The sequence below is a fragment of the Streptosporangium vulgare genome (assembly GCF_042428775.1).
Taxonomy (GTDB): Bacteria; Actinomycetota; Actinomycetes; order Streptosporangiales; family Streptosporangiaceae; genus Streptosporangium; species Streptosporangium vulgare.
Genome location: NZ_JBHMBS010000008.1, coordinates 1 through 57,671 on the forward strand (window position 1 = coordinate 1; position 57,671 = coordinate 57,671).

At 72.0% G+C, this 57,671-nt stretch carries 45 protein-coding genes (1 of these 45 running past the window's edge); 31 read left to right on the top strand and 14 right to left on the bottom strand.

The window, feature by feature from the left end; translation table 11 throughout:
- Window positions 1–357: 357 nt before the first annotated feature.
- Window positions 358–2,379, bottom strand: coding sequence for a HelD family protein (locus ACFFRH_RS18160; RefSeq protein ID WP_386157949.1), 2,022 nt, complete (start codon window positions 2,377–2,379; stop codon window positions 358–360).
- Window positions 2,380–2,516: 137 nt separating this feature from the next.
- Here ACFFRH_RS18160 and ACFFRH_RS18165 point away from each other — a divergent pair, with 137 nt between their 5' ends.
- Complete coding sequence (locus ACFFRH_RS18165) at window positions 2,517–2,825, top strand: hypothetical protein (RefSeq protein WP_344744283.1); 309 nt, start codon at window positions 2,517–2,519, stop codon at window positions 2,823–2,825.
- A 253-nt stretch (window positions 2,826–3,078) separates the two neighbouring features.
- Here ACFFRH_RS18165 and ACFFRH_RS18170 read toward each other — a convergent pair whose 3' ends face one another.
- The 3 genes from ACFFRH_RS18170 to ACFFRH_RS18180 all read right to left on the bottom strand — a co-directional run bounded on the left by ACFFRH_RS18170 (window position 3,079) and on the right by ACFFRH_RS18180 (window position 8,423).
- Complete coding sequence (locus tag ACFFRH_RS18170; RefSeq protein WP_344744284.1) at window positions 3,079–4,725, bottom strand: DNA repair helicase XPB; 1,647 nt, start codon at window positions 4,723–4,725, stop codon at window positions 3,079–3,081.
- Between the two features lie 362 nt (window positions 4,726–5,087).
- Window positions 5,088–5,681, bottom strand: coding sequence for a hypothetical protein (locus ACFFRH_RS18175; protein ID WP_344744285.1), 594 nt, complete (start codon window positions 5,679–5,681; stop codon window positions 5,088–5,090).
- Window positions 5,682–5,987: 306 nt separating this feature from the next.
- Complete coding sequence (locus ACFFRH_RS18180; RefSeq protein WP_344744286.1) at window positions 5,988–8,423, bottom strand: helicase-associated domain-containing protein; 2,436 nt, start codon at window positions 8,421–8,423, stop codon at window positions 5,988–5,990.
- 1,462 nt (window positions 8,424–9,885) lie between these two features.
- On the opposite strand from ACFFRH_RS18180, the gene ACFFRH_RS18185 reads away from it, so the two are divergent.
- Window positions 9,886–10,650: a hypothetical protein gene (locus ACFFRH_RS18185; RefSeq protein ID WP_386157955.1), complete on the top strand. Its 765-nt coding sequence runs from the start codon at window positions 9,886–9,888 to the stop codon at window positions 10,648–10,650.
- 37 nt (window positions 10,651–10,687) lie between these two features.
- Here ACFFRH_RS18185 and ACFFRH_RS18190 read toward each other — a convergent pair whose 3' ends face one another.
- Window positions 10,688–11,311: a TetR/AcrR family transcriptional regulator gene (locus ACFFRH_RS18190; protein WP_344744288.1), complete on the bottom strand. Its 624-nt coding sequence runs from the start codon at window positions 11,309–11,311 to the stop codon at window positions 10,688–10,690.
- A gap of 520 nt (window positions 11,312–11,831) precedes the next feature.
- Between ACFFRH_RS18190 and ACFFRH_RS18195 the strand changes: the two genes are divergently transcribed.
- On the top strand, window positions 11,832–12,461 hold the full coding sequence (locus ACFFRH_RS18195) for an HAD family hydrolase (RefSeq protein ID WP_344744289.1): 630 nt from the start codon (window positions 11,832–11,834) through the stop codon (window positions 12,459–12,461).
- Window positions 12,462–12,551: 90 nt separating this feature from the next.
- Window positions 12,552–12,950: a cold-shock protein gene (locus tag ACFFRH_RS18200; protein WP_344744291.1), complete on the top strand. Its 399-nt coding sequence runs from the start codon at window positions 12,552–12,554 to the stop codon at window positions 12,948–12,950.
- Between the two features lie 202 nt (window positions 12,951–13,152).
- Here ACFFRH_RS18200 and ACFFRH_RS18205 read toward each other — a convergent pair whose 3' ends face one another.
- Window positions 13,153–14,814, bottom strand: coding sequence for an MFS transporter (locus tag ACFFRH_RS18205; protein WP_386157960.1), 1,662 nt, complete (start codon window positions 14,812–14,814; stop codon window positions 13,153–13,155).
- 181 nt (window positions 14,815–14,995) lie between these two features.
- On the opposite strand from ACFFRH_RS18205, the gene ACFFRH_RS18210 reads away from it, so the two are divergent.
- Window positions 14,996–15,811 carry a DUF3027 domain-containing protein gene (locus ACFFRH_RS18210; protein WP_344744293.1) on the top strand — a complete coding sequence of 272 codons (816 nt, stop codon included), beginning with the start codon at window positions 14,996–14,998 and terminating at the stop codon, window positions 15,809–15,811.
- A gap of 186 nt (window positions 15,812–15,997) precedes the next feature.
- Entirely contained in the window at window positions 15,998–19,312 is a 3,315-nt protein-coding gene (locus ACFFRH_RS18215) for a sacsin N-terminal ATP-binding-like domain-containing protein (protein ID WP_386157964.1), read from the top strand.
- Between the two features lie 25 nt (window positions 19,313–19,337).
- Here the strand turns inward: ACFFRH_RS18215 and ACFFRH_RS18220 are convergent, their stop codons facing one another.
- Window positions 19,338–19,595 (bottom strand): DUF2530 domain-containing protein, encoded by a 258-nt coding sequence (locus ACFFRH_RS18220; RefSeq protein ID WP_344744294.1) that lies wholly within the window; start codon window positions 19,593–19,595, stop codon window positions 19,338–19,340.
- A gap of 131 nt (window positions 19,596–19,726) precedes the next feature.
- On the opposite strand from ACFFRH_RS18220, the gene ACFFRH_RS18225 reads away from it, so the two are divergent.
- Both ACFFRH_RS18225 and ACFFRH_RS18230 read left to right on the top strand, forming a co-directional pair.
- Window positions 19,727–21,196: an NCS2 family permease gene (locus tag ACFFRH_RS18225; protein ID WP_386157967.1), complete on the top strand. Its 1,470-nt coding sequence runs from the start codon at window positions 19,727–19,729 to the stop codon at window positions 21,194–21,196.
- 173 nt (window positions 21,197–21,369) lie between these two features.
- Window positions 21,370–22,416, top strand: coding sequence for a WD40 repeat domain-containing protein (locus ACFFRH_RS18230; protein ID WP_344744297.1), 1,047 nt, complete (start codon window positions 21,370–21,372; stop codon window positions 22,414–22,416).
- 326 nt (window positions 22,417–22,742) lie between these two features.
- Here the strand turns inward: ACFFRH_RS18230 and ACFFRH_RS18235 are convergent, their stop codons facing one another.
- Window positions 22,743–23,777: a hypothetical protein gene (locus ACFFRH_RS18235; protein WP_344744299.1), complete on the bottom strand. Its 1,035-nt coding sequence runs from the start codon at window positions 23,775–23,777 to the stop codon at window positions 22,743–22,745.
- Between the two features lie 153 nt (window positions 23,778–23,930).
- Here ACFFRH_RS18235 and ACFFRH_RS18240 point away from each other — a divergent pair, with 153 nt between their 5' ends.
- Entirely contained in the window at window positions 23,931–24,107 is a 177-nt protein-coding gene (locus ACFFRH_RS18240) for a hypothetical protein (protein ID WP_344744301.1), read from the top strand.
- Window positions 24,108–24,277: 170 nt separating this feature from the next.
- On the opposite strand, the gene ACFFRH_RS18245 is transcribed toward ACFFRH_RS18240, so the two are convergent.
- The gene (locus ACFFRH_RS18245) at window positions 24,278–24,868 is read right to left on the bottom strand and encodes a hypothetical protein (protein ID WP_344744302.1); all 591 of its coding nucleotides are present in this window, start codon (window positions 24,866–24,868) and stop codon (window positions 24,278–24,280) included.
- 507 nt (window positions 24,869–25,375) lie between these two features.
- On the opposite strand from ACFFRH_RS18245, the gene ACFFRH_RS18250 reads away from it, so the two are divergent.
- The 3 genes from ACFFRH_RS18250 (at window position 25,376) to thpR (ending at window position 27,952) form a co-directional block, all read left to right on the top strand.
- The gene (locus ACFFRH_RS18250; RefSeq protein WP_344744304.1) at window positions 25,376–25,831 is read left to right on the top strand and encodes a MarR family winged helix-turn-helix transcriptional regulator; all 456 of its coding nucleotides are present in this window, start codon (window positions 25,376–25,378) and stop codon (window positions 25,829–25,831) included.
- A 311-nt stretch (window positions 25,832–26,142) separates the two neighbouring features.
- Window positions 26,143–27,408 (top strand): MFS transporter, encoded by a 1,266-nt coding sequence (locus ACFFRH_RS18255; protein ID WP_386157972.1) that lies wholly within the window; start codon window positions 26,143–26,145, stop codon window positions 27,406–27,408.
- On the top strand, window positions 27,362–27,952 hold the full coding sequence (gene thpR, locus ACFFRH_RS18260; protein ID WP_344744307.1) for an RNA 2',3'-cyclic phosphodiesterase: 591 nt from the start codon (window positions 27,362–27,364) through the stop codon (window positions 27,950–27,952). The genes ACFFRH_RS18255 and thpR overlap by 47 nt, the downstream gene beginning before the upstream one ends.
- A gap of 179 nt (window positions 27,953–28,131) precedes the next feature.
- Here the strand turns inward: thpR and ACFFRH_RS18265 are convergent, their stop codons facing one another.
- The gene (locus tag ACFFRH_RS18265) at window positions 28,132–29,100 is read right to left on the bottom strand and encodes an aldo/keto reductase (RefSeq protein WP_344744308.1); all 969 of its coding nucleotides are present in this window, start codon (window positions 29,098–29,100) and stop codon (window positions 28,132–28,134) included.
- A 118-nt stretch (window positions 29,101–29,218) separates the two neighbouring features.
- Here ACFFRH_RS18265 and ACFFRH_RS18270 point away from each other — a divergent pair, with 118 nt between their 5' ends.
- Complete coding sequence (locus ACFFRH_RS18270; protein WP_344744309.1) at window positions 29,219–30,373, top strand: hypothetical protein; 1,155 nt, start codon at window positions 29,219–29,221, stop codon at window positions 30,371–30,373.
- 68 nt (window positions 30,374–30,441) lie between these two features.
- Complete coding sequence (locus tag ACFFRH_RS18275) at window positions 30,442–34,107, top strand: SCO7613 C-terminal domain-containing membrane protein (protein WP_386157976.1); 3,666 nt, start codon at window positions 30,442–30,444, stop codon at window positions 34,105–34,107.
- Between the two features lie 119 nt (window positions 34,108–34,226).
- Here the strand turns inward: ACFFRH_RS18275 and ACFFRH_RS18280 are convergent, their stop codons facing one another.
- Window positions 34,227–34,604 (bottom strand): STAS domain-containing protein, encoded by a 378-nt coding sequence (locus ACFFRH_RS18280; protein ID WP_386157979.1) that lies wholly within the window; start codon window positions 34,602–34,604, stop codon window positions 34,227–34,229.
- 462 nt (window positions 34,605–35,066) lie between these two features.
- Between ACFFRH_RS18280 and ACFFRH_RS18285 the strand changes: the two genes are divergently transcribed.
- From ACFFRH_RS18285 to ACFFRH_RS18300, 4 genes are all read left to right on the top strand, one after another.
- Window positions 35,067–36,080 (top strand): NAD-dependent epimerase/dehydratase family protein, encoded by a 1,014-nt coding sequence (locus tag ACFFRH_RS18285; RefSeq protein WP_344744316.1) that lies wholly within the window; start codon window positions 35,067–35,069, stop codon window positions 36,078–36,080.
- Window positions 36,081–36,156: 76 nt separating this feature from the next.
- Entirely contained in the window at window positions 36,157–37,347 is a 1,191-nt protein-coding gene (gene lhgD, locus ACFFRH_RS18290; RefSeq protein ID WP_344744317.1) for an L-2-hydroxyglutarate dehydrogenase, read from the top strand.
- 10 nt (window positions 37,348–37,357) lie between these two features.
- Window positions 37,358–38,089: a response regulator transcription factor gene (locus ACFFRH_RS18295; protein ID WP_344744318.1), complete on the top strand. Its 732-nt coding sequence runs from the start codon at window positions 37,358–37,360 to the stop codon at window positions 38,087–38,089.
- On the top strand, window positions 38,089–39,477 hold the full coding sequence (locus ACFFRH_RS18300) for a sensor histidine kinase (protein WP_386158422.1): 1,389 nt from the start codon (window positions 38,089–38,091) through the stop codon (window positions 39,475–39,477). Before ACFFRH_RS18295 ends, ACFFRH_RS18300 begins: the two co-directional genes overlap by 1 nt.
- A gap of 219 nt (window positions 39,478–39,696) precedes the next feature.
- On the opposite strand, the gene ACFFRH_RS18305 is transcribed toward ACFFRH_RS18300, so the two are convergent.
- Window positions 39,697–41,724 (bottom strand): efflux RND transporter periplasmic adaptor subunit, encoded by a 2,028-nt coding sequence (locus tag ACFFRH_RS18305; protein ID WP_386157982.1) that lies wholly within the window; start codon window positions 41,722–41,724, stop codon window positions 39,697–39,699.
- 147 nt (window positions 41,725–41,871) lie between these two features.
- On the opposite strand from ACFFRH_RS18305, the gene ACFFRH_RS18310 reads away from it, so the two are divergent.
- From ACFFRH_RS18310 to ACFFRH_RS18345, 8 genes are all read left to right on the top strand, one after another.
- Window positions 41,872–43,038 (top strand): efflux RND transporter periplasmic adaptor subunit, encoded by a 1,167-nt coding sequence (locus ACFFRH_RS18310; RefSeq protein ID WP_344744324.1) that lies wholly within the window; start codon window positions 41,872–41,874, stop codon window positions 43,036–43,038.
- The gene (locus tag ACFFRH_RS18315) at window positions 43,035–43,862 is read left to right on the top strand and encodes an ABC transporter ATP-binding protein (protein ID WP_386157986.1); all 828 of its coding nucleotides are present in this window, start codon (window positions 43,035–43,037) and stop codon (window positions 43,860–43,862) included. The genes ACFFRH_RS18310 and ACFFRH_RS18315 overlap by 4 nt, the downstream gene beginning before the upstream one ends.
- Complete coding sequence (locus ACFFRH_RS18320; RefSeq protein ID WP_386157989.1) at window positions 43,859–45,142, top strand: ABC transporter permease; 1,284 nt, start codon at window positions 43,859–43,861, stop codon at window positions 45,140–45,142. Before ACFFRH_RS18315 ends, ACFFRH_RS18320 begins: the two co-directional genes overlap by 4 nt.
- Before the next feature lie 37 nt (window positions 45,143–45,179).
- Window positions 45,180–45,800 (top strand): hypothetical protein, encoded by a 621-nt coding sequence (locus ACFFRH_RS18325; protein ID WP_344744326.1) that lies wholly within the window; start codon window positions 45,180–45,182, stop codon window positions 45,798–45,800.
- A gap of 164 nt (window positions 45,801–45,964) precedes the next feature.
- Complete coding sequence (locus tag ACFFRH_RS18330; protein WP_386157992.1) at window positions 45,965–46,651, top strand: response regulator transcription factor; 687 nt, start codon at window positions 45,965–45,967, stop codon at window positions 46,649–46,651.
- A gap of 262 nt (window positions 46,652–46,913) precedes the next feature.
- Window positions 46,914–48,782 carry an ABC transporter gene (locus tag ACFFRH_RS18335; RefSeq protein WP_344744327.1) on the top strand — a complete coding sequence of 623 codons (1,869 nt, stop codon included), beginning with the start codon at window positions 46,914–46,916 and terminating at the stop codon, window positions 48,780–48,782.
- Window positions 48,779–50,458, top strand: a complete 1,680-nt coding sequence (locus ACFFRH_RS18340; RefSeq protein ID WP_386157995.1) for a GTPase — start codon at window positions 48,779–48,781, stop codon at window positions 50,456–50,458. The genes ACFFRH_RS18335 and ACFFRH_RS18340 overlap by 4 nt, the downstream gene beginning before the upstream one ends.
- Window positions 50,459–50,910: 452 nt before the next feature.
- Complete coding sequence (locus ACFFRH_RS18345) at window positions 50,911–53,286, top strand: penicillin acylase family protein (protein WP_344744329.1); 2,376 nt, start codon at window positions 50,911–50,913, stop codon at window positions 53,284–53,286.
- Window positions 53,287–53,472: 186 nt separating this feature from the next.
- Here ACFFRH_RS18345 and ACFFRH_RS18350 read toward each other — a convergent pair whose 3' ends face one another.
- The gene (locus ACFFRH_RS18350; RefSeq protein WP_344744330.1) at window positions 53,473–53,817 is read right to left on the bottom strand and encodes a DUF1036 domain-containing protein; all 345 of its coding nucleotides are present in this window, start codon (window positions 53,815–53,817) and stop codon (window positions 53,473–53,475) included.
- Between the two features lie 2 nt (window positions 53,818–53,819).
- The gene (locus ACFFRH_RS18355) at window positions 53,820–54,038 is read right to left on the bottom strand and encodes a hypothetical protein (RefSeq protein WP_344744331.1); all 219 of its coding nucleotides are present in this window, start codon (window positions 54,036–54,038) and stop codon (window positions 53,820–53,822) included.
- A gap of 281 nt (window positions 54,039–54,319) precedes the next feature.
- On the opposite strand from ACFFRH_RS18355, the gene ACFFRH_RS18360 reads away from it, so the two are divergent.
- The 5 genes from ACFFRH_RS18360 to ACFFRH_RS18380 form a co-directional block, all read left to right on the top strand.
- Window positions 54,320–54,922 (top strand): PadR family transcriptional regulator, encoded by a 603-nt coding sequence (locus ACFFRH_RS18360; RefSeq protein WP_344744332.1) that lies wholly within the window; start codon window positions 54,320–54,322, stop codon window positions 54,920–54,922.
- Between the two features lie 116 nt (window positions 54,923–55,038).
- Window positions 55,039–55,419, top strand: coding sequence for an SgcJ/EcaC family oxidoreductase (locus tag ACFFRH_RS18365; RefSeq protein WP_344744334.1), 381 nt, complete (start codon window positions 55,039–55,041; stop codon window positions 55,417–55,419).
- Complete coding sequence (locus ACFFRH_RS18370) at window positions 55,416–55,814, top strand: hypothetical protein (RefSeq protein WP_344744335.1); 399 nt, start codon at window positions 55,416–55,418, stop codon at window positions 55,812–55,814. Before ACFFRH_RS18365 ends, ACFFRH_RS18370 begins: the two co-directional genes overlap by 4 nt.
- A 316-nt stretch (window positions 55,815–56,130) precedes the next feature.
- Window positions 56,131–56,880, top strand: coding sequence for an SDR family NAD(P)-dependent oxidoreductase (locus ACFFRH_RS18375; protein WP_344744336.1), 750 nt, complete (start codon window positions 56,131–56,133; stop codon window positions 56,878–56,880).
- 425 nt (window positions 56,881–57,305) lie between these two features.
- Window positions 57,306–57,671, top strand: partial view of an SRPBCC family protein gene (locus ACFFRH_RS18380; protein WP_344744337.1) — the 5' portion only. The gene runs 372 nt beyond the window's last position; only the first 366 of its 738 coding nucleotides appear in the window; it begins with the start codon at window positions 57,306–57,308; its stop codon lies off the right edge, out of view.

Consider the following 57,671-nt stretch of genomic DNA (forward strand, 5'->3'; position numbering starts at 1 on the left):
GCTGTTCCTCACCACCGAGGCCGTCATCGCCGAGAAGCCCGAGAAGGCCGGAGCCGCCCCCGCCATGCCCGGCGGCGGCGACATGGACTTCTGAGTCCACGCGCTTTCGAAAAAGAGGCGACCCCGACGTGCCGGGGCCGCCTCTTTTTGTCTCTCCGGGTTCTCGTCGTCCCTCCGGGGTCTCGGCCCGGTTTCCGTCTCTTCGGTTCCCGGTCCCGTGCGGTGGGCCGTACGCGACCCCGGTCCCGCGCGGTGGCGCGCACGTGACCCTGGCCGGTGGCCCGTGCGCGACACCGGCCTGCGTGGTGGTCCGTGCGCGGTCCTGGCCTGCGCGATGGCCCGTGCGCGGCCCCGGGGCTAGCCGAGCTGTGCGGGCAGCGGCTTGGAGTGCAGGACGGTCAGGGAGGTGACCGCGCGGGTCAGCACCACGTAGAGGCGGGCCAGGCCGCGGGGTTCGGCGTCGACGATGTCGGCGGGCTCGGCCACGATCACGTGGTCGTACTCCAGGCCCTTGGCCAGGGACGCCGGGATGACCAGGAGGCGGTGGTCCTCGACCGTGTCGGGGCTCAGCACCCGGTGCTCCAGGTGGGCCAGAGCCTCGGACACGGCGCCCACCGAGGCGTCGGGGACGATGACGCCGATCGACCCCTCGCGGGCGAGCGCCTCCTCGGCGGCGCGGGCCAGCGACGCGGCCAGGTCGGGTGCCGGGCGCACCGACAGGGAGCCCGCGCCGGGCCGCAGCGACCTGGGCGCGGCCAGGTCGGGGGCGACGGAGGGCAGCAGCCTGGCCGCGTAGTCGAGGACCTCCCGGGGCACCCGGAAGCCGAGGGTGAGCTCGGTGACCGCGCCGTCCTCGAAGCCGAGATGGGTGAGGACCTCCGTCCAGGAGCGGGCGGACCAGGGCGTGGTGCCCTGCGCGAGGTCGCCCAGCACGGTGGCCGAGCCGGTGCGGCAGCGTCGCCCCAGGGCCCGCAGCTGCATCGCCGACAGGTCCTGGGCCTCGTCCACGACCAGGTGGCCCAACGGGACGGTCCGCTCGATCATGTCGGCCAGCTCGTCCATCAGCGCGCCGTCGGCCGCCGACCACTTGGCCGAGCGGAAGGACTTGGGAGGCTTCGCCCACAGCAGCAGTGCCCGCTCCTCGGCCGTGAGGTCGTCCTTCGCGGCGGCGGCGAGGAAGTCGGGGTCGCCGAACAGCCGGTGGAGCACCTGCTGCGGGGTGAGCTTGGGCCAGACCTGGTCCACGAGCTGCCTGACCGGCTTGGACCTGGCCACCGCGTCCTGCACCCGGTCGTCGGGAGACTCGCCGCGCTGCTCCATCCGGACGAGCACCAGGTGGGCGAGGCGCTGGGCGAGCGTGGCGCGCCCCGGGCCGTAACGGGTGGTGCCGCGCAGCGCGGCGACGATCTCGCGGACCTCGTGGTCGGCGACCCGGTAGCGGTTGATCCCCTTGGTGAACAGCACGCCCTCGGTGGGCTTGACGACGTGCATCCACAGGGCGCGCCGGAGCACGGGGACGATCCTCGCGTCACCCTTGATCGTGCTGACGGCGGGGTCCTCCGGGGCGGAGTGGTCGCCGAGGATCCCGGCGGCCGTGGTCTGGTCGACCTTGACCTCGCCCAGGGCGGGGAGCACGGAGGAGATGTAGGAGAGGAACGCCCGGTTCGGGCCGACGATCATCACGCCCGAGCGGGCGAGCCGCTCGCGGTGGGTGAAGAGCAGGTAGGCGGCCCGGTGCAGGCCGACGGCGGTCTTCCCGGTGCCGGGGGCGCCCTGGACGCACACCGTCCGTCCCAGGTCCGAGCGGACGATCTCGTCCTGGTCGGGCTGGATCGTCGCGACGATGTCGCGCATCGGCCCCGAGCGCGGGCGCTCGATCTCCTCGGTGAGGATCCTGCTCTGGGCGAGGGCGGCGCCGCCCTGGTCGAGGCGCTCGTCCTCGTAGGCGGTGAGGTCGCCGCCCCGGTAGCCGAACCTGCGGCGCAGCGCGACGCGCATCGGGTCGGACGGGCTGGCCTGGTAGAAGGCCCGCGAGACCGGGGCCCGCCAGTCGATGACCAGGGGGCGGCTGCTGTCGTCGTGGACGTGCCTGCGCCCGACGTAGACCGTGCCGGGAAGGTCGTCTCCCTCCTGGCGGTCGAGGCGGCCGAAGAACAGGGGCGTGCCGGAGTGGTCGGCGAGCGCCTCGACGCGCTGGTCCAGCAGCGCCTGCAGGATCTGCTGGGAGACCCAGTCTCCGGCGGCGTCGGAGGAGAGGGAGCGGGCGTGCTCGCGCATCGCGCGGAGCGCCGCCCTGGAGACGGCGAGGTGCTCGCGCTCGGCGGCGAGGATCCGGGTGGGGTCGTCGGTTATGTCGGGGGCCAATTGATGTGCGGGCACGCTGAAGTGCCTCCCATTCGGCAAACGGAGGTGGTGGTCATCGGGCAGCGAATCGACCAGCTTAGCGGCGACCATCCGGCGTCTCAAAAGGATTAACGCCGGACTGGGGGGCGGCGGTCGCGGGTATCCCAACGGTCGTGCGGATCTCCCCTGTCATACCGGCCGTCGCGAGCCTTCTCCTGGCCGCGCTCTGGGGGCTTTCGGTGTTCGCGGGCTGGGGGGTCGAGGCCTTCTGCTCCGACCCCGGCTGCGTGGCCAGGCTGGACGGGGTGGTGAGGCTGTCGTCCCTGTTCGCGGCGGCCGCGGCCTGCTGCACGGCGGTCGCCCTGCTGGCGCCGGGGACGCGCGGCGCCGGACATCGTTTCGCCGCTCTGATGACCGCCGCGGTGACCGCCTGGGTGGTCGCGGAGGGCGTTCTCTTCGTGGGCGGCCTGCTTGTTCGGTAGTCATGCCGATCGGATTGCGCGGTGGTCGCACCGATCTTTTGGCGGCCACTCCATTCGTTCGGTAGTCGCTCCGACACCCTCCGTCATTCTCCCCGGAAATAGCGAAAAAGCGCGGCAAACCTGGTGACTCCCGCAGATCATGGGGGTATGTCGCCAGTGGCCGCCAGGCCTAGCGAGGGGGTGGTTTGTTTGTCGAAAGCCCGCGGGATTTCGTGGACCTGACACAAATTGACGACGTGTTCGCCATGTGAGGTCAATCTCCGGCGAGCACGTCGTCCGCGTCGATGATCTGGTACGCGTACCCCTGCTCGGCCAGGAACCGCTGCCGGTGCGCCGCGAAATCCTGGTCGACCGTGTCACGGCTGACGACCGAGTAGAAGCGGGCCCCGCCCCCGTCGGCCTTCGGCCGCAGCACCCGTCCCAGCCGCTGCGCCTCCTCCTGCCGGGACCCGAAGGTGCCCGACACCTGGATGGCCACCGCCGCCTCCGGCAGGTCGATGGAGAAGTTGGCGACCTTGGAGACGACCAGGACCTGGATCTCCCTGTCGCGGAACGCCTGGAAGAGCCGCTCCCGCTCCTTGACCTTCGTCTCTCCCTTGATCACCGGAGCGTTCAGGTGCTCGCCGAGCTCGTCGAGCTGGTCGATGTACTGCCCGATGACCAGCACCTGCTCGTCCAGATGGCGGCGGACCAGCGCCTCGGTCACCCGCGTCTTGGACGGCGTGGTCGCGCAGAACCGGTAGCGCTCCTCGGACTCGGCCATCGCGTAGGCGAGCCGCTCCTCGTCGGTGAGCGTCACCCGCACCTCGACGCAGTCGGCCGGGGCGATCCAGCCCTGGTTCTCCATCTCCTTCCACGGCGCGTCGTACCGCTTGGGACCGATGAGGGAGAACACGTCGCCCTCCCTGCCGTCCTCGCGCACGAGCGTCGCGGTCAGGCCCACCCGCCGCCTGGCCTGCAGGTCCGCGGTCATCCGGAAGATCGGCGCGGGCAGCAGGTGCACCTCGTCGTAGACGACCAGGCCCCAGTCGCGGGCGTCGAACAGCTCCAGATGTCGGTAGACGCCCTGCCTGCGGGTCGTCATCACCTGGTACGTGGCGATGGTGACGGGGCGGATCTCCTTCTTCGTGCCGGTGTACTCGCCGATCTCGTCCTCGGTCAGCGAGGTCCGCTTGAGCAGCTCCTGCTTCCACTGGTGCGCGGAGACCGTGTTGGTCACCAGGATCAGCGTCGTCGCCTTGGCCTGCGCCATCGCCGCCGCGCCCACGATCGTCTTGCCCGCCCCGCAGGGGAGCACGACCACGCCGGAGCCGCCGTGCCAGAACGCCTCGGCGGCCTCCCGCTGGTAGGTGCGCAGCTCCCAGCCGTCTTCGGTGAGCGCGATCGGGTGGTGCTCGCCGTCGACGTATCCCGCCAGGTCCTCGGCGGGCCAGCCCAGCTTGAGCAGGTGCTGCTTGATGTTGCCGCGCTCGCTCGGGTGCACCACCACGCCGTCGTCGCCCAGGCGCTCGCCCAGCAGCGGCTGGATCTTCTTGGCGCGCAGGACCTCTTCCAGCACGGCCTTGTCGGTGCTGGTCAGGGCGAGCCCGTGGACGGGGTGCTTCTCCAGGCGGAGCCTGCCGTAGCGCGACATCGTCTCGGCGACGTCGACCAGCAGCGCGTGCGGCACGGGGTAGCGGCTGTGGGCGATCAGCGCGTCGATCACCTGCTCGGCGTCGTGCCCGGCGGCCCGCGCGTTCCACAGCGCCAGGGGGGTGATCCGGTAGGTGTGCACGTGCTCGGGGGCACGCTCCAGCTCCGCGAACGGGGCGATCGCCTTGCGGCACTCCCCGGCCCTCTCGTGATCGACCTCAAGGAGCAGGGTTTTGTCCGATTGGACGATCAATGGTCCGTCAGTCACAGACTTCTCCCTTGGTCACCGCAGGTCATGGCAGGTTACGCGGATCGGCTCATGGTCGCACTCGCGGACGCCCACGGGGTCGTCCCGCGCTGCCTGTGCGGAGGTTCCCTGTATGCAACAGACGGGAGCGCCCGGGCAGTCCCGTCCGGCCCACTCAATCTCCCGCGCCCGTCCGTCACCTGCCCGCCCGTGGCGTGCCCAGTCCTCGCGTGCCCGTCCGCCGGGTGCCGGCCCGGTGCGTTCCTGCCCGTCGGGTGCTCGTACACCGGGTGCCCGTCCGCCGGGTGTCCGGCCGTCCAGGTGTCCGGTCCTCGCGGGCCCGGTGTCGTGCGTACGGGTCCGGCGGGCGGTTCACGGAGTGGTCAGCTGGGGCCGAAGGCGCCGTTGAGACCGGCGACGATGAAGAAGGTCACGCCCAGGACGAGCAGCACGATGTTGGCGCCGACGCTGATCCAGGTCCACTTGAGCAGGTTCCTCGCGCCTCGCGGATCGGTGTCGACCCTGCCCAGCGCGAGGCCCGACAGGATGGTGCCGATGAGGCCGCCGAGGCTCACGAAGCAGCTCAGCGCGAGCACGAGGCTGATGACGAGGGCGACGATCGCGTGCGTCCTGACACCCTCGACCTCGCGGGGCGACGGCGCCCCGTAGCCCTGTTGCCCGTAGGAGGAGCCCTGCTGCCCGTAACCCTGCCCGTAGGAGGGCTGCTCGCCGTATCCCTGCCCGTACCCCTGGCCGTAACCCTGCCCGTAGGACTGGTCGGGATAGCCGGGGGCCTGTCCGTAGTCCTTGGTCTGACCGTATTCGGGCTGGACGGGCTCCGGCTGGTAACCCTGCTGGGGCTGCTCGTAGCCGTACGGCTGCCGGTCGTGACCCGGGGTCTGGCCCGGTCCCGTGGTGTAGGGGCTCTTCCAGTCGTCCGGGTTGGTGCTGGGGCCTTCGGAGTGACCGCTGCTCACTGGGGATCTCTCGCTTCTGTGGAGCTCAGAACGTCAACTGTTATCACGATATGGGCCGTGAGCCGGGTGTCAGGGGCGAATGGGCTCGGTCACATCCCGGCGACCGGCGCCCGGAGGAGACCAGGAGGAGGACCCTCGCACCTCGGCGAGCGCCCCGCTGAACGACGTGGCGGACGGCGCGCCGCCGCCGGACCGTCGGCCTGGCTCATGGCGGGCTCGTTCCGGAATCGAGACTACCTCTTGCGCCCGCCCGGCACGCCGGGGCTGACGGGCTTACCGCTCCCATGCTGAACCGGCAGGGACGTCTCACACGATGTCGGCTATGCCGGTGATGCGGTGCAGGGCGAAGCGGTGCACCGCCGCCCGCGTCTCGTCGTAGGCGGTGAGATAGCCGCCCTCCATCCGGGCGGGTTCGAGGATCCGGCTGGTGGCGTTGCCCTGGGAGTCGAGGTAGCCGATCCAGACCTGAGATCCCTGCCGGATGGCCTCGCGAAGGGCGGTGATCGTGGCGGTGGCGGGGGAGCGCGGCACCTGGCCACCGGGGGCGGCCACCGGGGCGCGGCGAGCCTGGTACGCGGCGTCACCCGCGCGCACGGCGCGGACGGCGGCCGCCACCACGTCGGCCTCGTGGCCGTTGAACGTGACCGGGGAACGACCCGCCGAGGTGCCCTCGGTCCGGCGGACGTCGAGCTGGGTGATGATCACGTCGCCGTCGAGCGACTCCGCCGCCGGGGCGTAGCCCATCGCGCGCAGCGAGTCGACCAGCGCCGGACGGGAGGACTTGGAGGCGATCACCGTGGGAGCGAGCCGCCGCAGCCGCAACGGGATCGCCCGCTTGTCGGCCATCACCTCGTCGAGCAGGGAGGGGTCGTCGCACCGCACGTACGCGCTCGCCGTGCCGACGCGCATCCGGCCGTGGCGCCTGGCCACGTCGGTGACCAGGTAGCTGAGCGGCTGCGGCACGGGTGTGGTCGAGTGGCGCTCCAGCATGGCCAGCAGCTCGTCGGCGCCCTGCCCGGCGTCCAGGGCCCGCCGGATCGACCGCTCGTCGAAGCGGTAGACCGTCGCGCCGCCGGTCGACTCCACCTCGGCCGCCACCGCCAGCCACCGCCTCAGGTCGCCGGTGAGCGGGCCGGGGGCGACCGCGGTCAGGTCGGCCTGGAGGAGCACGTGGTCGAGCGGCTCGGGCAGCAGCGGGAGCAGCAGGTGGGCGGCGGACACCGGGCGGCCGCCACCTCCCTGACCGGCCGGGGCCGCGAGGTTGCCGCCGCCGGAGGGGGCGGGGAGCAGGGCGCGGCCGTGGGCCGCGAGCGCCCCGAGCCCGGTGACGCCGATCTGCTCGGCCTCGCGCAACGTGAACTCCACCAGCTGGTCGCGGTGGCCTCCGCGACGCCGGGGCTGCTCCCAGGCCAGGCGCTCGCGTACCGCGTCGGGGGTCGGCGCCACCCCGGGCGTCGAGGCGAGTATGCCCAGGGTCGTGGCGCGGACCTCGGCGGCGGCCGGGCGGCGCAGGTCGGGATGGAGCGCGTTGAGCAGCCGGTCGCGCTCGTCGCGCTCGCCGATGACCCCCGGCACCCGGTCCATGGTGAGCCAGGCCGTGGCCAGCATCACCCAGCGGTCCTCCGTGGACTTCACCCGCCAGCCGTCGTAGACGGGGGTGGGCAGCCAGTCGCCGTCGACGGTGCCGCTGGCCGCGATCAGCCCCGTCGCGTACGACACCTCGATGATCAGCCCCGCCACCCACTCGGGCAGGTCGAGCAGGCCCGCGGTCCGCTTGAGGTCGCGCACGGCCAGGCCGCCGCTGCGGAGCACGCCGGGCGGGTCGACGCTCCAGCGCTCGCACAGCTCCTCCACCGCGCGGGTGAACGTGAACGCCTGCCCGGCGGCCGTGCGGTCGGCGAGCCGCCGGTCGCGCTCGGTGCCCTCGGTCGCGGGCGGGAAGGGGGACAGGTCCCGGTGGACGCGGCCGCCGCGCAGGAACAGGGCGACCTCGCGGGGCAGCACCACGGTCTCCTCGCCGGTGGCGGCGAGCAGGGCGCGGGAGAGGAGCTGCTCGATCGGCGACTGCGCGGTGGCGGCCCGCACCTCGCGGCGGGCGTTGGGCACCCGGCCGCTGGCCGGACCCCAGACCAGCTCGTTCAGCGCGGACCGCGCCTGCGGCGAGACCTCCTCGACCAGCCGTCCGACGATTTCCTCGTCGGCGAGCAGCGCGGCGAGTGTCTCCTTGGTGGCGCTCCCGGCGCCCTCGGCGCTCCCGGTGTCGTCGCCCGTGACGTCCTGGACCAGCTCGGCCAGCCGCTCGGCGGGGTGGTGCCTGAACGCCTCCACGGCGGGCGGGCCGAGCCCCGCGGGAGCGTCGAGCACCTCCCGCACCCCGGGCGCCGGGGCCAGGGCGCGGTCGGGCCCGTAGATCAGGGCCATGGTGCGCAGCCGCTCGACGGTCTCCTTGAGGGCGCTCTGGAACTCCGGATCGGCCGGTCCGGGGAGGGCGCGGGCCATCTGGGCACGCAGTGACCTGTAGGCGACCGGGCCGGGCAGCACGGCCAGCGTCTCCACGACCGCGAGCGAGAACCGGTCGAGCCGGTCGAGTGCCCTGCCCACCGCCGACGGGCTGCTCGCCCGCCCGGCGAGCCCTTCCAGGTGAGCGGGGACGGGGGTGATGAGCTCGGGCCGCACGGAGACGAGAGCCCGCAACCGGTCGTCGCTCCGGCCGCGCAGCCACTCGGTGAACTCCGTGCTCATTCCGCCAATGGTAGGAGGCTTGACCGACATCGCGCGGCCTGGGGGATTTCCGGGATCCCGTGAAGAGGGCCGATCGATCACGTGATGGGCGGCGAATGGGGGAAGAAGCTCACGAGCGAGACGATGTCGAGAGAGGATGGCCAGTGTGATCGAGCGTGCGGACCAGCTCGTCCTGGACTACGTCAGCAGGGCGGCCGACGCGGCCCACGGCGTGCTGCCGCCGAGACAGCGGATCGACTTCGTCGCGGTGCTGCGCAGGCGGATCGACGCCGAGCGGGCCGGGATGGACGACCCCGCCGCCGTGGCGAGGGTCCTGGCCCGGTTCGGCGACCCGGCGGCGCTGGTCCACCGTGAGGTGCGCCGCCTGGGGAGGGAGACGCCCTCCCGGTCCTCGGACCGGTCTTCTGAGCGCTCTTCGGAGAACTCGCCGGGGCGCCCCGGGCCACGGGTCTCCGAGGAGGGTTCCCGGGGGTCCCGGGGCGCGCGAGGTTCTCGGGGGTCCCGGAGCTCCGGGGTCTCGCGTGAGGGTTCCGGTACGGTCCCCAGGCCCCGGGAGGATCCCGCGGGGGGTTCGGTGAGGGCTTCCGGTGACCTCGGCCGTCCCGGTGACACAGACCGTCCTGGTGGCGCGGATCGTCTCGGCGGCGCCGGCCGTCCCGGTGATGTCGGTCGTCATGGTGACATCGGCCGTCCTGGTGGCGTGGACCGTCCTGGTGACGCCGACCGCTCCACCCGTGCCACGGACCTCGACGGCACCTCGGCCGTCCGTCCGGTGGCCGCGATGCCTCTCGCCGCCCCCACCCCGGACGGTTCCGCCCCCGAGGACCGCGAGCCCCCTCGGGAAGGTCACGCCCCCGAGGGCCGCGAGCCCACTTCCAGGGAGCCTGTCCCCGGGGACCACGACCCCGCCTCCAGCGGGCCTGTCCCGGAGGGGCCCGTTCCCACGCCGGGAGGTGCGGTCTCCGGCCCGGACGGCCCTGGCCGTGCGGCGGATGGTCCACCGTCTCCGTCCACGCCCCCATCCACGCCCTCGCCCTCATTCACGCCTTCGTCCTCGTCTACGCCGGGGGAGACAGCCGGGCGTTCCCCGTCCACCGCCCGCGAGGTCACGCCGGGGGATTCCGGTCTCCCGCCTTCCCGGCGCTCCGTTCGGGGGCATCCGTACGCCTCGACGGGCGCCCGTCCGGATACCGGCGAACCCGCGCGGGGCCGTCCCACCCCGGACCTTTCCGAATCGGAGCGCCCGGAGCCGGGCCATCCCGAGCAGGACCGTCTTGAGCCGGAGCGCCCGGAGCCGGATGTTCCCGGGGCCTCGGCCTCGCGCGGGTCCAGCTGGACGGAGCGGATCTTCCCGGCCCGCTCGCGGTCGTCATCGGCCGACCCGGGGGAGGACGAGCCCGACGTCGCGGCCGGTAGCCGCCCGGGGAGCGGGGAAGACGCCGCCGACGATTGGGAGGACGCGGTGGAGAGCGACCCGCCGACCGAGGAGATCCCTCCCGTACAGGACCCTCTCCCGCCGCCGGTGGCACGGCGGGAGACGCCGGAGCAGCCGCGCGAACCGCGACAACCGCAGGGGCCGGAGGGGCCGGAGGAGCCGCGGGAACCGGAGGACAAGCGCGAGGAGGAGCCGAGGGGAGATCGACCGGAGGCGCCGCGCGGGAAGCAGACAGACGCGGAGGGCCGTCCGGGGCTCCCGCCCGGCGTGGCCAGGGGGATGCGGGAGGCCGAGGAGCGGCTGGCCAGGAGGCGGGCACGAAACCGGCCCGACTGGCTGCGCCGGAGCCGCCCGGCCCGGTCGAGGGAGGACGTCGTCCCCGGCACCCAGGACGCCCGGACGATCCTGCTGGGCCACCGGCGCGAGATGGTCGGCCTGGGTCTGCTCGCCCTCGCCGGCCTGCTGATCCCCTTCCCGTTCGCCCCGATCGCGATCTTCAGGATCCCGGTGCTGGTGTGGGCCGTCGCGGCGCTCGTCGTGATCGCCTGCGAGAACTGGCACACCTCCGACAAGGCGCTCGGGCTGGCCGCCCCGATCGTGAGCTACTCCCTCGGCGGCGGACTGGTCGCCCTCGTCAGGGCCAGGAACGACCTCGGCACGGTGGTGGACGAGTTCTTCGCCATCAGCGGGCTGATGTTCATGCTCGGTACGGCGTGGGCCGTCTTCTGGATGGCCTACCGCCTGCTCAACCCCCCGATCCCCGTGGGAAGGGGAATCCGCCGACCGGGGTGACGCCGGCGACCACCGGACCCGTCGGTCGCCAGAGCCGTCAGCCGAGGGCCTGGACCGCGGGCCGGGGCAGCAGGCCGAGGGCGAGGCGTACCCAGGAGGCGACGAAGCGGTCGCGATCCACGCGGCCGGGGGGCTCGCCCACGGTCTCCTCGAACAGCTGATAGTTGATCACCGCTCCGCCGAGCACGGCACCGATGGCGGGCCAGTCGGCGGTGGTTCCGGCGTACTCGGGCTGGGCGCGGAACCACATGGTGATCGCGTCGAACATGGGTTGCAGCAGACCTTCGCGCACGGTCGCGACCAGTTCGGGGAACTGGCTCAGGTCGCGGAAGAAGACGCGCGTCAACTGCCTCTCCTCGCGGACCTTGGCCAGCCCCAGCCCGCACAGGTGGGCGAGCCGTTCCTCGACACCGGTGGAGGTGTCGACGACGCTGAGCTCGGTCAGGGTCTCGGTGATCTGTGCCCGCGTCCTGGCGGCGTGCTCGTTCATCGCCGCCGCCAGCACCTCGTACTTGGACTTGAAGTGCCGGTAGAGGCCGCCGGCGCCAGGGGACAGCCCGGAGGCGGCCTCGATCTCGGCCACCGAGGTCGCCGCGTAACCCCGTTCGGCGAACAGGCGTAGCGCCTCGTCGATGATCCGCTCGCGTGTCGATCTGGTCATTCTCTGCCGATACCTCCTCCGTGACCTTATCCAGTGCCACCCGAGGCGGGTCGCACCACACCGTGCCGAGCCGATCTCCGCCCGTGGGGAGGGGTGAGGGTCCACCCGCCAGGCGCCCCCTCGCCCGGTCTCACTCCCCGGGTCTCGCCCTCGCTTTCCCTGACCGGTCCGGGGGCGACGTACGGACGGGCACGCGGGGCGGTTCGCCGAGGGGGAGGCCCGGCTTCCAGGCCCGGCTTCCAAGGTTGGCTTCCGGGGTTGGCTCCCAGGGGCGGGGCCGGGGGCCGGGGCCAGGACAGGAAGATCGGCCCGACGGGTTCCGGAGACCGGTCGCCCGGAGAAGCGCGGGAGAGGGGCGGGAGAGGGGTGCCCATCCACCTTCCGGATTAAGGAAATCTTTTCGCGAAGGCTTCCGCATTGGAGGGTCACGGACAGCGCTTAGGATTAGCCATGTTTAGGGTGATTTGGCATTCTTTGAGGGCTTCTTGGAGAATCCGCTTCGTGAAGCCGACAAGGAACTGTGAGTGACCTGATGAACTCCGTGGGATTCGACCTCGATCTGACGCTCGCCGACACGCGCGCGGGCATCGCCGCCGTTTACGACGAGGTGGCGCTGCGGACGGGCGTCTTCATCGACAGCGTCGCCGTGGTGGCCAGGCTGGGACCGCCGCTGGAGTGGGAGCTGGCCAACTGGATGCCCGCCGAGGAGGTCCCCGCGGCCGCCGACGTCTACCGGGAGCTGTATCCGTCGATCGCCATCCCGGTCACCACCCTCATGCCCGGCGCGCGCGAGGCCGTCGAGGCCGTACGGCGGGCGGGAGGACGGGTCGCCGTCGTGACGGGGAAGAACGCCCGCGACGCGGCGAGCACGGTCGAGTTCCTCGGCCTGGACGTGGACGAGGTCGCCGGGTCGGTTTTCGGGGCGGCCAAGGGTCCGGCCCTCGCGGCTTTCGGCGCCGCCGCATATGTTGGAGATCATGTCGCGGACATCGACGCGGCGCGAGCGGGGGGAGTCGTCAGCGTGGCGGTGGCGACGGGCGTCTATCCGGTGGGAGAACTGCGTGATCACGGAGCCGATGTGACCCTGGGCGATCTGACCGAGTTCGTCGAATGGTTCGACGGCTGGCGAACACCGGCCGCTCTCGTGTAATTCGGGCTCCAATACACGGTCGCCCTCGGCGTCCGCTGGGCATAACCTACATCCATTCCTTTTCACGACAGTCTGAACGAGGTCACCCCTGTGCCGAGTGGCAAGGTCAAGTGGTACGACGCCGACAAGGGATTCGGCTTCCTCACCCGCGACGACGGCGGTGAGGTCTTCGTGCATTCTTCCGCGCTGCCCTCCGGCGTGGATTCCCTAAAGCCGGGCCAGAAGGTCGAATTCGGCGTGGCCGAAGGGCGCCGCGGCCAGCAGGCGCTCTCGGTCCGGGTGATCGACCAGCCCCCCACCCTCGCCAAGACCGCCAAGCCCAAGGGCAAGCGTAAGAAGCCCGACGAGATGGTCGTCATCGTGGAGGACCTGATCAAGCTCCTCGACACGGTCTCCACGTCGTACCAGAGGGGAAAGCAGCCCGAGGCGGCGCACGCGAAGAAGATCGCCGCAGTGCTCCGGGCCGTCGCCGACGACCTGGACGACTGACCCCCCGCGGACCACCCGCCGATCGACCCGATCTCCCGTACGCGCTCCGCGACCCGGTCACGCGGATCCTCCCGTGCCCGCTCCGCGGCCCGGCCGTGCCGGTCCGGGTCTCCGTAAACGCCGAACGCCGAAGGTCGAACGGCCCAACGCCGAAGATCGAACGCCGAAGATCGAACGCCGAACGCCGGGAGACCCCCGCGGCTCAGCCGTGGGGGTTGGTGAGCGGCCTGGTCCGCTTCTCCGTCGGGGGGTCCCCGTGGTGCACGACCGCGGTGGTCGTCCCGGCGGGCCGCGGCCTGACCCACTCCTCGGGCTCCTCGGGCTCCTCAGGCGTCGCGTCCCGCGAGGGCCGCTCCCCGTTGGTCGCGGGGTGCGGCCCGGGCGGGGCGGGGCGCGGGCCCCTGGCGGCCTCGACCCTGGCGTCCACCTCCCGGACCCGTCTGCGGCGGCGTACCAGCAGCCAGCCGAGCGAGCCCGCCAGCACCACGGCCATCACGGCCAGACCCACCGTCCCGCCCGCGAACAGCGAGAGCCAGAGCCCGACCAGGCCGCCCAGCACCCAGGCGATCTGCAGGAAGGCCTCCACCACCCCGAACGTGGACGAGCGCACCTCCTCGCCGATCTCCCGCTGCACGATCGCGTCCAGCGCGAGCTTGCCCAGCCCCTGGGCGAACGCGGCCACCAGCGCGACCGCCACCGCGCTCCACAGCTGGAAGACGACGGCCGCCAGTATCGTGATCGCGGTCGTCATGGCGAGTGTGCCCAGCACGATGACCTGCGGGGAGTGGTTGCGCACCCACGAGGCCACGGCCGTGCCCGCCAGCCCCCCGACCCCGGCGGCCACCGCCAGCACGCCGACGGCGACCACCGGCGGCAGGCCGGGCAGGTTCTTGTCCTGGACGAGGAAGAGCAGGTAGAAGAGCAGGAACCCGGAGTAGAGGCGGATGGCCACGTTGGCGTGCATCGCCTCGGCCACCACCGGGCCGACGTTCAGCATCGTGCGCCAGCGGGGCGGCCGCTTCTCTCCCTCGTCGTCCAGCTCCTCCAGGTCGGGGGAGTCGATGTGGCGCGGGAGCCGTACGGCCAGCACGCCCTGGAGCAGGAAGAGCACCGTCGCGCCGCGCAGCACCCACTCGGCGCCCAGCCAGGCACTGGCGCCCGCGCCGATCGGCACCGCGACGCCCGCCGTGACCAGCGCGAACAGGGCGACCCTCGCGTTCGCCGTGACCAGCGCGATGTCGGCGGGCAGCACGCTCGGCATGATCGCCGCGCGGGAGACGTTGTAGGCCTTCGACAGCACCAGCACGGCCAGCGCCGCCGGGAAGATCGTGAACACGTCGCCGGGGACGATCGCCGCCGCCATCGCGAAGCAGAGCAGCCCGCGCCCGAAGAGGGTCCCGGCCATCACGAAACGCCGCCCGGAGCGGAACCGGTCGAGGACCGGGCCGACGAACGGCGCGACCACCACGAACGGGATCATCGTGATCAGCAGGTAGAGGGCGACCTGGCCGCGTGCCTCGTTCACCGGGAGCTTGAAGAGGGTGCCCGCGAGGGCGGCGGTGACCAGGGCGTCGCCCGCGCTGTGCGCGGCGGTCAGCTCGATCAGCTGGCCCAGCCCGGTGCGGCCCGCGCCCTGCGCGTGGGTGAGCCGCCGCGCGGCCCGTCCGGCCCGCTGGGTGCCGCTGACCGCTCCCCGGCCAGCCCGCGCCGTCACCCGGCCCGCGCCCCTGCCCGCCCGTGCCGTCACCCGGCTCGTGCCACGGCCCGCTCGCGCGGCGGCCCGGCCCGCGGCGGCGGCGGCCCCGCCGACCCGCCGAGACGCCTCGCCCACCGTCTTCCGCGCTCGTTCCCACCCAGCTGCCACGTATCCAGTCATACCCGAAGGGCGGGTGAGTTGTCCGGTGCGCCAGGTCACTCGGTGGCCGATGGGATGTCCACGGTGCCGTTCGCTCCTGTCATGGGCGAGAATGAACTGTGAGCGCAGTGAGCGAGCGAGCCAGTAGGGACAGCAGCCGTCGTGCTGCGAGGCTGACGGGAGACGACTCGTGAGCCGGACTCGATCCCGTGCCGTGGTCCTTGACCAGGCGTGCGTCGCGGCCGTCGACCTGGCCAGAGCCGCGGTCGAGGAGAACGTCAAGCCCGAGGAGGTGGGCGACCACCTCGGGGTCGAGGGCGAGGGAGACCGCGTCGTCACCCATTACTTCGCCTGTCTCGACCGCGCCTACCGGGGCTGGCGCTGGGCCGTCACGGTCGCCCGGGCCTCACGGGCGCGCAACGTGACGGTCAGTGAGGTCGTGCTCCTGCCCGGCGCGGGGGCCCTGATGCCGCCGCAGTGGGTGCCGTGGAGCGAGCGGCTCCTGCCCGGCGACCTCGGCGTGGGCGATCTGCTGCCCACCTCCGACGACGACGACAGGCTCGCGCCCGGTTTCACCGAGACCGACGACGACTCCGACCACCAGATGATCTTCGAGTACGGCCTGGGCCGGGCCCGGGTGCTCTCCCCGATCGGCCGCGACCGCGCCGTGCGGCGCTGGCACTCCGGTGAGTCGGGGCCGCACACCCCGCTCGCGCACGCCGCGCCCGCCCAGTGCTCCACCTGCGGCTTCTACTGGCCGCTCGCGGGCGCGCTGCGCACCGGCTTCGGGGTCTGCGCGAACGAGTACGCCCCCGACGACGGCCGGGTGGTCGCCGCCGACCACGGCTGCGGGGCGCACTCCGAGGCGGCCGTGCTGCCGCACCAGGTCGAGCCGACCTCGCCGATCCTCGACGATCTCTCCTACGACACCGCGGAGAACGGTGCGGAGCCGGATCTGGCCGGATCGGTGGACGACACCGCCTCCGAGCCGCTCGGTCACTCCTGACCCGGCGCCGCCGGGCCGTTCCCAACCCGGGGCACCGGGTCCAGCCCGCCCCGCCGCCGTCCCGGCGGCACCTCCGGCCTTCGCGGCCGGGCGCCGCTCCCGTGGCGTCCCGGCCGTCCTGGCCCTCCCGGTCGTTCCGGCCGGGACGCCCGGTCGTGCGGGGCATCGACCTTTGGAAGCATCGCCTTGACTGACATCTTCGGCACCGAACGACTGCGCTCCGCCGTCCTGGCCGCCTGGACGGCCTCGCCCGCCCGTTTCCGCGAGGACGCCAACGCGGAGGAGGACTTCGCGCTCGGCGGCTACCGTGACCGGCTGATCGTCGAGCTCGCCCAGAACGCCGCCGACGCCGCGCTCCGCGCCGGGGTGCCCGGCCGGCTCCGTCTCTCGCTGCGCGAGGGCGTGCTGTCGGCCGCCAACACCGGAGCCCCGGTCGACGCGGCCGGGATCGAGGGTCTGTCCACGCTGCGCGTCTCCGCCAAGCGCGACGACACCCACGCGGCCGGCCGGTTCGGTGTCGGGTTCGCGGCCGTGGTGTCGGTCTGCGACGAGCCGGTGATCGGCTCGCTCGGTTCCGGGGTCGTCCGCTGGTCCCGCGACCAGACGGCCGCCCTGGTGGCCGCCGAGCCCGAGCTGGCCAAGGAGCTGGCCGAGCGCGGCGGGCACGTCCCGCTGCTGCGCCTGCCCTTCCCCGCGGGCCCGGTGGAGATCCCGGCCGGGTTCGACACGCTCGTGCGGCTGCCGCTCCGCGACGAGGCGGCCGAGGAGGCCGTACGGGGGATGCTGAGGGAGACCAGCCCCGCCCTGCTGCTCGGCCTGCCCGCCCTGGAGGCGATCGAGGTCGACGTGGACGGCGAGACGCGGACCGTCACCGCCGAGGGCTGGAAGGTCGTCTCGGCCTCCGGGCGCTTCACCCCCGAGCAGGTGGCCGAGCTCTTCGCCGACCGCCCGACCGAGGAGCGCTCCCGGCCGCACTGGCTGGTCCGCTGGGCCGTACCCGTCACGGGTCCCGGATCCGTCGCCGGTTCCGCCGGTTCCGCGTCCGGCGGTCCTGAGGCCGCCGGTCCCGGGTCCGCCGGTTTCGCGGGGGGTTCCCTGGGCGGCCCGGCGGGTGGCGCCTCGAACGGCCCCTCGGGCGGTGCCCGGGGTGGTTCGCGGGAGGCGGCGCCGGTCGGGGAGCCCCGGCCGCTGCCCGCGCTGGTACCGCCCGTGGTGCACGCGCCCACGCCGAGCGACGAGCCGCTGGACCTGCCCGCGCTGCTGATCGCCTCGTTCCCGATGGCCACCGACCGGCGGCACGTCGCGCCGGGCCCGCTCGCCGACTTCCTGGTCGAACGGGCCGCCGACACCTATCTGGAGCTGCTCGCCGGGCTGCCCCGCACGCCCCGGCTCCTCGATCTCGTCCCCGGCATGATGGGCAAGGGCGAGCTCGACGCCCGTATCCGCCGGGCGATCCTGCGCAGGCTCCCCGACGCCCCGCTGCTCCCCGCGCTCTCCCCGCCCGCCGACCCGGCCTCGACGGGCAGGCCGGGCGGTTCCGGTGCCTCGCTCCTGCTCCCCGACCCCTCCGAGGTGGCCGCCGGAGCCGGGGCCGGTACCGACGGCGGCGCCTCCCCGGCCCCGCTCTCCGAGGGCGAGGAGCTGGTCGTCTCCGGGCGGCAGGCCTCCGTGGTCGCGGCCCCGGCCGAGCTGCTGGAGAGGGTCGCCCCCATGATCCCCGGGCTGCTGCCCGCGGGGTGGCCGTCCCGGCATCCGGCGATCACCGCGCTCGGCGTCAGCCGGGTGCAGCTCTCCGAGATCGTGGACATGCTCTCCGGCGACGCCGTCAAGGACAGGGACCCTGCCTGGTGGCGGTCGCTGTACGAGGTGCTGCCCGCCGACGACCCCGAGGCACTCGGCGCGCTGCCGGTGCCACTGGCCGACGGCCGCCTGGTCAGGGGGCCGCGCGGCACGCTGCTGCTCACCGACGGCTCCGCGCTGGACCCGGCCGTCCTCGCCCCGCTCGGGCTGCGCGTGGTGCACCCGGACGCGGCCCATCCCCTCCTGCTCAGGCTCGGCGCGGGCGAGGCCACCCCCCGCACCGTCCTGGAGGACCCGCTGACCCGCTCCGCGGTCTCGGAGTCGCTCGACAGCCCCGACTCCGAGCCGGTGGCCCAGGCGGTGCTCGCGCTGGTCGACGCCGCCGGGCTGACCGCGGGTGACGCCCCCTGGCTGTCCGAGCTGGCGCTGCGCGGCGCCGACGGCGAGCTGTACCCGGCGGGCGAGCTGCTCCTCGCCGACGGGGCGCTGGCCGGGCTGCTCGACACGGAGACGCACTTCGGCACGGCCGCGCCCGAGCTGGTGGAGCGGTACGGCCCCCGGGTGCTCGCCGCGGTGGGGGTGCTCGACGGCTTCGCCGTGGTCAACGACTCCGACGTCATGATCGACCCGGACGAGTGCGACCACGACCTGGATCGGGAGGACGAGTGGCTGGAGACCGTCCTCGACCTGCTGCCCGAGATGGACGTACCGCCGGTCGCCCGGGAGTTCTCCGCCGTACGCGACCTGGAGTACGTCGCCGACTGGCCCGCCGCCCTCGCCCTGCTGTCGCGTCCGCCGCTCCGCTCGGTGCTGCACCCGCTGCGGATCCTGGTGGCGGGGGAGGTCGTGGAGGTGCCGTCCTACACCGCCTGGTGGCTCTCCACGCACCCGGTGCTCGCCGGCAGGCGCCCCACGGAGCTGCGGCTCCCCGCGGGCGACCCGCTGCTGTTCGGCCTGTACGGCGATGCCCCGGCCGTCGTCGACGAGGCCGCGCTGGCGATGATCGGCGTCCGGAGCACGCTGGCCGACCTGCTCGCCACCCACGGCGGTCCCGACGAGCTGCTCGACCTGCTGGGCGACCCCTCCCTGGAGGTCGACCGCGCCCAGCTCCGCTCGCTGTGGGTGGCCCTCGCCGGTGTCGACCCGGCCCGCGTCGGGCCCCCGCGCGCCGTACGCGCCATCCTCGGTGACGCGATCGTCGCCGTCGACGCGGAGGACGGCCGGGTGCTGTCCACCGGCACCGATCTCCAGGAGAGGGGCGCGGGTGAGCCGGTCGTGGTCGAGGCGCCGGACCTGCTGCCGCTCGTCGCGGGCCGGCCGCTGATCCTGGCCCCGTTCGACCTGGCCGAGGCGCTGTCGGAGCTGCTCGACCTGCCGCTGGCCGGTGAGGAGGCCGCGGGCGAGGTGACGTCCTCGGGCGAGACGCGCGACGTCCCGCCCGCCGTACGGTCGCTGCTGCCGACCGCGCCCGCGACCTATGTGGAGCACGAGAGGCTGCTGGTGGACGGTGTCCCCGCGGCGTGGCGGTTCTTCGAGGGCACGGTGCACGCCTCGGGCGTGGAGGGGCTGGCGCGCGGCCTCGCCTGGGCGTCCGGCCAGTGGGGCGACCGGCTCGCGGTGGCGGCGCTGCTGCGCGATCCGGCGGCGGTGCCGCTGCTGCTCGCCGAGGCCGACCTGGACAGCTGGACCGCCTCGACCTAGACGATCGCCTGGCCGGTCACGGATCTCACAGGATCGCGGTGGTCGGCTCGATCGGTTCCTCGGGCGGCGGGCGGCGGCGGTTGCGGCGGCGTACGAACCAGAGGCCGAAGAGGCCGCCGCAGATGCCCGACACGCAGGTCCAGATCCACCAGCGGTACTCGGGATCCGGCTGCGCGACCAGGAGCACGACCAGGGCGACGGCCCACAGGCCCGTGCCCGTGAGGATCGTGAGCGTGTCGTTGGTCTTCAACGGCTGCAGATCCGGGCGTCGTGGCTGGTTCACGCGCTCCAGACTAGGCGACGACGTCTCACTGTTCGCAAAACGGATTACGTCAAGACGCGAATCCATCTCGAAAGCATCACCATCAACAGCCGGGTCTTCCGGGGAGGGAATCCCGCTGTCACTCTGCGTGAGTGAATGATGTTAAAACCCACCAAATAAGTAGAATTGACCGTTTCTTCTTCATCTCTGACCGTGGCTCGTCCGTGGGCCGGGAGGTGCGCGGCGGGTTCGCCACGTTCTTCACGATGGCCTACATCGTCGTGCTCAACCCCTTGATCATCGCCACCGTCAAGGACGCCGAAGGCCAGTTCATCGGGGACGGGAGCACCCCCAACATCCCGCTCGTCGCCGCCGGTACCGCCCTCGTGGCCGGGCTGCTCAGCATCCTGATGGGGGTCATCGGCAAGGTTCCCTTCGCGATGGCCGCGGGCCTCGGCCTGAACGCCTTCGTCACCTACGGCATCGCCTCGCAGATGTCCTGGGAGTCGGCGATGGGCCTGGTGTTCCTGGAGGGCGTGATCATCGCGCTCCTGGTGCTCACCGGGTTCCGTACCGCCGTGTTCAACGCCATCCCACCCCAGCTCAAGACGGCGATCAGCGTCGGCATCGGCCTGTTCATCGCCCTGATCGGTTTCGTGGACGCCGGCTTCGTCCGCCGGGTGGCGGCCGGGCCGCCGCTGGAACTCGGCATCGCGGGCTCGCTGACCAGCTGGCCGATCCTCGTCTTCGTGGCCGGTCTGCTGCTGATCGTGCTGCTGGTGGCGCGCCAGACCAAGGGCGCCATCCTGATCGGCATCATCGCCACCACCGTCCTCGCGGTCATCGTCGAGGCGATCGCCAAGGTCGGCGCCTCGGTGACGCCGGGTCAGCCGCCGAACCCCGCGGGCTGGCAGCTCGTCGTCCCCCAGCTGCCCGAGCAGATCTTCGGCTTCAACAACCCGCTGGTGCTGTTCAGGGAGTTCGACCCGCTCGGCGCCTTCGGCTCCGTCTCGGTCATCCTGGCCCTGCTGCTCATCTTCACCCTGCTGATCACCGACTTCTTCGACACCATGGGCACGATCGTGGGCGTCGGCGGCCAGGCCGGGCTGATCAGGGAGGACGGTACCCTGCCCAGGACCCGCGAGATCCTCCTCGTCGACTCGATCGGCGCGGCGGCCGGAGGCGCGGGCTCCGTCTCCTCCAACACGACCTACATCGAGTCGGCGGCGGGTGTCGGCGAGGGGGCCCGCACCGGCCTCGCCAGCGTCGTCACCGGCGTGCTGTTCCTGCTGGCCATCTTCGTCTCGCCGCTCGTCGCCGTCGTCCCCTACGAGGCCGCCGCGCCCGCCCTGGTCGTGGTCGGCTTCCTGATGATGACGGCCATCCGTGAGATCGACTTCACCGACTACGAGATCTCCATCCCGGCGTTCCTCACGATCGTCCTGATGCCGTTCACGTACTCAATAGCTACCGGAATAGGTAGTGGGTTCGTGACGTACGTGCTGATCAAGCTGGTGAAGGGCAAGGCCCGCGAGGTCCACCCGCTGATGTGGACCGTGGCGGGGCTGTTCGTCGTCTACTTTGCTCTGGGGCCGATCAAGGCGTTGCTCAACCTCGGCTGAGAAGCGGGCGGAGGCCGTGGTGATCTACATACGTGATCACCACGGCCTCCGCCCGCTTGCAGGGCCCCGACAAAGTTGAAAATCTACTCGTGGTCTTGGAACCCGGTTCTTATTCGAGAGGGGCGTCTGCCGTGGTGGTGCGGTCAGTGCCTTCCCGCTCGCGCCTCAGGTGGATGATCGCCGCGCTGACAGCGTGTGTGACGCTCGTCGTCGGCTTTTGGCCTTCTGCGGATTTGGTGGGGCGCCACGATGACGTTGTCTTGGCGGTGGCGCTTGGGCAGGTGAACGGTCAGCCCGTTGCCGTCACCGTGGGTGGCGGCATGAATGACGACACCATGCGGGTTTGGGATCTGACCGCGCGCGAACTCATCGGCGAACCGATAGCCGGTCAGCCTTACAGTGTTGAGACGGTGGCGGTCGGGCAGGTGAACGGTCGTCCGGTCGCCGTCACCGGCAGCGTTGTCGGCACCGTGCGGGTTTGGGATCTGACCACACGCAAACCAATTGGCGAACCCTTGACCCGCAGCCACACCGGCAGTGTTGGGGCGGTGGCAATTGGAGAGGTGAATGGCCGGCCGATCGCCGTCACCGGCGGAGATTTGGGCACTGAAACCCATAAGAACCCTGTGCGCGTATGGGACCTGATCACGCGCGAACCCCTGGGCGAACCGATGACCGGGCACACCGGCCCCGTCTTGGCGGTGGCGGTCGGGCAGGTGAACGGTCGGCCGGTCGCCGTCACCGGCAGCGTTGACGGCACCGTGCGCGTGTGGGACCTGACAACACGCAAACCCGTCGGCGAGCCGATGACCAGCCGAACCCGTGTCTGGGAGGTGGCGGTTGGAGAGGTGAACGACCGACCGGTCGCCGTTACCGGCAGCGAAGACCAGAACATGCGGATATGGGACCTGACCACGCACACGCTCATCGGAGAGCCGGTGCCGACCGGCCACACTCACGGTGTCTCGGCGTTGGCGGTCGGGCAGGTGAACGGTCGTCCGGTCGCCGTCACCGGTGGTAGTAATGACGGTAATGACAACGATGACGGCAGTGTGCGGGTGTGGGATCTGGCTACGCGCCGACCCATCGGGGACCCCATGGGTTACACCAACAGTGTCTTCACATTGGCGGTCGGGTGGGTGAACGGCCAACCGGTCACCATCACTGGAGACGGTGATGGCACCGTGCGGATGCGGGACCTGAACGTTTACACGCGATGAGCCATGATCGTCGAGGACGGGACTTTAAAAGGGTCACGGTGCCGTAGGCATCCTCGATCGCGACCGGTATCGGTGCGGGCTTCGTCACCTTCGTGCTGATCAAGGCCGTCAGGGGCAAGGCCCGTGAGGTCCACCCGCTGATGTGGACGGTCGTGGGGCTGTTCGTGATCTACTTCGCGCTCGGCCCGATCAAGGCTTTGTTGAATCTCTGAGCAGCGAGTCCGAGGCCGTCATGGTGATGTGGGAGCTGATCGCCATGACGGTCTTTGACGGCTGGGTCCAGATCACGTCCACAAGTCGTGTGCGGCCTGTTCCTGCCGGTGACCTCAGTTCGTGCAGGGGGGATCGGTGATGCGGGAGAAATCCAGAGCCGTGTAGTGCCCGCCGCCGCTCTTCCAGAACACGATCGGCCCATCCGTCAGCATCGCCCCCAAACTGATCTCGTTCCAGTCCTCCGGAGCTTTGGCCTGGTCGGAGAACCCCAGCAACGCGGTCTGCTGACTGCACCGGTCGTACAACTGGGCCGAGGTCCCGAGTTGGCTGCCGCCCCACACACCGTCGCTGGGGGCGGTGGGAGGTCGAAGGAGGACGAACCTGTCACGGATCGGTGGCACAAGAGGCAGATGCTCACCGGGAACGGTCGTACGTCCGGAGCCGTCCACCCGCTGTATGACGGTCTTTCTCACCTCATGTGGGTAGGACGTGACCTGTCCCACGCACCACACGGGCCCGCAGTCCAAGAACTCGACGTCGTCTCCGTGTCGCGCCTTCTTCTCCTGGCGAGTGACCAGGTTGACGACGGTTTGCCGCCGCCCGTCGTAGGCCCAGGGCCAGGAGGTGATGTCGAGATCGCGATCGGGAAAGATCTGCCCGATCTCGTCTCCGGTGAGAGAAGCACTCCAGATGCCCTCGGAGTCCCGCCAGACCACGAGATCATCGGTGATCTCGAAGTCGTCGACAAGGCCCTGCCCGGTGGTCGGCAGCCGGGCCATCATCTTCATCGGACCGCCTGATCGGGGAATGGTCCAAAGCTCCGTGCGGGGTTCTCCCTCGTATCGCGAGCCTGGTTCGTAGCGATTGATCAGCAAGATCACGTGCGTGGCGTTGATGGTCGTGGACGAGAGGTGGATGTCGAAACACCCGTCGCAGGATGCCCACTTCGGTGTTGTGGCCAGGACGCGCTGGCGTCCCGTGCGGACGTCAAGGCTCAGGAACGCCGTACGACGTTCTCCGGCCATCACGAGGATCTCATCGGCGCTCAACATCGCGACAGGCCGTACGTTGCGGCCGTCCTTGAGCTTGTGGGGCAGTGTGAGGAGCGCTTCCGGCCACACGTCGCTGATGGGTGCGAGCGCTGACACCTTGGGAGGCTGTGCGGGCGGTTCGGGGGGTTGATGTGACGTGCAGGCGGTTCCCGCGCTGACAAGCAGTGCCAACGCCGGGATGAATCGTCTCATGCCACGCTGAGGCTTCACCTGGTGTGAGACGGATCAAGGTCGATGATGGTTCCGAGCTTGCCGTCGGACACGTCGATCGCGACCGGTATCGGTGCGGGCTTCGTCACCTTCGTGCTGATCAAGGCCGTCAGGGGCAAGGCCCGTGAGGTCCACCCGCTGATGTGGACGGTCGCGGGGCTGTTCGTGATCTACTTCGCGCTCGGCCCGATCAAGGCGTTGCTCGGCCTCGGCTGATCGGCGACCCGAAGGCCGTCACGGTGATCCAAGGAAATGGTCATCGTGACGGCCTTCTCCCGTTCGCCGTACCGGAGAGCGGAGCCGTGGTGGACGGATCGCGGTCGCCGACGCGCCAGGCATCCCGTCCGCGGCCCGTGTGCCGTCGTGCTCTCCTGACGCTCTCCGGCTCAATGCCCTCTGGGGCCTCCGGGACCGCCGGGGATCAGGCCCGCGCGGTACGCCTTGAGGACGGCGTCGGATTCGGCCTGGGTGAGCTTGCCCGCGGTGACGGCCGCCTTCAGCCGTTCGGCCATGGCGGCCTCGGCCTCGGCGCCGCGCTGCTGGTGGAGCGTCTCCAGAGCGTCGGCGACCTTGTCCGCCGTGAGGCCGAGCTTGGCGGCCAGGGCTTCGGCCAGTTCCTGCCCGGGGGCCGGCTTGGCTCCCTCCTCCGGGGCGGTCTGGTCGGCGTCCTTGGGCGGGCGGCCCGGTCCGCCTTCCTTCCGGAGCTCCTCCAGGGCCGCGGTGACCTTGGCCTCGTCGACACCGAGGATCTCGGCGAGCTTGGCGGCCATCTCCCCGTGGCCGCCGGGGCCGCCGTGGCCGCGGCCACCACGCGGGCCGTGCTCCGCGCCGTCGGGGGCGGGACCGGGAGTCGCCGAGGAGGACGACGACGGCGCGGGTGTGGGGCTGGTCGCCCAGGCCGCCACGGGGACGGCCAGTCCGCCGGCCAGAGCGGTGCCGACGCCGGCGACAATGATCATGCGCTTGGTGCGGTTCATATGACTCCTGGTCAGATATGGAATGCCTACCGAACCGATGGTCGGGCGACCACATGAGACCCCCCTCATCCTTGTCTGAGAATCCGGTGAGATCCGGTGAGATCCGGTGAGATCCGGTGAGATCCGGCGAGGTCCGGCGAGGTCCGGCGAGGTCCGGCGAGGTCCGGTGAGGTCCGGAGGCCGCCCGTCGGCCGGTTGCTCCAGCGGGTGGAATCCCCTCCGGTCGGCCGTCCGTCCTGGTCGCCGGGATCATGGGCCGCCCCGTTCTCCGTACGGCTCTCCCGTGCACATGCCGGGAGCTGGGCGAGCTCGCGTGGTGAACCCCGTGTCCCCGGGGCACAGATGAGGTCAAAGGGCCCCGAAGGGCCGACGGGCGCCGGGCGCTCCGGGCGAGGTTGGCGATCCCCCGTCCGTCTGGCACGCTGTACGGCCCGCGCCGAGAAGGAAACCCGTTGGAGGGAATCACGTGCATACGTATATAGTTAGCAAAGGTAATGACTTACGCTAATGAATCACCCCAGGAAGGACCGCGTCGCGAACCTGCGCAGCGACGCCGGTCTGGCTTCGGCTCTGCGCGTGTCGCTGGCACGACTGAACAGACGCCTTCGCAGGCAGGCCGCGGTGCACTCGCTGACGCCCACCCAGCTCGCGACGCTCGCCGCCGTAGAACGGCATTCCGGGATAACCCCCGGCGAATTGGCCGAGCTGGAGAAGGTCCAGCCGCCCTCGATGACCCGCGTGATCGCCGTGCTGGCCGAGCGGGAGCTGGTGTCACGTACACCGCACCCGACCGACCGGCGCCAGGTGACCGTGGGCGTGACCGAGCAGGGCTCAACCCTGCTGAGGGAGGAGCGGCGCCTCAAGGAGGCGTGGCTGACGCAGCGGCTGAAGGAGCTGACACCCGAGGAGAGGGCGACGCTCCGGCAGGCGGCTCCGATACTGGAGAAGCTCAGCCGGATCTAGCCGACCCCGAGGAACCCGAGGCCCCGGCGGCCCCGAGCGGCGCCGGGGCATCCGCCGCGCCAGGCGGAGAACCAGGTACGAAGCCGCAGGAGGAGCCGGACGGGGAGCCGGGCCAGAAGTCCGGTGCGAAGCCGGACGGGGAGTCGGACGGCGAACCGGGCCGGGAGTCCGGTGCGAAGCCGGACGGCGAACCGGGCCGGAAGACCGTCGAGAGGACCGGGCTGAGGGCGAGGGTCCGGCGGCGGCGGGCCGCGAGGGCCGCCGCCACCGCGAACGAGCTCCAGGCCACCGAGAGCGGGACGGCCCAGCCCGTGCCCGAGACGCGGGGCGGGATGTTCCGGTCCCTGCGCGTGTACAACTACCGCCTGTTCGCGGCCGGAGGCGTGGTCTCCAACGTCGGCTCGTGGATGCAGCGCACCGCGCAGGACCTGCTGGTGCTCGACCTGACGAACGGCAGCGCCTTCGCGCTGGGCGTGACCGTCATGCTGCAGTTCCTGCCGTTGCTGCTCTTCGGCCTCTGGGGCGGCATGCTCGCCGACCGCTATCCCAAGCGGCTGCTGCTGATCGTCGCCCAGTCGCTCATGGGCCTGCTGGCGCTCGCCATGGGCGTGCTCGTCGTGACCGGCTCGGCCCAGGTCTGGCAGGTGTTCGTGATGGCCTTCCTGCTCGGCCTCATCGCCTGTGTCGAGGTGCCGACCCGGCAGTCGTTCGTCGTGGAGATGGTCGGCCGCAAGGACCTGTCCAACGCGATCGCGCTGAACGCGTCGAGCTTCAATCTGGCCCGCGTGGTCGGTCCGGCCATCGCGGGTGTCCTGATCTACGCGCTCGGCGGCACCGGCCCGATCTTCCTGATCAACGCGCTCTCCTTCGCGGGCGTGCTCGCCGGTCTGATGCTCATGCGCACCTCCGAGCTGACGACCCCCGAACCCGTGCCGAGGGCCAAGGGCCAGCTCCGCGAGGGCCTGCGCTACGTGATGGTGCGGCCCGAGCTGCTCATGCCGATACTGCTGATCGCCTTCGTCTCGCTGTTCACGCAGTCGTTCTCGATGTCGATCGCGCTCATGGCGCGTCAGGTCTTCGGGGCGGGCGCGGCCTCGTTCGGGCTGGCTTCCAGCATGTTCGCGGTCGGCGCGCTGACGGGCGCGCTCATGGCGGCGCGGCGGGTACGGCCCAGCCGGAGGCTGCTGGTCGGCGGCGCGGTCGCGTTCGGCCTGTTCCAGATCGTCAGCGGCCTGGCCCCGTGGTACCCCCTCTACCTGGTCTCCCTCGTGCCGGCCGGCATCGCGTTGATCTCGGTGAACACCGCCGCCAACGCCAGCGTGCAGCTCGCCACCTCGCCGGAGATGCGCGGCCGGGTGATGGGGATCTACGTGCTCGTGTTCACCGGGGGAGCCCCCTTCGGCGCGCTGCTGCTCGGCTGGATCTCCGAGCTGGGCGGCCCGCGCGCCGGGGTCCTGGTGGGCGGTGCGCTCACACTGATCGGTTCCGGTGTGGCCATAATGCTGACAAAGATGATCAGCAGGAGGTCGAATGCGGCTGTTCGTGGGGTTGCTGCCGCCACCGCCGGTGCGCGATGAGCTCGCCCTCGCCCTCGAAGCCCACCGGTCGCGATGGCCTGGGCTTCGCTGGCTGGAACCGGCGAACTGGCATGTGACGCTGTCGTTCCTCGGGGAGGTGCCCGACGGGGTGCTGCCCGAGCTGCGGGCGCGGCTCGCCGGCGCCGCCACGCGCCACCCGCCGATGACGCTGTCCCTCACCGGTGCCGGGGCGTTCCCCTCGGCCGGTCGGGCCCGGGTCTTCCTGACCGGGCTGGGGGGCGACCGCACCAGCCTCGCCCGCCTGGCCGACCACGTGGGAACCGAGGCGCTGGGTGCCGGAGCCGGCCAGACGGATCGCCGGCGGTTCAGGCCGCACCTGAGCCTGGCCCGGTGCCGTGCCGACATGGACGTGAGCCCTCTGGTCGAGGCGTTCGGGACGTTCTCCGGCGCCGAGTGGGAGGCGAGGACGGTGCACCTGATACGGAGCGACTTCGGGGGCGGGACCCTCGGCGGGGCCGGGGCTCGCTACGAGACGGTCGAGGAATGGCACCTGACGGCACGGGCACCCCGCGGGCAGAGCTAGGCTCCAGGACGTGGATCGTCCCCGTCGCTGGCTGCTGCCCACGGTGCTCGCACTGCTCGTGCTCCTCGTGGTGATCGGCGCCCTCGTGTCCTAGCCGCCCGGAGGCGTTCCCGGGTTCTCGGGCTCCCGGATCCCACGGCGGTTCACCGGCCCGTTCAGGTGCCGTACGGCGGCATCGGTCACCAGGCGTAGTGCTCGGGAGCCGTCTTGAAACCGGGGAAGATCTCGTCCAGGCGGGTCAGGGCCTTCTCGTCCAGAACGATCTCCAGCGCCCTGGTGGCGCCGTCGAGCTGGTCGAGCGTGCGCGGCCCGATGATCGGCGCGGTGACGATCTTCTGGTGGAGCAGCCAGGCCAGTCCGACGTTCGCCGGGTCCTCACCCAGCTCGTCGCAGAACTCCTCGTAACGCTCGATCTTGTCGCGGTGCCTGTCCAGCTGCTTGGTGATCTGCTCAGAGGCCGAACGCCCCTTGTCGATCTTCCGCAGGATGCCGCCGAGCAGGCCGCCCGCGAGCGGGCTCCACGGGATCAGGCCGACACCGTAGTCCTCGGCCGCCGGGATCACCTCGAGTTCCGGCGCGCGGACGATCAGGTTGTAGTGGGACTGCTCGGAGACCAGGCCGACGCTGTTGCGGCGCCGCGCGCTCTCCTGGGCCTTGGCGATGTGCCAGCCCGCGAAGTTGGACGACCCCACGTACAGGATCTTGCCCTGCTGCTTGAGGATGTCCATGGCCTCCCAGAACTCGTCGAACGGGGTGTTCCGGTCGATGTGGTGCGCCTGGTAGAGGTCGATGTGATCGGTCTGCATCCGCTTCAGCGACGCGTCGGCGGCGCGGCGGATGTTGAGCGCGGACAGCTGGCCCTCGTTGGGCCAGTCTCCCATCGAGCCGTAGAGCTTCGTGGCGATCACCGTCTTCTCCCGGCGCCCGCCTCCCTTGGCGAACCAGCGGCCGATGATCTGCTCGGTGACGCCCTCGCCCTTCTTCCAGCCGTAGACGTTGGCGGTGTCGAAGAAGTTGATCCCCAGCTCATGGGCGTGGTCCATGATCGCGAAGGAGTCTTCCTCCGTGGTCAAGGGGCCGAAGTTCATCGTGCCCAGGCAGAGGCGGCTGACCTTCAGGCCGGTACGGCCAAGCTGCGTGTAATCCATACGTTCACCCTAGGTACCTGGAGCGCACTCCAGGCGAGCGGATTCGCGAGGAAATCCGTGTCGGCCGGACCCGCCACGTCTGTGACGCCCGCGCGCACCGCCGGGGCATGATGGCTGAATGCTGAGTAAGGCGGGGGAAGTCCTGGTTCGCGTGTTCGCGGTGGTCTGCCTGGCCGCGGCCGCGGTCCTCTCGGGACAGGGCGCGTGGGCGGGCGAGGGGCGGGACGGCCGGGGAGACGCGGGGCGGGACGGTACGCGGGCGGGGGAGCACGGCGTATCCGCGGGTACCGGACGGGCGGACGGCGGGGAGCGGATCCTCTTCCGCTTCAAGGACAGTCGGATCACCGAGTCGAGCGGGCTGGCGGTCTCACCGACCGGCAAGGACGTCTACTACACCCACAACGACAGCTCCGCGGGACCGGTGTTCTTCGCGGTCGGCCCCGACGGACGGACCCGCGCGACCTTCACCCTGCGCGGGGCGGCCTCCCGCGACTGGGAGGGCATGGCGGCCTCCACCGACCCGCGGACCGGGCGGGGGGTGCTCTGGTTCGCCGACATCGGCGACAACCTCGAAGGCGCCTGGCCCGACGTCTCCGTCTACAAGGTGGCGGAGCCCGCCACGCTGAGCGACGCCGTCGTCCCAGCCGTGCGCTACCGGTTCCGTTACGAGGACGGCGGGCACAACGCCGAGGGCATCATGGTGCACCCCCGCACCGGCCGCCTCTCCATCGTGACCAAGCAGTTCGCCGGTGCCGTCTACCAGGCTCCGAAGCGGCTGCGCACCGACAGGGTCAACGTGCTCCGCAAGGTCGGTTCCGCGCCCATCATGGCCACCGACGCCGCCTACGCCCCCGACGGGTCGAGCTTCGTGATCCGCACCTACTTCTCCGCCACGGTCTATCGCGCCCCGGGGGAGCAGATCGCCCGGGTGACGATGCCGGAGCTGCGGCAGGCCGAGTCGATCACCTACACGCGCGACGGCAGGTACCTGCTGACCGGCAGCGAGGGAAGCCGCAGCCCGGTCTACCGGGTGCCGCTGCCCGAGTCGGTCCTCGGCGCGGCGGCTCCCGAACCCACGTCCGCTCGCCGCGAGGCGGCTCCCGCCCGGGCCCCCGGCGCCACCGGAGATCCGGAGCCCACACCGGTCGCCGCGGTGAAGGCCGGTGAGGAGGGCACCGACACGGGGCTGCCGATCTCGGCCGTGCTCCTCTGGCTGGCCATCGCCGGGGGCGCCATCGGCGTCATCACCCTGATCGCCCGCGGAACCCGCTGAGATACTCAGACCCGGTTGAGTGATCCAGCGCAAGCGGACGTCAAGCCGCTTACGCCATCCTTCGGACCATGCATGACAATGGCCCCGCGCCGAGCCTCCGCTCCCCCTCTCGGGTGGGCTGCCCTGAGTGCTCGGCCCCCCTCGCGGGGACGTACGAGCGCTGCCCGCGCTGCGCGCTGCCTCTGAGGGGACCGGTGGCGGCCGAGCTGTGGCGGCTCGACGGCGCCCTCGCGGGGCTGCGCGCCCGTGAGGCGGAACTTCTCACCCGGCGCGGCCACCTGCTCGGCCTCCTCGCTCGGGAACGGGCCGAACGTGAGCGCCCCGGACAGGAACGATCCGAACGGGAGCAGACCGAACGGGAGCGAGCCGGGCAGGACGCGCGGGAACGGGCGCTAGGACCGGCCGCAGGGCCAGGTGCAGGATCGGGTGCGGGGCCGACCGCAGGACAGGGGAAGGACTTCTCGCCCCGGGCGGTGCAGAACCTGCTGCTCGGCCTCGGCGGGCTGCTGCTGGTCGTCGCGGCCGTGGTGTTCACGGTGGTCAGCTGGGGGAGCATGAGCCTCGGCGGCCGGGCGGCGATCCTGGCCGCCGTCACCGCGCTGACCTTCGCCGCGCCGAAATTCCTGGTGAGGCGCGGGCTCGTCACCACCGCCGAGACCATCGCGATGCTCGGCGCGGCGCTGCTCTTCCTGGACGGCTACGCGGCCCGGAGGACGGGGCTGGCCGGGGCCGACGGCCTGGCCGGACCCCATTACGCCGCCCTGCTGTTCACCCTGGTCGCGCTCGCCATGGCGGGCTACTCGCGGCTCCTCCCGCTGCGGCTGCCGCTACCCGTCGCGATCGTCCTCGCCCAGTTCCCGCTCCCGCTGCTCGCTCTCGGCGAGACGACACCGTGGATCACCGCCGCGCTCGCCGCGACGGCCGCCGCCGACGCGGCTTTCCTGGTGTTCCACGCGGCGGGCCGGAGTTCCGGGCCCGGCGCCGGAGCGGCGACGCCCGCGGCCGGAGAAAGGGCCGGGGCCGAGGGCATGACCCGCGCCGAGATCGAGGCCGAGGACGCCCCCGGCGCGCCCGGAAAGGCGCCCGGGAACGTGTCCAGAAACGTGCCCGGCGCGGGGGACACGCCCGGGGAGGTGCCCAGAAACGTGCCCGGCGCGGGGGACACGCCCGGGGAGGTGCCCAGAAACGTGCCCGGCGCGGGGGACACGCCCGGGGAGGTGCCCGGGAACGTGTCGGGCGCGGGGGACATGCCCGGAAAGGTGCCCGAGAACGTGTCCGGCGCGGGGGACGCGCCCGGTGGGCGCGGGCCGCTGGCGACGGTCGGGGTCTGTTTCGGCGTGGTGTGGGGCCTGGGGGTGTGCCACGGGCTTCTGGAATCGCTCCTGAAGAAGATGAACCCGTTCCCCGGCGAGGTTCCGGCGATCGTCTCGCTCAGGGAGGCCCTGCTGCTGGTCGCGCTGGCCGTGATCGGGCTCGCGGTCGCGCGGAGGGCGCGGGACGCGAACCGCCTTACGCTCGTCACCGCCGTCTCGGCGCTCACGCTGACGGCGGGACTGGCGGCCCTCGCCTGGCCGCTGATGGCGCCCACCTGGTGGGCCGTGCCGTACACGGTGGCGGCGCTGGTCACCGCGGCGGTCATGCTGTACGCGCCCGGCCTGGACGAGCCGCGGGTCCGCTCGGCCGGTGCCGTCTTCGCCGGGGCACTGGCGGCGGCCACCGCGCTCCCCTTCGCGAACGAAGTGATCTTCACTCTGTTCGCCCCGTTCAACCGGCTGGGCGAGGTGTGGTCGGGGTCTCCCGGCTTCGCCGATGCCGGGCTGATCGCGCCGTTCCCCCAGTTCCCCGTCGTGTCGGGGCTGCTGGCCGTCGCCTCGGCACTGGCGGCCGCGCGGGGGCGGGCCGCCCTGGGGTTCGCCGCGCTCGCCGCCGGGACGCTCGCGACGGCGGTCGCCCCCGTCGCCTTCGGCTGGGGGCACGGGGTGGACCTCACGGTCCTGTCGGCGCTCGCCGTCGTCCTGGTGGCCGGGGTGACCCTGGCACGGCGATCGCGATGGGCGGGGGCCTTCGCGATCGCCGCCGGTACGGTGTCCGCGGTGGCGACGGCCACCGCGCTCACCGAACGCTCCAGCACGTACGCGACGCTCGGCGTCCTGCTCGCCGCGTGGGGCGCGGCGGCGTTCGTGGCCCGGCCGCGCGGGGCGGCGGCGGTCTCGCTGGTCGCGTGCGTGCTCTCGGCGACCGGCCTGGTGTGGGCGGTCTGCGCCGGGACCGGGTGGCTTCCCGCGGGTGACGGCCTGTCGCTGTCGCTGGCCGCCGGTGCGGTGCTCGCGGCACTCCTCGCCCTGCGCGGCGGCTCACCGGCCAGGTTCTCACCCGAGGCCGCGCCGGGGAAGAACGGCGATCTCCGGCGGCCCGCCGGGTCGGCGCTGAGTGTCGTGCTGGCGGTGCTCGCGGTCGTCTCCGCGCACGCCGCCGTCGCCGCGGTCCTCGACTTCCACCGCCCCCTCGTACGGCCGTGGACGGCCGTGACAGGCCCGGCGGGCGGCCATCCGACGCTCGTGGCGGTGATCGGCCTCGTCGCCGCGGCGGCGGTGCTGGTCTCCTGGCGGGCCGCGCGGCGTCGAGGGGCGATCAGGGCGGCACTGCTCGCCTGGCCCGCGGTGCTGGTCGCGCTGCCGGTGTCGGTCGCCCTGCCGTACGGGGTGGAGCTGGGGTTGTTCGTCGCCGGTACCGTCCCGACGGCGTGGACGGCGGCGCGGAGCCGCGCGAACGCGGTCTTCGGCGGGGTGGCGGCGCTGTGGACCGCCTTCGTCGCGATCTCCTGGGCCCTCATGAGCGAGCCCGCCACCCTGGTCGTCCTCCCCGCCGTGGCGGTGATCGCCGTGGCGGTCGTACCGGGTGGCCGGGCGAGGGCCGGCGCGGGGGCGGTGGCACCGGTCGCGGCGGGGCTCGCGACGCTGCTGGCGGGCGGGGAGGCGCTGGCCGCCGGGCTGGCCCTGGACTGGCCGGTACGGCACGCGGCGTTCGGCCCGCTCGCCGTGGCCTGCGCGGCGGCGGCCGTGGCGGGCCGGTTCAGGAGGACGCCGTTCGCGGTCGGCGTGGAGGGGGCGGGGTACGTCCTCCTGGGAGCGGGCCTGCCGCTCGCCTCGGCCGACCTGCCCCTGGCGAGCCTGGCCTGCGCCGTGGCGGGCGTGCTGATGGCCGGTACGGCACTGCGGCCCGATCGCCGGTGGGCCGGATACGCCGGAACGGGCTTCATGCTGACGGCCGCCTGGCTGCGGCTGCTCGCCTCCGACATCAGCGTGGTCGAGGCGTACGCGGTTCCGTTCTCGCTGGTGCTGCTGGGGTTCGGCTGGTGGCGGGCGCGCGGAGGGGAGACGTCGTCCTGGGTCGCCTATGGTCCCGGCCTCGCCTCCAGCCTGGTGCCCAGCGTGTTCGCGCTGCTCACGGGCTCGGGCTGGCTCCGGCCGCTGCTGCTCGGCCTGGTCTCGCTGGCCGTGCTGCTGACCGGTGCCCGGTTCCGGCTCCAGGCCCCGGCGGTCCTCGGCGGGCTGACCCTGGCCGTCGTCGCCCTGCACGAGCTGGCGCCGTGGATCGCGGAGGTGGTCGTGCTGGTTCCCCGATGGGTGCCGATGGCGCTGGGCGGGCTGCTGCTCGTGGTCGTCGGCGCGACCTACGAGGCACGCCTGCGGGACGTACGACGCCTGCGGGGCGCGGTCGGCCGGATGCGCTGACCGCTGACCGCGCCCCGGACTTTCGGGGCGCGGCCCGGCGCGCCCGTGAACGGGCTCACCGAGACCACTCACGACGTGCGGAGGTGGGGAACCGCGGGTCGCCCGGGGCAGCCCAGGGCTCAGCCCGGGGACTGCAGGTCGCGGCGGGCGGCGTGGTCGAGAGAGGCCGCCACGTCGGGGTCGACGGGGAACCAGGTGAGGAGGTCGGTCACCTGCAGAAGGCGCTTGAGGACGTCCGACACCCCGGCGAGGCGCAGCCATCCGCCCGCCTCCGAGGTCACCCGCGCGCCGCTGAGAAGGATCCGCAGCCCCGTGGAATCGCAGAAGGTGATGCCCCCGGCGTCGAGCACGATCCGCGGGCGGTAGTCGGAGACCAGCCGTTCGATGGTCTCTCTGAGCAGCTCGCTGGAATTACGGTCGATGTCACCCACGACAGTGATCACGGTGCAGTCCGCGTGCCCGTAGTGGTCGACGCCGATGGAGAGTTCTCTGCTCATCGCCTCGTATCTCCACCCGGTGACGCGGTCGGTTTCGGCCGCCATCCGGCCTGATCAAGGTATACCCCTCCATGACACCGGGGTGGGCGACGGACCGGAGACATGTGCGTAACGGCTCTGGACACCCGCCGTTCGCCGCCCGCCCCGGGAGCCGGTGCGGGCGCGATCCCGTACGCGATCCAATACACGATCGATGCGTGATCTCACACATGGTCCCGCGCGGTCCCGCGCGTGATCTCTCACATGATCCCCGCGTGATCCCATACGTGGCTCAGCGCGATCCCATACGTGGACCCGCGCGATCCCATACCGAAAATGAATGACCGCATCGCCATTTATTGCCCCGACATATTCACGTATTCCTTGACCGGCCTGGACGTGTTTCCCGCATGGCCAATGACGGTTAAGAACCAGGCCGGTTATCCCTTCTCTTACGGTGAGGATTGCCGCTAACTTTCGAGCATGCGCGTTCTGGTAACCGGGGCATCAGGTTTCGTCGGCTCGCATGCGGTCGCCGCGCTCCTCGCCGACGGGCATGAGCCGCTTCTCCTCGTCCGCAGTCCGGAGAAAACGCGCGAGGTGCTCGCCTCCGTCGGGGTGACGGGGGAGATTCCCCTGCACAAGGCCGATATCCGCGACGCGGCGGCCGTGCGGGAGGCGCTCGAACAGTGCGACGCGGTCATTCACGCCGCCGCGGAAATCGGGGTGATCGGCCGTGCCGACGACCTGAACGGTACGAATGTGGCCGGGGTCAAGAACGTCCTCGGGCAGGCCGTGGAACTCGGTCTCGATCCCATAGTGCACATCTCCAGCGTCGGTGTCTTCGTTCCCCCGGCCGGGCCGGTGATCACGACCGAGAGCCCGCTCTCCACGCCCAGAAACGGATACGGCAGAAGCAAGATCTCCGCCGAGCGCTACGCCAGACGGCTCCAGGAGCAGGGGATGCCGATCACGATCGTCTATCCGGCCGGGGTCACCGGACCGCACCAGCCCTCGCTGGACGCGATGGTGGAGGGGCTGCGCGCCGGTCTGGAGCAGGGCTGGCCGATCACCGCGGGCGGCGCCAACATCGTCGACGTACGGGATCTGGCCGTCGTGCTCGCCCGCTGCCTCGAACCGGGGCGCGGACCGCGCCGCTTCATGCTGGGCGGGCACTACCTCACCTGGGCGCAGCTCGCCGACGTCTGCGACGAGGTGACGGGCAACCGCTGCCGGAGGTTCAGGATCCACCGGTCGGTGTTGCGCGGCGCGGCGGCCGTGGGCGACGTGATGAAGCTGATCAAGGAGATCGACTACCCGCTGACCAGGGACGCCGTCGAGATGATGGTCACGATGGTCCGCACGTACGACACCCCGACCCTGGAGGCGCTCGGCGTGAGCCTGCGGCCGGTCCAGGAGACCATCGCCGACTCGCTGCGCTGGCTGGCGCAGGAGGGGCATCTCACCACCGGCAAGGCCGGGAGACTGGCGGGATGACGTCACACGATGACACGCTTTCCACCCTGATGGAATCCGGGGAAGTGACCTCATAAGGGGCAGGGAGGAGCCGGCGATGAAGGTCGGGATCGTCGGTGCGGGGATCGTCGGGCTCGCCGTGGCCAGGGAGACGGCGCTGACCCACGGGGCCACCGTGACCGTCCTCGACAAGGAGGACCGCGTCGGGGCCCACCAGACCGGCCACAACAGCGGTGTCGTCCACGCCGGGATCTACTACCGTCCGGGCTCGCTCAAGGCCACCCTCTGCAGGGAGGGCGTGGCGATGCTCAGGCAGTACTGCGCCGAGCACCGCATCCCGTACGACGAGGTCGGCAAGCTCGTCGTCGCCTCCACCGGGCCCGAGCGGCCCGAGCTGCGGAGGATCGCCGAGCGGGCCCGCGCGAACGGGGTCCCCGGCATCGCCGAGCTCGACGCGCTGGCCCTGCGCGAGATCGAGCCGCACGCCGTCGGCGTGGGCGCCGTGCACTCCCCGCACACCGCGATCGCCGACTTCCCCGCCGTCGCCCGGCGCCTCGCCCAGGACGTGCGGGAGAGCGGCGGCTCGGTGCTGCTCTCCCACCCGGTACGCGCCGTACGGGAGACCGCGGGCGGGGTGAGCGTCCTGGCGGGGGAGCGGACGCTGGAGTTCGACCGGGTGATCGTCTGTGCCGGGCTCGGCACCGACGCCGTCGCGCGGATGGTGGGGGCCGCCGGGGACGTGCGGATCGTCCCCTTCCGCGGCGAGTACTACGCGCTGGCCGGGAAGGCGAAGGACCTGGTCCGGGGGCTCATCTACCCGGTCCCCGACCCCCGGTACCCGTTCCTCGGCGTGCACCTGACCCGCAGGATCGACGGCGAGGTGCTGGTCGGCCCCAACGCGGTCATGGCGCTGGCGCTGGAGGGCTACTCCTGGCGGGACGTCGATCTCGCCGACCTGGGCCGGATCCTGGCCTGGCCGGGCACCCTGAGGCTCGCCGCCAGGCACTGGCGGACCGGGATCAGGGAGGTGGCCGGTTCGCTGGGTAAAAAATCCTTCCTGCGGGCCGCGCGCCGGTACGTCCCGGCCCTGACCGGCGCCGACCTGGTCAGGACCGAGGGAGGCGTCCGCGCACAGGCTGTGGACGGGAGGGGCGGCATGCTGGACGACTTCGCGATCGACGTGCACGGCCGCGTCGCCCTCGTCCGCAACGCCCCCTCGCCGGCGGCCACGTCGAGTTTGGCGATTGCGAGGCATATTGTGGGGTTAGCCTCAATGTTGACCAGTTAACTGCTTTCTCATGTGGGCCGGTGAAAATAAACCAGTGACCGACTCACCCGAGGCCCGCCTGCTGATCGTCGAGGACGAGCCCAACATCCTCGAACTTCTCGCCGCGAGCCTGAGGTTCGCCGGGTTCGGTGTCAACACGGCCGGCAACGGCACGGACGCCGTCGCCGCCGTCCAGAGGCACCGGCCCGACCTCATCGTGCTCGACGTGATGCTCCCCGACATGGACGGCTTCGACGTCGTACGGCGCCTGCGCGGCGGCGGCAGCGACACGCCGGTGGTCTTCCTCACCGCTCGTGACGCCACCGAGGACAAGATCCGAGGGCTGACCATGGGCGGGGACGACTACGTGACCAAGCCGTTCAGCCTGGAGGAGGTCGTGGCCCGCATCCGGGCCGTGCTGCGCCGTACCGGCTCCGGCGACCTCGCGCCCCGGCCGCCCCGGCTCACCTTCGCCGACGTCGAGCTCGACGAGGAGAGCCACGAGGTGTGGCGCAGGGGCAAGGCGGTGGCGCTGTCGCCGACGGAGTTCAAGCTGCTGCGTTACTTCATGGCGAACGCGGGGCGGGTGCTGTCCAAGGCCCAGATCCTCGACCACGTGTGGGACTACGACTTCAGGGGCGACGCCGGGATCGTGGAGTCCTACGTCTCCGTGCTCCGCCGCAAGATCGACAATGCCGAGCCGAGGCTGATCCACACCCTGCGCGGCGTCGGATACGTGTTGCGCTTACCACCGGCCCCGTGATGCTCACCGCGACCCCCCTGCGGGTGAAGCTGATCGGCGTCATCCTGGTCCTGCTCACGATCGCGCTCGCCCTCATCGGCATCGGCAGCGTCTCGATCATGCGCGGTTACCTGATCGACCGCGTCGACAGCCAGATCGACCTGACCGTCGACTCCGCGCTGCGCCGCATGAACAACCGGGGTTCCGTCGCGCTGATGGGCAAGACGATGCCGTCCGACGCGAGGCTCGAACTCCGCGGCAGGAACGACAAGACCATCATCCTGCTCAGCGGCATCGACGTGGAGGGCAAGCCGGGGCCGAACGTGTCCCCGAGCCAGGGCGCCGACTCGTTCGAGAGCGGCGACTGGCGGGTCAGGGTGACCTCGCTGGACACCGGTGGAAGCCTCATCGTGGCCGTGGACATGGGTGAGGTGCGGCAGATCGTCGGCCAGCTCGCGCTGGTGGAGCTGCTCGGCGGAGGCGGCCTGGTGCTGATGCTCGCCGGGGCCGGAGTGGTGATCATCCGCAGGAGCCTGCGCCCGCTGGAGGAGATCGAACGCACCGCGGAGGCCATCGCCGCCGGAGACCTGGGCCGCCGCGTCCCCGACGCCGACCCGCGCACCGAGGTGGGCCGCCTCGGCCGGTCGCTGAACGGCATGCTCGCCCAGATCGAGACGGCCTTCCGCGCCCGTTCGGAGTCGGAGTCCTCGGCCCGCAGCTCGGAGGAGCGCATGCGCAGGTTCGTCGCGGACGCCTCGCACGAGCTGCGCACGCCGCTGACCTCGATCCGGGGGTTCGCCGAGTTCTACCGGCAGGCGCCCGGCATCGACGCCGCGCCGCTGATGCGCCGGGTCGAGTCCGAGGCGGTCAGGATGGGCCTGCTCGTCGACGACCTGCTGATGCTGGCCCGGCTCGACCAGCAGCGGCCGATGGTCATGCGCCCGGTCGACCTGCTCGCCATCGCCGCCGACGCCGTCGGCGACGCCCGCATCCTCGCCCCGGAACGCGAGGTCACGCTCTCGGTGGACGGTTCCGCGCTCATCGTCTCCGGCGACGAGGTACGGCTCCGCCAGGTCGTGGGCAACCTCATGACCAACGCGCTCACCCACACCCCCGAGGGCACCCCCGTACGGGTGGCCCTCTCCGGAGACGACGGCATGGCCGTGATCGAGGTCGCCGACGACGGGCCCGGCCTCACCACCGAGCAGCGCGAGCGCGTCTTCGAGCGGTTCTACCGCGCCGACTCCGCCCGGGGCCGTCGTGCCCCCGAGGACGGCGGGAGCGGCCTCGGCCTGGCCATCGTCGCCGCGATGGTCGAGGCCCACGGCGGCCGGGTCGCCGTGGAGTCGGAGCCCGGCAAGGGCTCGACGTTCCGGGTGATCCTCCCGCTCGCCCCCGAATCCGACTGAACCGGTCGCCTCCGGCTCCGGCCGGGTCCCGTCCCCGAACTCGACTCGGGCCCCGCCTTCGCACCCGACCGGGCCCCCTCCCGGCTCGGGCCGAACCCGCTCGGCCCGGCCTGGTCACCGCCCGATCCGGCTTGGTCACCGCGCCCGGCCCGGCCTGGACACCGCCCGGCAGCCCTGCCGCCCTGTCACCGTCCGGTCATCGAGCGGTCACCACCCGGTTCAGGGGGCGCCGGTGCCGGGTTCCGGCCAACTGCTGTCTGGGAACTCCCCTCCGGCCGCGCCGCCGGGCAGTACCACCCGGTCGTTCTCGGACAGCCCGGAGGTGATCTCGACGTACCGGTCGCCGCGGACCCCCGTTTCCACGACCCGCTCGGCGCCTCCCCGCACGGTGACCCTGGAGACCCCGTCCCTGGTCCGTACGGCCTGCGCCGGGACGTAGAGCGTCTCGGCGGACTCGGCGACGGTCACGGTGACCGAGGCGGTCTGGCCCACCAGGAGGTTCGCCGGGGGCTCGTCGAACGCGATCGTGACGCCGTACCTCACCAGCCGGTCACTGGTGGTCGCGGTGGGGGCGATCCCCGTCACGGTGCCCGTGTACTTCTCGCCCTGCCGGGTGGCCAGGGTGATCGCCGCCCGCTGGCCCGCCTTCAGGCTGCCGACGTCCGACTCGGTGAACAGCGCCTCCACCTGGAGTTCGTCCAGGTCCCCGAGGGTGAGGAAGGTGCCGGTGCCCGCGCTGTCGCCGACCGCCCCGGCCACGGACATGACGGTTCCGTCGGCGGGGGCGACGATCCGCACGCCCGCGAGCTCCTCCGTGGCGTCGGTCAGCTCCGCTTGGGCCTGCTTCACGCGGGCCTCGGCCTGCTCCACGGTGAGCGTCCCCCGCCCGGCCCCGCCGTTCTGCTGAGGGGCCTGCTGGGTGTTCTGCCCGGTGTTCCTGTTCGGGGAGGTGCCCCTGTCCGTCCCCGTTCCCGTGCTCGCGCTCGGCTTCGGGGTGGGGCATCCGGTGGTGGTGGGCCTGGCGGTAGCGGTCGGTACGGCCGTTCCGGTGGGACCGGTGGGGCTCGCCGTCGGCCCGGGGTGCTCGCCGGGCCCGGTCGACGGGCCCGAGGGCGGGCCCGTGGGACCGGGGGCGGTGGTGGTGGGCCCGCCTCCGTGCGGCCTCGCGGTCACGGTGACCGTCGCGGTGGCCGTCACGGTCACCGTCGGAGCGGCCGTCACGGTGACGGTGACCGTCGGCGCGGGCTGGTGAGGGCCGTCACCAGGCCGCGCGTTCGCCGCCGTCGTGGCCGGTGCCGGTACGGACGCGGATTTCCGCGCCGGGACGGGGGTGGGGGTGGGGGTGAGCGCCGGTGCCGGGGCCGCCGCGAAGCGGTATCCGGCGGGGACGATCCCGCCCGCGGGGACGACCTGTGCCGTCCGCGCCGATCCGGCCGACGCGGGCGCCTGGGACGGTGAGAGCGGGCTCGCCGATCCGGTCGATGTGGAGGCCGGAGACAGTGGGAGCCGGTTCGTCGATCCGGTCGGCGCGGTCGCCGGGGGCGGAGAGATCGTGCGCGCGGGCTCCGGCCGCTGCGTGGGGGCGTCCGTCCTGGTCGGGGCGGTCGTGGGTGTGGGCGTCGCGCCCGGAGGCCGCGTCGCCGTGGGCTCGCACCCGGCCTGCGTGGCGGGCCCCGTCCGGTCGGTCCCTGTCTGGTCGGTCCCTGTCCGGTCACCCGTCCGGTCGGACCCCGTCTGATCCCCCGCCTGGTCGCCGGTCCGGTCCGCCGTCCGGCTTCCGTCCTGGCCCCCGTCCTGGCTCCCGGTCTGCTGCCTGGCCCCGGTCGTCCCCGTACCCCCCGTACCCCCCGTACCTCCCGTGCTCTCCGGCGTGCTTCCCGCCGTGTCCAGATCCTCCTCGGCCGCCGCGAGCTGTGCCTTCGCCGCGTCGTAGCGCTCGCGTGCGGGGGCGGAACCGATCCTGGCGAGCACGTCCCCCTTGCCGACCCTGTCCCCGGCCTTGACGTAGACCTTCGTGACCGTCCCCGATCCGCCGAAGGCCAGTTCGCGGGTGCCGTCGTCCACGGTGCTGCCCGCGGCCGACACCGCGGCGGTCACCGTCCCGCGCCTGGCGGACGCCAGTTCCACCCGGGGTGCCTGGCCGGAGCCGCCGTCGAACACGACGATCGCCCCCGCGCCCACCAGGACGAGGGCGGCCAGGGCGAGCCCTCCCGCGCGCAGATTCTTCGGGAGATGGGTCGGTCTCATGGCGGACATCCTGGACCGCCTGATTCACAGCATGCTCACAGGTCCCTGAAGGTTTGCTGTGCATCGTGGGCGGTAAGACGACGTCTACAGGAAATCTTCAGCCTTCGCCGGGGTGAGTCCAAGCCTGGTGCGCCAGGGTCAGGCGCTGTGAAGCTGTCGACCAAGCGCGGAGCGCTGATCGTGAACGGGACCCTGGGGGTCCTGTTGCTGGGCGGAGTGGTGATCGCCTACTCCTCCCTCGGCGGCGAGGCCTCATCCGCCAACGCCGCGGTGCGGACCGTGTCGGTGACCCGTACCACGGTCTCCGCCTCCGTCTCCGCCTCCGGGACCGTGGCCAGCGCCCGCGCCCGGTCCCTCTCCTTCGGATCGAACGGCACCGTCGAGAAGATCTACGTCAAGGCCGGTGACAAGGTCACCGCGGGGCAGATCCTCGCCCGGCTGGACGACGACTCGGCGCAGGAGAGCCTGGACGCCGCCTCCGCCGCCCTCGACACCGCGGACGACGACACCTCGACCGCCGCGGCCTACGCGCAGTACGTCACGGCGAGGAACACCTACCGGTCCGCGAAGCGCGCGGTGGACGGCACCGTCATCAAGGCGCCGTTCGCCGGTACGATCACCGCCGTCAACGGCACGGTCGGCGGCTCCTCGGGCACCGCCTCCAAGGCCGCGACCAACGCGAACAACTCGGCGGGCTCCGGGGGGGCCGCGAACTCGGGCGGCGCGGCGAACGCCTCGGGCGGGTTCATCGACCTCGCCGACACCCGCAGGCTCGAACTCGTCGGCACCTTCACAGAGACCGACGTCACCAAGCTCAAGGTCGGCCAGACGGCCTCCATCGGGTTCGACGCGCTCACCGGGGTCACCGCCTCCGGGAAGGTCACCCAGATCCAGCCGACCGCCACCACCAGCAACAACGTGGTCCAGTACCCGGTGACGATCTCCTTCACCGAGGTGCCGAAGGAGGTCAGGCTCGGCCAGACGGCCACGGTCGGGGTCGTCGTCGAGCGTGCCGAGGACGTGCTCGCCGTCTCCTCCGCGGTGATCTCCACGGCGGGCGGGCGGAGCACGGTGACCGTACTGCGCGACGGGCGCCAGGTGCCCGTCCAGGTGGAGACCGGGATCAAGGGCGACACGCTCACCGAGATCAAGTCCGGGCTCGCCGAGGGCGACCAGGTGGTCCGCCCGGCGGCCACGGAGACCACCACCCAGCAGGGCGGCGGCTTCCCCGGCCTCGGCGGCGGGGGCGGCGGTCGCAACGGCGGGGGCGGTGGCGGCGGCATGCGCCCCGTCGGCGGAGGGAACGGCCGATGACCGTCCCCGTCCTGTCCCTCACGGACATCACCAAGGTGTACGGCAGGGGAGACGCCGAGGTCCGGGCGCTGCGCGGGGTGTCGCTCAGCGTCGACCGGGGCGACTACGTCGCCATCATGGGCGCCTCGGGCTCCGGCAAGTCCACGCTCATGAACATCCTGGGCTGCCTGGACGTGCCCACCTCCGGCGCCTACCGCATCGACGGCACCGACGTCGGCTCGCTGGACGAGCGCAGGCTCGCCGTACTCCGCAACCGGAAGATCGGGTTCGTCTTCCAGTCGTTCAACCTCATCCCCAGGATGAGCGCGCTCGCCAACGTCGAGCTGCCCATGGCGTACGGCGGGGTCGGCGCCGCCGACCGGCGGGCCCGCGCGCTGGCGGCCCTGGAGCAGGTCGGCCTGTCCGACCGGGTCCGCCACGAGCCGAACGAGCTCTCCGGCGGCCAGCAGCAGCGGGTGGCCGTGGCCAGGGCGCTGGTCACCGCGCCCGCCCTGCTGCTCGCCGACGAGCCGACGGGCAACCTCGACACCGCCTCCACCGGGGACGTGCTGGGCATCCTCGACGGGCTGAGCGTCGCGGGCCGGACGATCGTGATCATCACCCACGAGGACGACGTGGCCACCCACGCCAAGCGGGTCATCCGCCTGGTGGACGGCCGGATCGTCGAGGACCGCCGCCAGGCCCCCGTCGACGGCCCCCCGCCCCGCATGTCGGAGGCCCCCGTCGACGGCCCTCCGCCCCGTCCCGCCGGCGGCCTCCCGCCCCGCACACCGGAGACTCCCGCCGACAGCCTCCCGCCCCGCACACCGGAGGTCCCCGCGTGAGCCGGTTCGAAATCCTGAGGTTCGCGCTCCGCGGGCTCGCCGCGAACAAGCTGCGCAGCTTCCTGACCACCCTCGGCATCCTCATCGGGGTGGCGGCCGTGATCCTGCTCGTCGCCTTCGGCGAGGGGGCCTCGCAGAGCATCCAGCAGTCCATCCAGCGGCTCGGCGCCAACACCCTCACCGTCTCGGCGTCCTTCGCCGGGGGCGGTGGCGGAGGTGGCGGTTTCGGCGGAGGTGGTGCGGGCGGGGGCGGGGGCCGGGCGGCCGGGGGCCAGAACGAGGGCCCGCGTACCCAGGCCAGGCAGCTCACCCTGGAGGACGCCAGGGCGCTGACCGACCGCGAGCAGGCCCCTTCGGTGCGGAGCGTGTCGCCCGTGGTGACCGCGAACGCGGCCACCGCCGTCCACGAGGGCGCCAGCCACACGATCGCGCAGCTCGTGGGCACCTACCCCAGTTACTTCGAAGCCACGAACAAGCCCGTGGACAGCGGCACCTACTTCGTCAACGACGACGTGCTCGCCGCGAGGAAGGTCATGGTCATCGGGCGGACGGTGGCCGAGGAGCTGTTCGGCACGGCCGATCCGGTCGGCAGGCCGGTCAGCGTCTCGGGGGTGCCGTTCACGGTGATCGGGGTGCTCAAGGAGTCGGGCTCGTCGGGCATGCAGGACGCCGACGACGTGGCCGTCGTGCCGCTGCCCGCCGTGCAGCAGAGCCTGACCGGGTTCGGCGCGCTCGGCTCGATCATCGTGCAGGCGACCGGCGCCGACGCGACCGACTCCGCGCAGGCCGAGGTGACCGCCGTGCTGAACCAGCGGCACGGCATCACCCCGGCGGGCGTCGCGGACTACCGGATCCTGAACCAGGCCACCCTGCAGGAGACCGTCAGCTCGACCGTCGGGATCTTCACCGCCCTGCTCGGCGCGGTCGCCGCCATCTCCCTGCTGGTCGGCGGCATCGGCATCACCAACATCATGCTCGTGACCGTCACCGAACGGACCCGGGAGATCGGCATCAGGAAGGCCATCGGCGCGCCCAGGAGCGCGATCCTCGGCCAGTTCCTGCTGGAGGCGACGGTGCTGAGCCTGGTGGGCGGCCTGTCGGGCGTCGCGATCGCGTTCGCCGGGACCCGCTTCACGATCGCCGGGATCTCACCGGTGCTCGTACCGTCCTCGATCGCGCTCGCCCTCGGCGTCTCCGTGGGCATCGGGCTGTTCTTCGGCGGCTACCCGGCCAACCGGGCGGCCAGGCTCCGGCCCATCGAGGCCCTGCGTCACGAGTGACCCGTACGGCCAACGCGGCTTAGGCAAGGAGACACACATGGGCGGCAACGCCGACGAGACGGTTCCGGCGGGGAGACCGCTGGAGAGTTCCCCGTTCCGTGGGGACCTGGACAGTGAGCTGGCGGCCCGGCCGCCGCGCCGCCTGTCGACGCTCACCCTCGTGCTGGGCGCCGGGGTGATGCTCGTGGCGGGGGTGATCGTGGGCATCCAGGCGCAGAAGGCGATGGGCGGCCCGTCCGGCGCCCCCGCGGCGGCGCGGCAGGGCGGCGCGGGCCCCGGCGGCTTCGGCGGCCCCGGTGGTTCCGGTGGTTCAGGAGGCTTTGGCGGCTTCGGCGGCGGCCAGCAGGGCGGCCAGGGCCGTCAGGGAGGACAGGAAGGGCAGGCCGGTCCGGGAGGTCAGGGCGGTCAGGGAGGTGGCGGCCGGGGCGGCATGACCGTCGGCACGGTGCAGCGGGTCGAGGGCGGCAAGGTCTACGTCCAGACGGCGGACGGCTCGGTCGTGACCGTGAACACCACGGACGAGACGTCCGTACGTGTCACGAAGGAGGGCAAGGTCACCGACCTCAAGCCCGGAGGCGCGGTGGTCGTGCGCGGGGCGGCGGCCGACGACGGCTCGGTGACCGCGACGGCGATCAACGAGGGTGCCGGACGCCGGTGATCCGGTACGCGGCGGCCGGCGCGGCAGGCCGTTCTCCCGGGAGCGGCCCTCCCGGGAACGGCGCTTTTCCCGGGAGCCGCGCTGAGACGGTTCTCAGGAAACGTTCAGCCCCGGCTGAGCTGCGTTCCAGCGAGGTGGGCGAGCCTCGGGATGTGCTGGACAGAGTGGAAGCCCGATTGCTGGTCGTGGACGACGAACCGAACATCAGGGAGTTACTCTCGGCCAGCCTGCGCCTGTCCGGGTTCGAGGTGGTGACCGCGGTGGACGGCCGGGAGGCCGTGCACTTCGCCGAGCGCATCCGTCCCGACCTGGTCGTGCTGGACGTGATGCTGCCCGACATGGACGGCTTCGCCGTGGCGGGGCGGCTACGGGAGATGAGCGGGCAGATGCCCGTGCTCTTCCTGACCGCGAGGGACGCCACCGACGACAAGGTCGCCGGCCTGCGGCTCGCCGACGACTACGTGACCAAGCCGTTCAGCCTGGAGGAGGTCCTCGCCCGCATCCGGGCCGTGCTCCGCCGCACCAGGGGAGACCTCGACCTGCCGGTGCGCCTGCAGGTCGGTGACCTGGAGCTGGACGAGGAGGCGCACCAGGTCTGGCGCTCCGGCATCCCGGTGCGGCTGTCGCCGACGGAGTTCAAGCTCCTGCACTACTTCATGGTCAACACCGGCAGGGTGCTGTCCAAGGCGCAGATCCTCGACCACGTCTGGAACTACGACTTCGGCGGCGACGCCGGGGTGGTCGAGTCCTACGTCTCCTACCTGCGCCGGAAGGTCGACACGGCCGAGCCCCGGCTCATCCACACCCTCCGCGGGGTGGGCTATGTGCTGCGACCGCCCCACAGTGATTGAACTTTCAGCTGATATTCAGCTTCAGCTGACCCGTTTCTGAGCTTTGTGTGTTCAAATAGACAATGCACGACCCCCGATCACCTCGGAAGCATCCGAATGGGCTCGGGCTCGCCTCCAGCTGCGGGGGAGACGAGCTCGACACGGCCCGCGGATGAGGTCCGAGGGCAGGGCCCCACCGCTTTACCGAGTTCGCCCCCGTAACCCGGTCGAGCGGTGGGGCCAAACGCGTCTAGAGGGTCCATCGCAGGGCAGGATCGACCGTATGGGTGACAACGACGGTCTTCTGGAGACGCTGCGGGAGTTGCGGCGGCATCTCGACCGCGAGCTGTTCCCCCTCGCGATCGGCGACGTGGCGGCCGACCGCCGGGCACTGCGCGAGCTGACCGGCCAGCTCGACGACTACCTGATCCCCCGGCTGAGCGCGATCGACGCCCCGCTGCTCGCCGTCGTCGGCGGCTCCACCGGGGCGGGGAAGTCCACGCTGGTCAACTCCCTGGTCGCCGAGGACGTCTCCGAGCCGGGCGTGCTGCGGCCCACGACGATGGCCCCCACCCTGGTCACCAGCCCGGTCGACCGCGAGTGGTTCACCGCCCAGAACGTCCTGCCCGGCCTGCCACGCGTCACCGGGAGCGGCAGGGGCGAGCCCGGCACGCTCCGGGTCGTCACCGCCGCGACCGTCCCGCCGGGCCTGGCCCTGCTCGACGCCCCCGACATCGACTCGATCGTCACCGCCAACCGCGAGCTGGCCGCCCAGCTGCTCGCGGCCGCCGACCTGTGGCTGTTCACCACCACCGCCGCCCGGTACGCCGACGAGGTCCCCTGGAGTTTCCTGCGGTCGGCCAGGGAGCGGAGCACGGCCCTCGCCGTCGTCCTGTCCAGGGTCCCTCCCGAGGCGATGGGCGTGGTGCGCAAGGACCTGAACCGGCTGCTGGAGGCGAACGGCCTGGGCGGGACGCACCTCTTCGAGGTCCCCGAGCTGATACTGCCCGACGAGAACGCCCGCCTGCCGCGCCAGGCGGTCCAGCCGATCGCCGACTGGCTCGTCTCCATCGCCGCCGACTCCCGTTCCCGGGCCGAGGTGGTCCGCCAGACCCTGTCCGGCGCGCTGGAGAGCCTCTCCACCCGCGTGCCCGCGCTCGCCGCGGCGGTCGATCGCCAGCACACCGGCGCCGAGGAGCTCCGCTCGATGGCGGACGCCGCCTACGCCGTGGGCCTCGCCTCCTTCGACGAGGGCATGCGGGACGGGTCGCTGCTGCGCGGAGAGGTCCTGGCCCGCTGGCAGGACTTCATCGGGACCGGTGACCTGATGCGCTCCCTGGAGAGCCGGGTCGGCAGGTTCAGGGACCGGGTCGTGGCCTTCGTCACCGGGCGGCCCGCCCCCGAGAGCGAGCTGCGGACCGCCCTGGAGAGCGGGGTGGAGGCGCTGATCAGGGCCTCGGCCGACGGCGCCGCCGAACGCCTCCTGGAGTCCTGGTCGTCGCACCCATCGGGACGGGCCCTCCTGGAGCGCGAGGGGGTCGCCGTGGCCGGACGTCTCGGCCGGGCCGCCGCCGACCTGCCCGCCAGGGCGGAGGAGGCCGTCAGGGGCTGGCAGTCGTACGTGCTCGACCTGGTCCGCGAGGAGGGGGCGGACAAGCGGACCACCGCCCGCGTCACCTCGTTCGGCCTCAACGGGGCCGGGCTGCTGCTGATGATCGCGGTGTTCGCCTCGACCGGCGGCCTGACCGGCATCGAGGTCGGCATCGCCGGAGGCACCAGCGTGCTCAGCCAGAAGGTCCTGGAGGCCGTCTTCGGCGACCAGGCCGTCCGCGACCTCACCGTCAAGGCCCGCTCCGATCTGCGCGCCCGCGTGGCGATCCTCCTCGGCCAGGACGCCGACCGCTTCACCGACCTGCTGGACGCCGTCCAGCCCCCCGAGGGCACCGCCCCCGCCCTCCGCGCCACCGCCGACGCCATACGCGAGCACCTGCGCGAGCTTCCCGTCGCGGACCGCCGGGCCGCCCTCCCCGCGGGTCCCGTCCCGCTGGCCGTGGGGGAGTCCCGGAGACCGCCCGACGGCCTCCCACACGTGACCGGCGCACCTGACGGCGTCCCGCGCGCCACCGGTGCGGGAGAGGCGGGCCAGGCGTGAAGCTGCTGCGACGAGAGAAGACGGTCTCGCTGGACGACCGGCTGGCCGCGCTGGCACGCGCCGCCGACCTGGCCGACGGGAGGCTGGACGCCGACGCGGTCGCCGCGGCGCGTTCGGTGATCTCCCGAGCCGGGGTACGGGCGAGCCTGTCGGTCGACCACACTGCGGTCGCGCTGGCGGGGGCCACCGGCAGCGGCAAGTCCTCGCTGTTCAACCTGCTGTCGGGCACCTCGCTCGCCACGGTCGGCGTCACCAGGCCGACCACCTCGGCCGCCCAGGCCGCCCTGTGGGAGGGCGCGGGGGCGGGGCCGCTGCTCGACTGGCTGGAGATCCCCCGCCGTCACGAGCTTCCCGACGCGTCCGGCCAGGCCGCCGGGCTGATCCTGCTGGACCTGCCCGACCACGACTCGATCGAGCCGTCGCACCGGCTGGAGGTCGACAGGCTCGTCGAGCTGGTCGACCTGCTGGTGTGGGTGCTCGACCCGCAGAAGTACGCCGACGCGGCCGTCCACGACCGCTACCTCCGGCCGCTGGCCCGGCACCGGGGGGTCATGGTCGTCGTCCTCAACCAGATCGACCGGCTCTCCCCGGCCGCCGCCGAGCGGTGCCTGAAGGACCTCCGGCGGCTCCTCGACGAGGACGGCCTCACCGGGGTTCCGGTGGTCGGGGTGTCCACCCGTACCGGCGCGGGCGTCCCCGAGCTGCGCTCGCTGCTCACCTCCCGGGTCGCCGACCGGCGGTCCTGGTCCGCCCGGCTCGCCGCCGACGCGGGCATGGCCGCCGACGCGCTCCTCCAGGCGTCCGGCGTCGCCCCCGGCGAGACCCCTCCCGACGCCGCGAACAGGCCGGACGGCCTGGCGAGGCCGCTGAGGGACGCGCTGTCACAGGCCGCCGGGGTGCCGGTCGTCGTCGAGGCCGTGGCCAAGTCCCACCGGCACCGCTCGGTCGCCGCCACCGGATGGCCGCCCACCCGGTGGATCCGCCGCCTGCGGCCCGACCCGCTCCGCCGCCTCCGCCTGGACGCCGCGAGCCGGTCCGCCGGAGGGGCGAGGACGGCGGCAGAGGAGCCGGAAGAGGCGGGCGGCGTCGTCGGAAGGACGTCCATCCCCGTCGCGACCGTCGTCCAGCGTTCCCGGATGGACACCGCGATCCGCGAGGCCGCCGGGGCCGCCGCCGCGGGGCTTCCCGCGCCGTGGGCCGCCGCCGTGCGGCAGGCGGCGAGGTCGCGCGGGGACGAACTGGAGGACGGCCTGGACCGGGCGGTGGCGACCACCTCGCTCGGGGTCTCCCGGCGGCCCCTGTGGTGGCGGCTGGCCGGGCTGGCGCAGTGGCTGGTGCTCGCGACGATGCTCGCCGGGGGGATCTGGCTGCTCGCCCTGGTCGCCCTCGACTACCTCCGGCTGCCGCAGCTCTACATGCCGACCGTCGGTGAGCTGCCCTGGCCGACCACGCTGCTGGTCGGGGGCGTCCTGCTCGGTCTGCTGATCGCGCTGCTCTCCCGGGTGGCCGCCTGGCTCGGCGGCCGGCGCCGGGCCCGCAAGGCGGCGAAGGCGCTGCGGTCGAGCGTCGACAAGGTCGGCCGCGAGCTGGTGCTGGACCCCATGGAGGAGGAGCTGACCCGCTATCAGCACTTCACCGAGGCGGTCGCGGTGGCCGGGAACGGAGCCCGCGCGTAGGCGGACGCCTTCACGCGCGCCCGGAGCCGGTGGAATCCGGTAGGACCGCGGCGACCGGCTCCACCCCTGCCCGAGACGGCCCGGCGACGCCCCCGCCGAGCGCGCGTGCCAGGCCGCGGCCTCCCGCCATCGTCCCTCGCCATCGTCTCTCGCCGACGCCGACGCCGACGCCGTAGGTCGCCCGTCTCGCCCGTCGGCCGCCGTACGTCACGTGCCGCGTTCGTACGTCGTACGTGGCTCTGAAGGGGGTGCTAGGGGGCGAACAAGGGCTGACGGGGCTGTAGGGGCGCGCCACAGTTGCGGTGACGGGGGCCGGGGGGCGCCGACGACGGCGTCGTGATTCTGCGCGGGAGGTCGATCGGACGCGAGGACGTGCGTCCGCGCCCCGCGCGGTCCCGGTGAGCCCCACACCGCCGGCATGCCACGTGCTGCCGGCCGACGGGAGGAGCGACATGCGGCGATGGAGGAGGACGGCCTTACTGCTGGCCGTCTGCGGTGCCGTGGGCACCGGCCTGCTACCGCAGGCGGCGGGCGCGGACAGGGCGGCGGGCGTGGGGACGGCTGCCTCGGTCATCCCGATCGCGGGACTGGAGCGACCGGTGCGGATGGTGGTGGACCGGTGGGGCGTGCCGCACATCTACGCGGACAACACCTCCGACCTGTATCTCGCGCAGGGGTTCAACGCGGCCCGCGATCGCCTGTTCCAGATCGACCTGTGGCGCCGGCGCGGCCTCGGGCTGCTGTCCGAGGTGCTCGGTCCCGCCTATCTCAAGCAGGATCAGGCCGCCAGACTGTTCCTCTACCGAGGGGACATGGCGAAGGAGTGGGAGAGCTACGGCCCCGACGCGAAGCAGGCGGCCACCCGGTTCACCGAGGGGATCAACGCCTACGTCGACTGGCTGAAGCGGAACCCGGAGGCGGTGCCGCCGGAGTTCCGTGAGCTGGGGTACGCTCCCGCGCGCTGGTCTCCCGAGGACGTCGTCCGGATCCGCAGCCACAGCCTGGCGGTGAACCTGACCTCCGAGGTCGACCGCGCCCGCGCCGTCTGCGCGGGCGGCATCGGCGTCGACCCGCTCATGCGCGAGCTCCAGCCCGAGTGGAAGACCGTCGTGCCCGACGGCCTCGACCCGTGCGCGCTGCCCGCGGACGTGCTCGGCACCTACCAGCTCGCCACCCAGAGCGTCGTCTTCCAGAACGGCCAGGTCCGTACGGTGCCCGAACCGCCGGGCCCCGCGCTCTCGGAGGGAAGCAACGCCTGGGCCGTCGCACCGGCACGCAGCACGACGGGCCGCCCGATCCTCGCCAGCGACCCGCACCGGGTGATGAAGGCCCCCGCGCTGCGCTACATCACCCACCTGTCGGCACCCGGCCTCGACGTGATCGGGGCGGGGGAGCCCGCGCTGCCCGGCATCTCCATCGGGCACAACGGGACCGTGGCGTTCGGGCTGACCATCTTCGGCGTCGACCAGGAGGACCTCTACGTCTACCAGCTCGACCCCGGCGACCAGGGACGCTACCGGTACGGCCGGGGATGGGAGCGCTTCAGGACCGTCACGGAGAACGTGCCGGTCGCCGGTCAGGGGGCACAGCCCACCGAGCTGTCGTTCACCCGCCATGGTCCGGTGATCAAGGTCGACCGGGAGCGGAACCTCGCCTACGCCCTGCGTACGACCTGGCTGCAGCCGGGCACGACGCCCTACTTCGGCAGCATGAAGTACATGCGCGCGCGTAACTGGAACGAGTTCACCGCGGCGATGCGCACCTGGGGCGGGCCGCCGGAGAACCAGATCTACGCCGACGCCGCCGGCAACGTCGGCTGGGTTCCCGGTGGTCTGGCGCCCAAGAGGATCGGCTACGACGGCCTGTTGCCCGTCCCGGGAGACGGCCGCTACGAGTGGGACGGCTTCCACGACGGCGCCCGCCTGCCCCGTTCCTACAACCCGGCCAAGGGGATCGTCGCCTCCGCCAACGAGTTCAACATGCCCGAGAACCACCCGCTGAAGGTCGGGTTCGACTCGTGGGCCTCCCCCTACCGGCACGACCGCATCGTCGAGGCGCTCTCCGCCAAGCCGCGCACCTCGGTCGCGGACTCGACGGCGCTGCAGAGCGACAAGGTCTCCATCCCGGCCCGCAGGCTGGTGCGGCTGCTCGCCGGGATCGAGAGTGACGAGCCGTCGACGGCGCGGGCGCTCGAACTGCTCCGCACCTACGACGGGGTCACGAGCGCGGACTCGGCGCGGGCCGCCCTGTTCGAGACGTGGTTCACCAGCCATCTGGAACCGGCGTTCGCCCGTGAGGTCCTGCCGGAGAACGTGGCGAGGCAGATCTTCATCCACGATCCGCTTCTGCTCTTCGACGCCATGGACAACCCGACCCGGTGGTTCGGTGACGACGGGACGGCGGTGCGGGACCGCATTCTCCGGACCTCGCTCGCCGCGGCCTACGACGAGCTGACCGGCCGGCTCGGACCCGACCCCGCGACCTGGAAGTGGGGCGACATCCAGAAGCTCACGTTCGGGCATCCGACCGGTAAGGACGTGGGCCCCTTCCCGCGCGGCGGCTCCTGGCACACCGTGGAGGCGTCGAACTATCTGCCGGTCACCTACGCCCCCCTGTCGGGCCCCACGTTCAAGATGGTGCTCGACGTCGGCGCCTGGGACAGGTCGCAGGCGATCAACGCCCCCGGCCAGTCGGGAGACCCGCGGAGCCCGCACTATCGCGATCTGGCGGGGTCCTGGCAGCGGGGGGAGTATTTCCCGCTGCTCTACAGCCGCGCCGCCGTGGAGCTCAACGCGAAGGACCGGTTCCTGCTCACACCGCGTGGCTAGACGATCCTTGGTGACGGCACCCAGAGGGGTCCGTCGGCTGAGATCGAGCGCCTCCTGGGCGAAGGGAGACGGACCCTGAGAAGGGATGTCGGCATCCGTCTCTCAGGAGGCGCTCATCCGCGTCCGCTCCCACTGCCGCGCGGAACCGGTCGGGGGCCGGTCGGCACGTCACGTGGGGGGAGCGCGTCAGGAAACGAGATTCACGTAGTAGGTCGAATAGCCGTTCATGTCGATCAGGCGGGTGCCGACGAGCCTGGCGGCGGTGCTGCCGATGTTGATGCAGGAGTCGAAGGCGTTCTGGTAGACGTACATCGGGCCGTAGGCGCCGGTCCAGACGGCTCCGTTGGCGGCTTCGGCGTAGTAGGCGGCGTAGCGGTTGTTGGTGTTGAGGACGAACGCCTCGCCGCCCGGGTTGATGGGCCACCAGCCCCGGGTGCCCCACTGGCCGTAGTCGCGGCAGCCGTCGGGGCTGTAGAACATGATCGCGACCCACACCTTGGAGGTGTAGCGGTTACGGAAGTGCAGTTGCATCTCTACTCCTCCGGCTCTGTGAATCGCAGGGCGAGGGGCCTGTCGTCGATCGGGTCGTCGGCCAGGGGAGGGAGATGGTCGTCGGTCTTCGCGACCACGGCGGCGCGGTCGGCCGCTCCCGGCCGCTCGTCCGTCTCGCCCGTGTTGGCCGCCGCCGCGCCCGCGAACGCCACCCGGGGATCGGGAGAGCGTTCAGTGCCGTTGTCCGGCATGTGGCTCACCTACATTCGTTGAGTTCGTAGGGTGATTGTTTGACAACATACAGTCACCATCAAGGCCGTGTAAAGAATCGTTTTCATTTCCACGGGTGGCGCGGCGGTCCGGGTGAGAGGCGGGGGTCTGGGGCCGGGGAGAGTGGTTCCTGCCCCGAGGGGGCCGATGGGCGACGCGCGCCACTCCGTGTCATCCGGCGCGGGCCGTCGCGCCCAGGGGTTGATCTCTCGGGTGAGATCGTCGTCGCTTCTGCTATAGTGCATAATGCAATATAGAGAAAGGCATCATCATGGCACGACGCCCCGATCTGGTCGGCCTGACCGTGCTGGCCATGCTCTCGGTGCGCGCCGGCCATCCCTACGAGCTCCACCGCTTCATCGTCGACACGCACAAGGACTACGTGACGGGGCTGCCCAGGAGCCTCTACCACGCGGTCGAGAAGCTCGCCGGTGAGGATCTGATCGTCCCGGTCGAGACCAGCAGGGACGGTCGCCGGCCGGAGCGCACGGTCTACGAGATCACCGACGAGGGCCGCCAGGAGCTGTCGACCAGGCTCCGCGTGCTCCTTGAGAACCCCGGTCCCGACCGCCGTACGTTCACCGCGGCCGTCTCCCTCATGGGGGCCCTGCCGGTGCCCGACGCGATGCGCGCCCTGCGTACCAGGGCCGCGACGATCGAAGGGCTGCTGGCCGGGATGGACGCCCACCTGCGCGTCATGAAGGACGGCGGCCTGCCCGACATCCTGATGATCGAGGTCGACTACGAACGCGCGCTGAACGAGGCCGAGCTGGCCTGGGTGCGGCGCGTCGTCGCCCGCCTGGAAACCGGGGAGCTCGACTGGTCGGGCATCGTCAAGCAAGAACTGCTGTCGCGAACACTCGACGAACCATGAGAAAGCGGCTGCCAGGGTGCGTCAACACCCTGGCAGCCGTGCATCCGAACAAGGCGCCTGCCCTGTCTGGACTCGCAACCTCCAGGATAGGCGCCGCGACCGTGAGGAATCGCGCCATGTCCGTGAACACGGAGATCACCGGCCTGCTCACCCGCCTCGCCGAGGCGTGGAACGCGGGCGACGCCACCGCCTACGCCGCCCTCTTCACCGAGGACGCCGACTACATCGTCTTCAACGGTACGCACAGCGAGGGACGGGCGGCCATCGAGTCCTCGCACCGCCGGCTCTTCGACGGCCCGCTCAAGGGCTCCACCATGTCCATGCCGGACGACCGGATCAAGGTCAAACCGCTGGCCGACACGGCGGTCCTGGTGATCTCGGAGGGCGGCACCGACCTCGCGGGTGAGCTCCGCGCGTCGATCGTCTCCTTCACCGCCGTGAGCACGCCCGAGGGATGGCGGTTCGCCTCCTTCCAGAACACCAGGGTGGCGCGGTGACGGGGAGGAAACCGATCGCCGAGGCCGCCGGGATCGTCGAGGCGCCGGTCGCGGTGGTCTTCGAGGACCTGGCCGGCGCGCTGCTGCCCGACGGCAGGCGCACCGGCCGCTTCACCGTCGAGGACTTCCCCGGTCACACCTCCACAGTGGAGGTCACCGGCCACACCATCTCCTTCCAGGGCGGCTGGTGGTATCGGGGCGAGTGGAGCGTCGAACCGCACCCCCGGGGCGCGCTGCTCGTGCACCGGGTCTTCAACGTCGCGCAGCGGATGAGGTGGGGCGTGCCACTGGCCAACCGCCTGTTCATCGGCTTCGCCGACAGGACGCGGCAGGGGTTCGCCGAGAGTCTCGTCCAGGCAGGACAGCGCCTGGGCTGTGCGACCCATCCGATCTAGGCGTGTCCTCGAAGTGATCCGGGTCGTCATCGTCTCCGGCGCGGGGGAACCGTGCCGACGTGGTGACGACCCGCCGTCCCGACGCCTTGCCGGTCCGACCGGCCGACCTGGCCGGCCTGGGCGGCCTGGGCGGCCTGGGCGTCCTGGGCGGTCGGCCACCACCTCCTGGGCGCGTTCTCACGCGGGTCTGTGACCGGGTGGTCGTCCAAAAGTGCGCGGGACTTCAAGGGCTCGATAGGGGTTCGTGTCGTCGGGGGCGCGTCTTTTACTGATCTGCGTCCCTGAACCTCGCGTTTTCCATCAGAGCGGAGCAACCGTGTCCGGACCCCTCACCGGCAAAGTCGCGCTAGTCACCGGCGGATCGCGTGGCATCGGCGCCGCCACCGCCCAGGCCCTCGCCGAGGCCGGCGCCGACGTCGCCATCAGCTACGCCAGTTCGGCCGAGAGGGCCGAGCAGGCCGCCAAAGATCTCCGGACCGCCGGGGTCCGCGCCTCCGCCTATCGTGCCGATCAGGGAGACAACGTCCAGGTCGCCACTCTGATCAACGACGTCGTCACGGACTTCGGGCACCTCGACATCCTGGTGAACAACGCAGGCACCCCCGCGGGCGGTCTGATCGACGACCCCTCCACCGACCACCAGGCCCTTGACCGGCAGTTCGTCGTCAACGCCGGTGGGGTGCTGGCCACGATACGTGCCGCCGCCACGGTCCTGCGCGACGGGGGCCGCATCATCACCGTCGGCTCGGTCCTGGCCGCCCGCGCCGGTTACCCGGGCGTCGCCGACTACGCCGCGGCCAAAGCCGCGGTCACCGCCTACAGCAAGGCCGCCGCCCGCGACCTGGCACCCCGGGGGATCACGGTCAACGTCGTGCAACCCGGTTCCATCGAAACCGATATGAACCCCGCCGACGGCCCGTACTCCGACGCCCAGCGCGCGTTGAACGCCATGGGGCGCTACGGCCGCCCAGAAGAGGTCGCCGCGGGCATCGCCTTCCTCGCCGGTCCAGGCGCCTCCTTCATCACCGGCGCCGTCCTGGACATCGACGGCGGCTATCTCGCCTGAAGCTCGAACGTCCCGCGGGGTGTCCGAAGAGAATTCCTGGTCGAGGACATCGGGCACGCTCCGGTAGCCCAGGGACGAAAAGATCCGCTCCCGGCTCCCGGCTCCCGGCTCCCGGGAGGGGATCTTCGGACCGCGGCGGCCCGGGGATTCGGACCCCGGGGACCCGGGCGTGCGGTATCCCCAGCCGTGTCGGTGGCTCGGACCTCGGCCGTTCGGATCGGTTCACCCGCGCCGACACGCTCGGCCGGTCCGCCGAACACGGCGGGGGGAGAGAGCGGGTGCGCCGGCTCGTCCACCACCGACAATTTTTCTTGTATTGACGATGCAACTCGTCGGTCGCTATCGTCGAGGCGTGTTCGAAGTGGGGATTTCGAACACCGCACTGCGGATCGCCGCGGGCGGCAACGACACCAAGGAGTCCTGACATGTCGCACGAATTCCGTCTCACCCACGACGTGGACCTCCAGGCCACCCCCGAGGAGGTCTGGGAGGCGATCGCGACCGGTCCGGGCGTCGACTCGTGGTTCATGGGCAAGAACGAGATCGAGCCCCGCGAGGGCGGCAGGACGTCCATGACGATGCCCGGCTTCACCGGAGAGGCCACGGTCACCGCCTGGGAGCCGCCGCACCGGTTCGGCTACCGCTCGGAGCCTGGTGAGGACGGCGCGTTCATGGCGTTCGAATACCTCGTGGAGGGCCGTGACGGTGGCGGCACCGCGCTGCGGTTCGTGCACAGCGGCGTCCTGACCGGCGACTGGGAGGCGGAGTACGACGCGCTCCGCAAGGGCAAC

Coding starts and splice junctions, on each gene's coding strand:
- ACFFRH_RS18295 (WP_344744318.1), top strand. CDS start 37,358: ATGTGGGCCGGTGAAAATAAACCAGTGACCGACTCACCCGAGGCCCGC.
- thpR (WP_344744307.1), top strand. CDS start 27,362: ATGCGGCTGTTCGTGGGGTTGCTGCCGCCACCGCCGGTGCGCGATGAG.
- ACFFRH_RS18275 (WP_386157976.1), top strand. CDS start 30,442: ATGCATGACAATGGCCCCGCGCCGAGCCTCCGCTCCCCCTCTCGGGTG.
- ACFFRH_RS18305 (WP_386157982.1), bottom strand. CDS start 41,724: ATGAGACCGACCCATCTCCCGAAGAATCTGCGCGCGGGAGGGCTCGCC.
- ACFFRH_RS18350 (WP_344744330.1), bottom strand. CDS start 53,817: ATGCAACTGCACTTCCGTAACCGCTACACCTCCAAGGTGTGGGTCGCG.
- ACFFRH_RS18250 (WP_344744304.1), top strand. CDS start 25,376: ATGAATCACCCCAGGAAGGACCGCGTCGCGAACCTGCGCAGCGACGCC.
- ACFFRH_RS18335 (WP_344744327.1), top strand. CDS start 46,914: ATGGGTGACAACGACGGTCTTCTGGAGACGCTGCGGGAGTTGCGGCGG.
- ACFFRH_RS18190 (WP_344744288.1), bottom strand. CDS start 11,311: ATGACCAGATCGACACGCGAGCGGATCATCGACGAGGCGCTACGCCTG.
- ACFFRH_RS18230 (WP_344744297.1), top strand. CDS start 21,370: ATGATCGCCGCGCTGACAGCGTGTGTGACGCTCGTCGTCGGCTTTTGG.
- ACFFRH_RS18285 (WP_344744316.1), top strand. CDS start 35,067: ATGCGCGTTCTGGTAACCGGGGCATCAGGTTTCGTCGGCTCGCATGCG.
- ACFFRH_RS18245 (WP_344744302.1), bottom strand. CDS start 24,868: ATGAACCGCACCAAGCGCATGATCATTGTCGCCGGCGTCGGCACCGCT.
- lhgD (WP_344744317.1), top strand. CDS start 36,157: ATGAAGGTCGGGATCGTCGGTGCGGGGATCGTCGGGCTCGCCGTGGCC.
- ACFFRH_RS18300 (WP_386158422.1), top strand. CDS start 38,089: ATGCTCACCGCGACCCCCCTGCGGGTGAAGCTGATCGGCGTCATCCTG.
- ACFFRH_RS18280 (WP_386157979.1), bottom strand. CDS start 34,604: ATGAGCAGAGAACTCTCCATCGGCGTCGACCACTACGGGCACGCGGAC.
- ACFFRH_RS18345 (WP_344744329.1), top strand. CDS start 50,911: ATGCGGCGATGGAGGAGGACGGCCTTACTGCTGGCCGTCTGCGGTGCC.
- ACFFRH_RS18265 (WP_344744308.1), bottom strand. CDS start 29,100: ATGGATTACACGCAGCTTGGCCGTACCGGCCTGAAGGTCAGCCGCCTC.
- ACFFRH_RS18315 (WP_386157986.1), top strand. CDS start 43,035: ATGACCGTCCCCGTCCTGTCCCTCACGGACATCACCAAGGTGTACGGC.
- ACFFRH_RS18180 (WP_344744286.1), bottom strand. CDS start 8,423: ATGAGCACGGAGTTCACCGAGTGGCTGCGCGGCCGGAGCGACGACCGG.
- ACFFRH_RS18360 (WP_344744332.1), top strand. CDS start 54,320: ATGGCACGACGCCCCGATCTGGTCGGCCTGACCGTGCTGGCCATGCTC.
- ACFFRH_RS18365 (WP_344744334.1), top strand. CDS start 55,039: ATGTCCGTGAACACGGAGATCACCGGCCTGCTCACCCGCCTCGCCGAG.
- ACFFRH_RS18270 (WP_344744309.1), top strand. CDS start 29,219: ATGCTGAGTAAGGCGGGGGAAGTCCTGGTTCGCGTGTTCGCGGTGGTC.
- ACFFRH_RS18325 (WP_344744326.1), top strand. CDS start 45,180: ATGGGCGGCAACGCCGACGAGACGGTTCCGGCGGGGAGACCGCTGGAG.